This is a genomic window from Mycobacterium sp. IS-3022 (assembly GCF_001500065.1).
Classification (GTDB): Bacteria; Actinomycetota; Actinomycetes; order Mycobacteriales; family Mycobacteriaceae; genus Mycobacterium.
Window position 1 is genome coordinate 113,208 of the sequence record NZ_LQIN01000003.1, and the last position, 54,921, is coordinate 168,128.

Sequence of the window (54,921 nt, forward strand, 5' to 3'; positions counted from 1 at the left end):
ACCACGATTGAGATCAGCAGAAAGCTCGGCACCACCAGCATCAGGTCGACCAGCCACATCAGGGCCGGGTCGCGCCAGTCGACGAAGTACCCGGCGATGGTCCCGACGGTGGCCGCGATGATCGTCGAGATGAACGCGACACACACGCCGATCAGCATCGATTTCTGCATGCCCCGCAGCGTCTGGGCGAGCAGATCCTGCCCCAGCGCATTCGTCCCGAACCAGTGTTCGGGGCTGGGGGGCTGCTGCAGCGCGTAGTAGTCGAGCTCGCTGTAGCTGTAGGGCAGCAGCGGCGGCAACGCGTAGCACCCGATGAACAGCAGCACCAACAACACCAACGAGACCACCGCCGCCTTGTTGCGCAGGAAACGGCGCAACACCAGCGATTTGCGCGACGTGAACCGTGCGGCGTCCAGACCGGTTCGGGCGGTGGTCGACGGCTCGCCCGGCGTGGGCGACGCATCCGACCGAGCGACATGCTCGGTCATGATCCGCGCACTCTCGGGTCGAGCACCGCATAGACGACATCGGAGAGCAGGCCGGCGAGCAGGATCATCACGGCGGAAAGAGTGGTGATCGCGGCGACGATGTTGATGTCCTGATTGCCGATGCCGGTGACGATCCATTCGCCGACGCCGTACCAGCCGAAGATCTTCTCGGTGAACACCGCGCCGGTGACCAACCCCGCGACGCTGTAGGCGAAAAGCGTCGCCATCGGAATCAACGCCGTCCGCAATCCGTGTTTGATCAGGGCTCGCCGTCGCGTCAGCCCCTTGGCCCGCGCGGTGCGGATGAAGTCCTGGCCGAGCACGTCGAGCATCGCGTTGCGCTGGTATCGGCTGTAGATCGCGATCGAGGCAAGCGCGAGCGTCATGCTCGGCAGCACCAGGTGCTGCAACCGGTCGACGAACTGGTTCCACGCTCCTTCGATCCGGTAGGTCGACGTCTCCCCGGTGTACTCGAAGATGCGGACGCCCAGCACGTTGTTCACACCCAGCGCCGCGAGGATGAGCAGGTTGGCCAGCACGAATATCGGCGTGCTGATCACCAGCAACGACAGCAGCGTGACCACCCGGTCGCTGAGCCGGTATTGCCTGATCGCGCCCCACGCGCCGGCGGCGACGCCGATCACGGTGCCGACCACCGAGCCGATGATCAGCAACCGCAGGCTGACCCCGACACGTCGCCACAATTCGTCGGTCACCGGTTGCCCGCCGATGGTGACCCCGAAGTCGCCGCGGATGGCGCCGGCCGCCCAGTGGACGTACTGCTCGAGCACCGGCTTGTCGAGTCCCAGCTCGACGCGCTTGGCGTCGATCACGGCCTGGGGCGGGCGGGGGTTGCGGCTCTCCAGGCTGTCGAGCGGATTGAACTGCCATGACGCGAGCAGGAAGACGAGGAACGACGCCAGCGCCAGCAACACCACGTAGTTGAGCAGTCGGCGCGCCAGGAACCGCGTCATGCGGGGTATCCGTCCGTCGGCTGCTGCATGCGCACAGGTTAGCCAGACCCCGGCGTCATCTTCACCGCCGAGCAGGCGTGTCCCGGTCGTTTCGCCCGCCGCCCGTTCGGTTATCCAGCGAGGTAGGAACTCGACGACGAACCTGAATGCGCTGTTCGATGGGCCGCGACGCCGGTCGCCGGGCCCACCAGACGACAGAGAGGTCCAAGTGAACTCGCAACGGATCAAGATGTTCGCGGCGACGGTAGGCACCAGCGCCGTGCTCGCCATGGGTGCGTTCGCGGTGGCATCCAGCACTGCGGCTCAAGACGAGACCAGCGTCACACCCGGTCCGGTGACGACGTCGGAGATCACCACTGGCGAGACCATCACCGAAACGGTGATTCCGGAGGCGCCGGAGACGACGCTGGCCACGCCGCCCGTGACAGCGGAACCGGCACCGACCATCGACTAGTTTCACCCTCGCGACGCAGCGGTCCACAGCCGGCACATAGGAAACGCACACCGTCCGCTCATGGCGGCCGCGAATAATGGGGCCGTGTCCACCTCCCGCCCGCCAGCCGTCGCAGAACACGACGCGGGACGGGTCGTCATGCGCCGCGCCGACGGGAAGCCGATTCAGGTGCTGGTCGTCGACGACGAACCGGTGCTCGCCGAGCTGATGTCGATGGCTCTGCGATACGAGGGCTGGAACATCGCGACCGCGGGCGACGGCGCTTCGGCGATCGCATCGGCGCGCGAAACTCCGCCCGACGTCGTGGTGCTCGACGTGATGCTGCCCGATATGAGCGGGCTGGAGGTGCTCCGTAAACTGCGCGAGCAGATACCTGGGCTACCGCTGCTGCTGCTGACCGCCAAAGACTCCGTCGAAGACCGCATCGCCGGGCTGACCGCCGGCGGCGACGACTACGTCACCAAACCGTTCAGCGTCGAGGAGGTGGTGTTGCGGTTGCGGGCGCTGCTGCGACGCACCGGGGTGGCCAGCGAATCGGGGGGCGCGAAGATCGTGGTCGGCGATCTGGTGCTCGACGAAGACAGTCACGAGGTGACCCGGGGCGGCGAACTGATCACGCTGACCGCGACGGAATTCGAGCTGCTCCGGTTCATGATGCGCAACTCCAAACGTGTGCTGAGCAAGGCGCAGATCCTCGACCGCGTCTGGAGCTACGACTTCGGCGGCCGGTCCAACATCGTCGAGCTCTACGTCTCCTATCTACGGAAGAAGATCGACAGCGGGCGCGAGCCGATGATCCACACCCTGCGCGGTGCCGGGTATGTCCTCAAGCCCGCGCGCTGACGGTGCGCGGATCCGCTCACCGCGGACCTGGTCGTTGCGGGCCCGGCTGCTCGCCTCGCAGATCGTGCTCTTGGCGTTGGTGTGCGCGGCCGTCGGGATAGGCACCGAGCTTGCGCTGCAACACTTCCTGATGAAGCAGTTGGACGAGCGCGTGGTGGAGACGGGTCGACGTTCATCGGGCCTGTTCGAATTCGGCCCTCCGCCACCGCCGCCGGGGTTCGCGCGGCCCGATTTCCGCCAACGCATGATCATCCGCGGCGATCTCGGGCCCGGCCCCGCCTTTCTCAACGCGCCCGGGCAGGCCGCCCGCACGGTGGGTGCCGTGGTCTCGGGCGGCACCCCGGTCGACGCCGGCGTGATCACCGCCGACGGCACCCGCAGCGAGATCAGCGCCGCCGCGGCGCAACAGCTCGCACGGGTGGTGCCGGACGCGCCGACGACCATCGATCTCGAGGGGCTCGGCCGGTACCGGGTGATCGCGCTGCCCGCACATCGACCCGGCGAGAAGATCGTGACCGGGTTGCCGACCTCGGACGTCGACGACACGTTGTTGACGGTCGCGATCATCTTCTGCGTGGTCGGGGCGACCGCGCTGATCGGCGCCACTACGGCCGGGATCCTGATCATCCGCCGCCAACTTGCCCCGCTGGCAAGGGTTTCCGACGCCGCTCGACAGGTGGCGGGTCTCGAGCTCGACCGCGGGGAAGTGCGGCTGCCGACACCGATCGTCACGGTGGACCCGGCGAGCGCGCACACCGAGGTCGGACAGCTGGGCTCGGCGCTGAACCGCATGCTGGACCGGATCGCGTCTGCGCTGTCCGCGCGGCACGCCAGCGAGACCCGCGTTCGCCAGTTCGTCGCCGACGCCAGCCACGAGCTGCGCACTCCGCTCGCAGCCATCCGGGGCTATACCGAACTGGCGCAACGCAAACGCGACGACGTGCCCGAAGACGTCGCCCACGCGATGAGCCGCGTGGAGTCCGAGACACGTCGAATGACCCAACTCGTCGAGGACATGCTGCTGCTGGCCAGACTCGACACCGGGCGGCCACTGCAGCGTGAGCCGGTGGACCTGTCCCGCCTGATCGTCGACACGGTCAGTGACGCCCACGTCGCCGGCCCGGAACACGACTGGTCGTTGGACTTGCCCGAGGAGCCGGTGATCGTCGTCGGCGACGAGGCCCGCCTGCACCAGGTGCTCGCGAACCTGCTCGCCAACGCCCGGACCCACACCCCGCCCGGCACCTCGGTCACCATCGCGCTGACCGTCGCTGCGGACCATTCCGTGGTGCTGACCGTCGCCGACGATGGCCCCGGCATCCCCGCCTGGCTGCAACCCGAAGTCTTTGAAAGGTTCGCCCGGGGCGACTCGTCGCGCTCTCGTCGCGAAGGCAGCACGGGACTCGGATTGGCGATCGTCGCGGCGGTCGTCAAGGCGCACAGTGGCACCATCGCGGTGCACAGCCGTCCCGGCGAGACGCGTTTCGTCGTAACCTTCCCGGCGATTCACACCTGAGCCACAGCGGATCCACACGGGGCGCCTGGCGGGGTCGGTCAGGATCGCCTCAGTGACGACCGTGACTATCTCCGGCGAGCAGACGCAGAAGCGCGTAAAAGCCCGCGCCCACACTCGAAGAGTTTCCGAGCCATGTCGCGGCCGGCGAGATCCATTACTTCATCAGCAGCCGAACGATGAGTGGCCCGGGGGAGCGTCCGCGAGCGGCAGCCAGGAGTCGGTGCATATCGCCAATTGGGTGGAAACCCATCACACCCCGGTGACTGTCGACCAAGTGGTGATCTACGACCTCGCCCGAGCGCCGAAACATCCATAGCTCGCCCATAGCTTGGGCCAACGGCCTGCATAACCTGCGGCTCGACCATGGGTGCCATGACCGACATCGCCCTCGAAACCGTCGCTCCTCAGCAGGTCCACTTCGAATCGCGGCCGAATGCCGCCGTTGCCGCGCGCGCCGCCGGCGTCCCTGTGCTCGACGTGGTGGTGCCGGTGTACAACGAACAGGCGGCGCTGGCCGATTCGGTGCACCGGTTGCACCGCCATCTCCGCGAGCATTTCCCGTTCTCGGCGCGCATCACCATCGCCGACAACGCCAGCGTCGATGACACGCCGCGCATCGCCGCCGAACTGGCCGCCGAGCTGAGCGATGTGCGAGTGGTGCGCCTCGCAGAGAAGGGCCGCGGACGGGCGCTGCATGCCGTGTGGTCGGCCTCCGATGCACCGGTGCTGGCCTACATGGACGTCGACCTGTCCACCGACCTCGCGGCGCTGGCACCCCTGGTGGCCTCTCTGATCTCCGGGCACTCCGACCTGGCGATCGGCACCCGGCTGAGCCGCAGTGCGCGGGTGGTGCGCGGCGCCAAGCGCGAAGTGATCTCGCGGTGCTACAACCTGATCCTCAAGTCAACCCTGGCCGCGGGGTTCTCCGATGCGCAGTGCGGGTTCAAGGCGATCCGGGCCGATGTGGCGCGCGAACTGCTGCCGCACGTGTCGGACACCGGGTGGTTCTTCGACACCGAACTGCTGGTGCTGGCCGAACGCAGCGGGCTGCGCATCCACGAGGTTCCGGTCGACTGGGTCGACGACACCGACAGCCGGGTCGACATCGTCGCGACGGCGACGGCCGACCTGCGTGGCATCGGGCGCCTGCTGCGGGGTTTCGCGAACGGCTCCATCCCCGTCAATGCCATTGCCGCGCAACTCGGCTCGCACCGGTCGGCGGCGCCCCGCTCCTTGCTCCGCCAAGTGGTCCGCTTCGGCGCCGTCGGCGTGGTGTCGACGGCCGCCTACGTGCTGCTGTTCGTGTTGATGCAGGCCTGGCTCGGTGCCCAGGCCGCGAACCTGATCGCGCTGCTGCTCACCGCAATCGGCAACACCGCCGCCAACCGGCGCTTCACCTTCGGGATCGGTGGCCGGGCCAGCATCGGTCGACATCACGTCGAAGGTCTCATCGTATTCGCGATCGCGCTGACGATCACCAGCGGATCCCTAACCTTGCTGCACGCCTTCGTCGCCGAACCGCACCGCCTCGTAGAACTCATCGTGCTCGTGCTGGCCAACCTGGCCGCCACTGCGGCCAGGTTCGTACTCCTTCGCGGCTGGGTCTTCCACCCGCGCCGTACCGGCTGACTGCTCCTCAGACACAAAGGAATTGATTCATGACGATCACGGCAGATGTGCGCCCGTTCACCACGTCGGAACCAGGCGCGCACGGGAACGGCCCGCAGCCGCGCTGGGTGCGGCCTGCGTTGGTGGCGCTGTTGACCGCCACCGCGGTGTTGTACCTGTGGGGCCTTGGCTCGTCCGGCTGGGCCAACAACTACTACGCGGCGGCGGTCCAGGCTGGAACGCAGGACTGGAAGGCGTGGCTGTTCGGGTCGTTGGATGTCGGCAATGCCATCACCGTTGACAAGCCACCGGCGGCGCTATGGGTGATGGTGCTTTTCGGCAGGATCTTCGGGTTCAGCGCGTTCGCCGTGCTGCTGCCGCAAGCTTTGATGGGTGTCGGTGCCGTCGGCTTGTTGTACGCCACCGTTCGGCGTTGGAGCGGCCCCGAAGCGGGCCTGATGGCCGGTGCTGCGCTGGCGCTGACGCCCGTGGCGGCGTTGATGTTCCGCTTCAACAATCCCGACGCACTATTGGTGCTGCTGCTCGTCGTGGCCGCGTACTGCACGGTGCGTGCCACCGAGACGGCGAGCACCCGGTGGATTGCGTTGGCGGGCTGTGCGATCGGCTTCGCCTTCCTGACCAAGATGCTGCAGGCATTCCTGGTGCTACCGGCGTTCGCGTTGGTGTTCCTCGTCGCGGCGCCGGTGGGCGTGTGGAAGCGCATCGGCAAGCTGGCGGTCGGGGCGGCCGCGATGATCGTGTCCGCGGGCTGGTACATCGCGTTGGTCAGCCTGTGGCCGGCCGACTCCCGGCCGTACATCGGAGGCTCATCGGATAACAGCCTGCTGCAGTTGGCGTTGGGCTACAACGGAATTGGCCGAGTCGTGGGCGGCGATGGGAACATGCCAGGCGGACCCGGCGGAGGTGGACCTCCAGCAGGTGGACCTCCAGGAGGCGCAGGTGGTGGCCATACCCTGTTCTTCGGTGGTGACCCCGGGATCGGCCGATTGTTCGGTCAGTCGATGGGCGCCGAGGCTTCCTGGCTGTTGCCCGCCGCGCTGATCGGCTTGCTCGCCGCGCTGTGGTTCACTCGGCGTGGCGAGCGTACCGCCGGTGTCCGTGCCTCGCTGTTGCTGTGGGGCGGTTGGCTGCTGGTCACCGGCGCGGTCTTCAGCTTCATGGACGGCATCATCCACCCGTACTACACGGTCGCGCTGGCGCCGGCGATCGCAGCGTTGGTGGGGATCTCGGTACGAGAGCTGTGGCGGGGCAAGGAGCTTCTGACGCCTCGCATCGTGTTGGCGGCGATGTCGGCCGCCACCGGCGTGTGGGCGTTCATCCTGTTGGAACGCACGCCGGACTGGTGGCCTGCCCTGCGGTGGATCGTGTTGATCGGCTCCGTCATCATCGCCGCGGTAATCGTGGTCGGTGCTCATCGACTCGGCCGCGCTACCGTGGTATTGGCTATCGCCGCAGTGCTTTTCGCTGCAGCAGCTCCTGCGGCGTACACCATCGAAACCGTCGCGAATGCGCACAGCGGCCCGATGGTGATGGCCGGTCCCAGGCGCGACGCCGCGCCGCCCATGGGCCCGGGTGGACCTCGGCCGGGCGGTCCCGAAGCGGACAATCCCACGCTCGAGCGCCTTGTCGAAGACGCGGACAACCGTTGGGCGGCAGCGACCATCGGATCGATGACCGCGAGCAGCCTCGAGCTGAAGACCGGGGCTTCGATCATGGCGGTCGGCGGTTTCACCGGCGCGGACAACTCGCCGACGCTCGAGCAGTTCCAGGGCTATGTCACAGACCATGAGGTGCGGTACTTCATCGCCGGCGATGGGCACGGCCCACCAGGGCGGCAGTCCGGCAGTGCGCATGACATCACGACCTGGGTGCAGGAGAACTTCGCCCCGGCCGATGTCGGAGGCACCACCGTGTACGACCTCAACTCGCCAATCAACAAATGAAACAACAGGAAGGAATCATCATGAAGTTCAAGCGATTGATCGCCGGGGTCGTCCTCAGCGGCGGGCTCGGCGCATCGGCTCTCGGTCTCGGCGCCGGCACGGCGGCAGCCGATCCGCCACATCCCGGACCCGGTCCGGGGTGGGTCCAACCGCAGCGGCCCGACGTCCGGTGGGAGGACCGCGACGGCTACAACCGCGCGGTGCGCGACCACCGCCCCTTCCAGTACCAGGGGCAGTGGGTGAACCCGATTTTCGACCAGGGCCGTCATGGCTGGGGCTTCTGGCTCGGCCCGATCTGGATTCCGCTGGTCTGATGAGCCCGACGGCCACCCTGTTTCCCCCGACAGGGTGGGCCGTCGCCCAGTTGCCCCAGCGTGCGGGTCTGCACACGACGCGCCGCCGAAAACCACTACCCTGCGCACGCTCGCGACCCCGGTGACGGCGCGGCCGGTCAGGCATAGGGTCGAGAAATGTCGGCCACCGATGAGTACCTGAAAAACAACGAGGCATACGCGAGTACGTTCTCCGGTCCCTTGCCACTGCCGCCGAGCAAGCATGTCGCAGTGGTCGCGTGCATGGACGCCCGCCTCGACGTGTACCGGATCCTCGGCCTCGGCGACGGCGAGGCACACGTCATCCGCAACGCGGGCGGTGTCGTCACCGACGACGAGATCCGCTCGCTGGCGATCAGTCAACGGCTGCTCGGCACCAAGGAGATCATCCTGATCCACCACACGGACTGCGGCATGCTGACGTTCACCGACGACGGCTTCAAGCAACAGATCCAGGACGAGACCGGCATCAAGCCCGAGTGGGCCGCCGAGGCGTTCGTCGACGTCGAGGAAGACGTGCGGCAGTCGCTGCGACGGATCGAGGCCAGCCCCTTCGTCACCAGACACGAGTCGGCGCGCGGCTTCGTCTTCGACGTCGCGACGGGCCGGCTCAACGAAGTCACCGTGTAGCCCCGCGCCCGGCGACCTATCCCACTTTGTAAGTCGCGATCGCCTTCGCCACAGCGTCGCCGCCGGGGGTCACGACGTCGACCTCGCAGTTGACCAATGTCCTGCCCCTGCGTAGTACCCGCCCGAGCGCGACGAGATCGGTGCCGCGAGCCGGCGCCAGGAACTGCATCGACATCGACGTGGTGACGCCGCGCAGTGACTCCGGCATCTCGGTCTGCGCCCACGCCGCGGCCATCACCGCAACATCGGCCAACGCCGCGATCGCGCCGCCGTGCACCATGTCGCCGACCGTCACGTTCGACTCATCCCACGGCATGCGCAGCCGGATCTCCACGCCGTCGAGTCGCTCGGCGACGATCCCCAGCTTGGCGACGAACGGCGACTGCGGAATGAACTGCGCCAAGACGTCGGGACCCGTCTGTGGCGGGGTGGTGGTGGTCATGAGGTCGAGTATCGGCGGTATCGGCACGGGATCAATTACCTCGCGGGTAAGGCCGCATCGGCGCTCACACACGCTTGAGCAGCAGCTCGCGCAGCAGAAGGGCCACCGCCAGTGCGTTGACATCGGACGCAACCGCGGTGTCTAATAGCGGCTAATGCTCATAAATATGGTCAATCCTACCAACTTTACGAGGAAATGATGACCGCCGTCACCACCACCGAAGAACTCCACGCAGGGCGCTACGAGCTCAGTCATCTGCGCTCCCTGGAGGCCGAGGCCATCCACATCATCCGCGAGGTGGCCGCGGAGTTCGAGCGGCCCGTGCTGCTGTTCTCCGGCGGCAAGGACTCCATCGTCATGCTGCATCTCGCGCTGAAGGCGTTTCGGCCCGGCCGGCTGCCGTTCCCGGTGATGCACGTCGACACCGGCCACAACTTCGACGAGGTGCTGCAGACTCGCGACGAACTCGTCGAGGAGTTCGGCGTGCGCCTGGTCGTGGCCAAGGTGCAGGACGACATCGACGCCGGCCGAGTGGTCGAGACGATCCCGTCGCGCAACCCGATCCAGACCGTCACGCTGCTGCGGGCCATTCGCGAGAACAAGTTCGACGCCGCGTTCGGTGGTGCCCGCCGCGACGAGGAGAAGGCGCGCGCCAAGGAGCGGGTGTTCTCCTTCCGCGACGAGTTCGGCCAGTGGGATCCGAAGGCACAGCGCCCGGAACTGTGGAACCTGTACAACGGCAGGCACCACAAGGGCGAGCACATCCGCGTGTTCCCGCTGTCGAACTGGACCGAGTTCGACATCTGGTCCTACATCGGCGCCGAGAAGATCAAGCTGCCGTCGATCTACTACGCACACCGCCGCAAGGTGTTCGAGCGCGACGGGATGCTGCTGGCCGTGCACAAGTACCTGCAGCCGCGCAAGGACGAGGAAGTCGTCGAGAAGATCGTGCGGTTCCGCACCGTCGGTGATGTCACGTGCACCGGATGCGTGGAATCGCGCGCCGCGACGGTCGCGGAAGTGATCGCCGAAACGGCGGTGTCGCGGCTCACCGAGCGCGGCGCCACCCGCGCCGACGACCGCATCTCCGAGGCCGGCATGGAAGACCGCAAGCGTGAGGGGTACTTCTGATGACTCGCACCACTGAGCGGCCCGCGTCCAGTGCCCGGCCCGCCGCGACGTTGCTCCGGATCGCCACCGCGGGCTCGGTCGACGATGGAAAATCCACGCTCATCGGGCGGCTGCTCTTCGACTCCAAAGCCGTCATGGAAGACCAATTGGCCTCGGTGGAGCGCACTTCCAAGGAGCGCGGTCACGACTACACCGATCTGGCGCTGGTGACCGACGGTCTGCGCGCAGAACGCGAGCAGGGCATCACGATCGACGTCGCCTATCGCTACTTCGCAACGCCCAAGCGCAAATTCATCATCGCCGACACGCCCGGCCACATTCAGTACACCCGCAACATGGTCACGGGTACCTCCACGGCGCAGTTGGCCATTGTCCTGGTCGACGCCCGCCACGGCCTGCTCGAGCAGTCCCGTCGGCACGCATTCCTGGCCTCGCTGCTGGGCATCCGCCACATCGTGCTCGCGGTGAACAAGATGGACCTGATCGGTTGGGACAGAGAGCGGTTCGAGAAGATTCGCGACGACTTCCATGACTTCGCCGCACGCCTGGACATCCACGACGTGACGACGATTCCGTTGTCGGCGCTGAACGGCGACAACGTGGTGACCAAATCGGACAACACCCCCTGGTACGAGGGTCCGCCGCTGCTGAGCCACCTCGAAGAGGTCTACATCGCCGGTGACCGCAACCTCGTAGACGTCCGCTTTCCCGTTCAGTACGTGATCCGCCCACAATCGTTGGAGCACCACGACCACCGCAGTTACGCAGGCACTGTCGCCGGCGGTGTGATGAAGGTCGGCGACGACGTCGTCGTGCTGCCCGCGGGATTGACGTCCCGGATCGCGGCGATCGAGGGTCCGGCCGGACCGGTCGACGAAGCGTTCCCGCCGATGGCGGTGGCGATCAGCCTGACCGACGACATCGACATCTCTCGCGGCGATTTGATCGCGCGGCCGAACAACCAGCCGAGAGTCACCCAGGAGTTCGACGCCACCGTCTGCTGGATGGCCGACGGATCCGCGCTGGAGCCCGGCCGCGACTACCTGATCAAGCACACCACCCGCACCACACGGGCCAGGGTCACGGCCCTCGACTACCGACTCGACGTCAACACGCTGCACCGCGACAAGGAAGCCACCGCCCTCAAACTCAATGAGCTGGGCCGCATCTCGCTGCGCACGCAACAGCCGCTGTTGCTCGACGAGTACAGCCGCAACGCGGCCACAGGCTCGTTCATCCTGATCGACCCGAACACCAACGGCACGGTCGCGGCGGGCATGATCCTGCCGCAGGTCACCGCGCGCACCTCGAGCCCCAACACCGTGCGCCACGAATCGCTGTGCAAGGCCGAGGACCGACTGAGCAAGGGCAAGACCGTGTGGTTCACCGGCCTGTCGGGCTCGGGGAAGTCGTCGGTGGCGATGCTGGTCGAGCAGAAGCTGATCGAGAAAGGCGTTCCCGCTTATGTTCTCGACGGTGACAACCTTCGCCACGGCCTCAACGCCGACCTCGGGTTCTCGATGGCCGACCGCGCCGAGAACCAGCGCAGGCTGGCGCACGTCGCGGCGATCCTCGCCGACTCCGGACAGGTGGTGCTGGTGCCGGCGATCAGTCCGCTCGAGGAGCACCGGGCCCTGGCCAGAAAGGTGACCACCGAGGCGGGCCTGGATTTCTTCGAGGTGTTCTGCGACACCCCGCTGGAGGACTGCGAACGTCGTGATCCGAAGGGCCTGTACGCCAAAGCCCGCGCCGGGAAGATCACCCACTTCACCGGTATCGACAGTCCTTATCAACGGCCGAAGAACCCCGATCTGCGATTGACTCCCGACCGCGACCCCGAGCAACTCGCCGAGATGGTGATCGAGCTGCTGGAAAACCACCGGTGAGCGATCACGAACTCGCCGCCCGCCTGGCCACGGCGGCCGGAAAGCTTTTGCTCGACGTCCGCGCCGAGCTGGCCGAAGCGAGCGCAGCCGAACGTAAGGCGGCGGGGGACAAGCGCTCTCACGACTTCCTCGCCGAAGCGCTGGCTGCCGAGCGTCCGGACGACGCCGTGCTCTCGGAAGAGGGCGCCGACGACCCGGTCCGCCTGACCGCCGGACGGGTGTGGATCATCGACCCGCTCGACGGCACCCGCGAGTTCTCCGAACTGGGACGCGACGACTGGGCGGTTCATGTCGCCCTATGGCAGGCCGGTGAACTGGTCGCCGGAGCGATCGCCCTTCCCGCGCAAGGCGTCACGTTGGCCACCCCCGCGGTCGACTCACCGCCCGCCGGTCCCGACAAGCCCCGGATCGTGGTCTCGCGGACGCGCCCGCCCTCGATCGCGCTCGCGGTGCGCGACGCCCTGGACGGCACGTTGGTCGAGATGGGCTCGGCCGGGGCCAAGGTCGCGTCGGTTGTGCAGGGTCTTTCGGACGTGTACGTGCACGCGGGCGGCCAGTACGAGTGGGACTCCGCGGCGCCGGTCGCCGTCGCCCGCGCTGCGGGCCTGCACACGTCCCGTATCGATGGCTCGCCGTTGATCTACAACCGGCCCGACCCGCTGCTGCCCGACCTGGTTGTCTGCCGACCCGAGCTCGCCGAGGCGGTGCTGGCTGTCACGCGTGATTGACTGGGCACATGCGCATGTCGGCCAAAGCCGAGTACGCCGTCCGCGCGATGGTGCAACTCGCGACCGCACAGGACGGTGTCCTCGTCACGACCGACGATCTGGCCAAGGCGCAGGGCATTCCGCCGCAGTTCCTCGTCGACATCCTCTCTGATCTGCGCACCGACCGCCTGGTGCGCAGCCATCGCGGCCGCGAAGGCGGCTACGAGTTGGCCCGGCCCGCGAAGGACATCAGCCTCGCCGACGTGCTGCGCTGTATCGACGGTCCGCTGGCCAGCGTCAGGGACATCGGCCTCGGCGACTTGCCGTACACCGGGCCGACGACCCCGCTGACCGACGTCTGGCGGGCGCTGCGGGCGAGCATGCGTTCGGTGCTCGAGCAGACGAGCGTGGCTGACGTGGCCGCCGATGCGCTACCCAAGCATGTGCGAAAGCTCGCCGACGACTACCGCAGTCAGGAGACCAAGCGCGGCCACTCGCTGAGTTAGCGTCGCGGGTCAGCCCGAACCGGATCCATAGGGCCGCGTGATGATCTCGAGGTAATGGCCCGCGGGATCCTGGAAGTAGACACCGCGACCACCGTCGTTGTGGTTGATCTCGCCGGGGCGCGAGCCATGCGGATCGGCCCAGTGCTGCAGACCACGCTCCCGAATACGCCCGTAGATCTCGGAGAACTCATCCTCGGACACCAGGAAGGCGTAATGCTGCGGGCGGATGTCCTCATCCGGGCCGGCTTGTGCGTAATCGAGGCTGGCGTCGTGGGCCAAGGACACCGCCAGGAAAGGGCCGAACTCCTTGGCCGGCGGCAGCCCGAACAGCTCGGTGAAGAACCTGGCCGATTCCTCGCGGTCCCGCGCGGCCACGATGGTGTGGTTGAAAGTGATGGCCATACCGGTTCAGTCAACCACCGTCGGCGCCGAGACGGCAACGTTGCACGATGTAGGCATGACGTTCGACTTCAGAGGCCTCGCCCAGCCCGTCGTCGTGGCGCCCATGGCGGGCGGCCCGTCGACACCCGAACTGGCCGCCGCCGCAACCAGGACGGGCGGTCTGGGTTTCGTCCCAGCCGGTTATCTGACCGCCGAGGTGTTCGCCGAGCGTCTCGACGCCGCGCAGCGGCTGGCGTCCGGCCCGGTGGGCGCCAATCTCTTTGTGCCACAACCCAGTGCGGGCGCTGCGGAAGCGATCGCACGCTACTCGGAAGCGCTGACCCGCGACGCTGAACGCTACGGCACCACGCTCGGTGAGCCGCGGTTCGACGACGATGCATGGGCCGCCAAACTCGACGTGCTGCTCGACATGCGGCCCGCGGTGGCGTCGTTCACCTTCGGTCTGCCCAGCGCCGACGAGATCCGGCGGTTGCGCGCGGCGGGTGTCACCACGGTCGGCACGGTGACCACGCTGGCCGAGGCGCAGCAGGCGGTCGCGCGCGGCGTGGATGCGGTGGCCGTGCAGGGACCGGCGGCCGGCGGGCACCGCGGCACCTTCGACCCGATCGCGCGGCCGTCGGATGTCCCCTTGGACGCACTGCTGGCTTCGCTGATCGAAAGCGTCGACGTGCCCGTCGTCGCGGCCGGAGGCCTGATGACCGCCGAGGACGTCGCCCGCGTGCGGCGCGCGGGCGCGGTGGCCGCGCAACTCGGAACCGCGTTCCTGCTCGCCGATGAGGCGGGCAGCAGCGCCGTGCACCGTGGTGCGCTGCAAGACGGAGAGTTCACCGAAACCGCTGTGACGAAAGCGTTCTCGGGACGTTACGCGCGCGGACTGCGCAACCGGTTCATCGACGAGCACGAGGCCGAGGCGCCGCTCGGCTACCCCGAGGTGCACTATCTGACCAGCCCGCTGCGCGCGGCGGCCGTCCGCGCCGGCGATCCGCACGGTGTGAACGTGTGGGCCGGAACCGGTTTCCGGAAAGCCAGGTCCGGATCGGTGGCCGACATCATGGGCACCCTGGTCTGACGTCACTTCGGGGCGGTCAACTCCAGCGCGATGTTGTCCGGGTCGCGAAACTCGAGGATGTAGGAGGGCCCGATGTCCTTGATCGGTTCATGGGCGACGCCGACCTCGTCGAGATGCCGTGCGGCGGAATCCAGTTCGTCCTTGCTGAGCAGGCGGAACGCGAGGTGGTCGAGTCCGGTGCGGTCCTCGTCGAAGCGGTCGGTGGCCGCGGGCCGCAAACCCACCAGCATGCCGCCGAGGTCGTAGATGACGCCGCCGCACAAAAACCTCAGCGCGTCGCGGGTGGCCGCGTCGGCGCCTTCGGGTAGCTCGAACAGGACGCGCCAGCCGAACACGGCTTCGTAGAACTCGCGCGACCGTTCGATGTCGGTGACGGTCAGGCGGATGTGCGCGATGGACGTGGTGGTGATCGCCATGCCCCTCATGCTGCCAGCCGTGCCAGAATCGCCGTCGTGCAGATCGGGATGACGATGCCGGTGATGGAACCCAACCTCGACGCCGACACGCTCAAGGCGTGGGCGCGGACGATCGACGACGGGCCGTTCTCGTCACTGTGTTGGGGTGAGCGCATTGCGTTCGACAATCCGGAAACCCTCACGCTTCTCGGCGCGCTCGCCGCGTGGACCGATCGGGTTCGGTTGGTGACGACGGTCGTGGTCCCACAACTGCACGACCCCGTCATGCTGGCCAAGGCGCTGGCCACCGGTGACATGCTCTGCGGAGGGAGGTTGACCGTCGGTCTCGGCGTCGGCGGCAGGGCCGAGGACTACCGCGCGGTCGGCGCGGACCCGGCTACGCAAACAATCCGGGGGATGGCCGACCGCGTCGCGGTGATGCGGCGGGTCTGGGCAGGCGAGAAGATCACCGAATCCGTCATCCCCGTCGGCCCGCGGCCTGTGCAGCCTGGCGGGCCGACGTTGCTGGTCGGCACGATCGGCCCGAAAACGGTTCGTAGCGCTGCGCAGTGGGCAGATGGGCTGGCGGGTACGACGCTCGATCTCGACGTCGACCGGCAGAATGACCTGTTCGACGTCGCCCGCACCGCATGGGCGCAGGCGGGTAAGCCCCCGCCACACCTGGCGACCTCGTTCTGGTTCGCGCTCGGCCACGGCGACGGGCCGCGCGCACAGATGCATCGGCATCTGCGGCGCTACATGAACTGGATCCCCGCCGACGTCGTCGACGCGATGGCGCCCACGACGGGATGGGCGGGCGGCGAGAACGAGCTGCTCGACGTGCTGCACCGCTTCGAAGACGTCGGCACCGACGAGATCCACCTCATCCCGACCAGCTCGGACATCGACCAGGTGCGCAGGGTCGCCGAGGTGGCGAAGGAGTTCACCCGGTAGCGGCCGGGGGGCGGGTGGCCGGTCGGGCGGCAGGGTGGCACGATGGAACTGTCGGGGAAGTCGTGAGCGCCTTGTCGTGTTGGACGCAACGGCAAGCGTTTGGAAGCGGCGAGGTAGTCAGCCGAGAGGAATTCACGATGACGATGACAACACTGAAGAGGATCGCAGCCGGGGCCGTGATGGCCGGGGCGTTAGGGATCACGTCTGTCGGTATTGGCGCAGGTCAGGCGGTCGCCGACGACGATTGGTGGTGGTGGGACCCGCCGTCACCGGGCCACTTCGTCCCGTCGCCGGGCCACATCTCTCACATTCCGGGTGTGCCACCGCCAGGCCACTGGGACAAGCCGTGGAAATGGGGCCACTGAGCCTCAAGTAAGCCTCACGACCCCGCAGCGGCGTCCTTAGGGAAGTTCACATCCTTCGTGACGGCTTCCCATTCGTCGATCGAGGCCGAGAACGCGGCCAGCTTGTCTCGGACCGCCTTGAGCGCGTCGCGGCCGAGCAGTAGCCGCAGCGGCGGTTCATCGAGCATGCTCACCATCAACACCGCCTCGGCGACTTTGCGGGGGTCGCCGGGGAGGTGGTTGGCGAACTCCTTGATCATGGTCTTGCGGGCGCCGACGTTCTCGTCGTAGTCGGTGATCGGGGTCGTCGATTCCCACATCGAGCGGGCCGCCCAGTCGGTGCGGAACGCACCGGGTTCGATCGCGGTCACCCGGATGCCGAATGGCTTGACCTCTTGGGCGAGGGCCTCGGTCAACGCTTCGAGGGCGAACTTCGTCGACGAGTAGTACGCGTTCGGCGGATTGGCCACCAGACCCGTCATCGACGAGATGTTGATGATGTGGCCCAAGTGGCGGGCGCGCATCTGGGGTAATACGGCCTTGATGGTGTCGACGACGCCGAAGTAATTGGTGTCGAACAGCTTGCGGACCTTCTCGTCCTCGCCCTCCTCGACGGCGGACAGGTACCCGTGTCCGGCGTTGTTGACCAGAACATCTATGCCCCCGAACGCCTCGGTCGCTTTCTCGACCGCGGCGGTGATCTGGGCCTTGTCCGTCACGTCGAGCGCGACGACCGCCGCGCGGTCACCGAAGGTCTCGGCGAAGTCGGCCACCGTCTCGGTGCGACGCGCGGTCACCACCACCGAGTGGCCCGCTCGGAGGGCAGCAGCGGCGATCTCGCGTCCGATGCCGGTCGAGCAACCGGTGATCAGCCAGCGGGCCATCTACAGTGTTCCTTCCGGTAGCCGGCGCAGATAGGCGGTCCGGCGGTCCGCCAGTTCGGTGGCGCGTTCTGCGGCCGACACCCGGCGCAGCGTCGGCACGTCCCTCTCCAGGTTGTCGAGTGCGACGACCCGGCCGCTGGCTCCTAGGTCCGGCTTCGGCCCCTCGTCGCCGAACTCGGCCATCCGCAACGTGAGAATGCCCTCGGTCAGACCGTCGGAGTCGATCCAGTTGGCGACACCGGGATCGGTCGGGGCGATGACATAGGTGTAGGTGCCGTCCTCGTTCGGCACCGACTGGGCCTTGTTGAGGCTGCCGGTGCGGTCGACGATGTCGAGCGTGGTGCCCCAGATGTTGCTCAGCGGGACGGTGAAGTACTCGGCGCCGCCGTCGCTGACGTCCACGACGAAGGCCTCGCCGGGATTCAGGTCGAACCGGCCCATCACGTAGACCTGGTTGCGCATCGCGCCGACCCGGTCAGCGGACCATGCGAGGTTGAAATGGTTCGGCGGCATCTTGTAGATGCCGTGGCTGAGCTTCCCGGTGAAGTTCGCGAAGTGGGCCATCATCGCCGCGGTGGCATCGGCCTGCTCGTCAACGGTTCGGGCCGGTTGGGAAACGTCAGTCGGCGGACCGCCCAGCCGTTGCACCGCAAGGTGATTCGGGTCATCGCGGTCCCAGTGCAACAGGACGTCGCGGATGTAGAACTCGTGTGCCTCGGGGGTGGTCTGCACGTGGTTGGGCCTGCCGTCGGCGGGTCGGGAGTCGACAGTGATGGTGAACGAGCCGTCGGCTTCGACCTCCATGGTGCGGCCGTTGAGCACCGCGACGGTGCCCATGTCGGCGTCCCACAGCGTGAAGTAGTTCTCGGTCATCCGGTTCTTGCCGACGCGGCCGTGGATCTCGTAGCGTTCGTCGCCGGAGATGGGGATGACGCGGTAGACGCTGTCGGGATTGTCGATGCCCCAACGTGACCCGGGTATCGAGCGGCCGTCCACGGGGTGCGCCAGCCGGGTGATGCAGCTGACGTTCGGGCGCAGCTTGTCCTGGTTGGAGGACCACACTGCGGCGGAGAACATCACCTCGGCGAAGGCGTCGTCAAAGCGCCCGCGCATGGCGTCGGAGGGCTTGGCCCGCCCGAGCCAGGTTTCGGCGACGCTGCGGTACGCCGCCTTGACCGTCGGGTGGTTCGTGAGCTCGAGTGCCGCCAGTTCCTGTTCGTGCTGCGAGGCCGTCGCAACGGGATCGCCGGTGAATTCGGTCATCGCGTCCTTTCCTGGGTTGCGCCGCAACGGAACCGGTCGTTGTAGGCCGCGAACCGCTCGTCGATCTGATCGTCGCTGAGGCCGTAGTCCGATGCCGAGTAGGGCGGCCGGGTGGGCTCCCGCGGCCGGTCGGTCAGCCACCGGCGCATCGCTGCCTTTGCGCGGGCAGTCAGTGGCACATCGATCGCGTCGTAGACCCGCGACACCTGAGCGATCGGATCGACGACAGCGTCGGCGAATTCGATGTCGGTGCACCGCACCGACTCGTCGCTCCATCGGGACCGGGTCGCCATGGCGCGGTCGTTGGTCCATCCCATGCGCTGCAGCCATTCCGCGCCGACGCGGTGGCGGTCCACCCGGTCGGCGTGCATCGCGTGAAGCGTCGCGTTGAGGCTCGCACCCGACGGGATGGTTTCCTTCGGGTCCCGGTGCATGTGCACGATGTGCAGGTCGGGGAAGCGAGCCCGCAACGTGTCCAGATAGCCAAGGTGGGCGGGCGATTTCAGCACCCAGCGGTGCGCTGTCAGGCCGGCCTGGCGCTTCTGCCATTGCAGGAACTGCAGCATGCGGTGCAGGTAGTCGTAGGCCGGGGTGAAGTCCTGCCCGTCGATCCACGACCGGTACGCGGGAACGTGTGCTCCCGACTCGGGCACATGCGACAGGAACGCGTCGGAGAGGAAGACGATCTCCTCCTCGGGTTCGCGCGCATACATCGGATGGATCGAGAACAACTCCGGTGCGTGCTCGCGCGACGTCGCTTCGCGCCTCTCGCTGATGGCGATCCGCGGATCCTCGCCGTCGGCGAAGTCGTAACCCAGTTTCGGGGCGACCTCGACGACTTCCCAGCCGTAGGCGCAGTAGAACCGGTCGTCGGCGGCCAACAGGCGCTGCAGCAGCGTGGTACCGCTGCGCATCATGCCGACCACCACGATCGGCGCGCTGATGACCTCCTCGGTGATCTCTGGATGCCGCCGGATCCACTCTTGGGCGCGCAACCGCATCCGCAGGCTGTGGATCACGCCCGAGCGCAGGATGTGTACGCCGATGTCGTTGAGATCGGCGCCGGCGTAGCTGTCGGCGAGCACCGCCAGCGGTTCGATGAAAGGCAGCGGCCCCCAATCCTCGAGGCCTTCCTTCTGCTGCGCGGCGGCCATCAGCCCGGCAGCGTCGAAGGGATGTCGCACGGGATCAGAACTTCAGGTGCGCGCTGGTGTCGCCGACTTGGTCGACATACATGGTGCGGCTGTCGAACCACCACGCGCCATCGATGCGGTGGAAGGTGTCGCGGTAGTGGCCGGTCACGATGACCTGCAGCGGCAGCTCGGGTGTCGCCTGGGTGACGCAGTAGTACGCGCTGCCGCGGGCGGTGCCGGCGTCCTCGTCGACGGATATCCGCACATTGGTGGTGAAGTGTTTGGTCTTCGGGGTGCCGTCGTCGTGGATGCGCGTTGCCATCTCGTACATCTGCCGGACCCGCGCTGTCCCTTCGAACACGGTTTCCGGGGGGCCGTCCTCCACCCCGTAGATGCGGCCGTGGGCGAACAGCGCTGCCACGCCGTCCAGGTCGCCCGCGTCGATCCGCTCGGCGTAGGCGTACACCAGATTCTCGATCTCGCGGGCGGCGTCGCTCATCGAGCGGTAGACAACCAGTCGCAAAGTGTCATGTCAACGATTCGGTGCGACGCGGCCGTCGCTAGTGTGCCGTTGTGACTATGAATTGGTCGCCGAGCCGGCTCGGCAATCTGAGCGGCAAGCGGATCATCGTCACCGGCGCGACCAACGGCGTCGGCCTTGCGACGGCGCGGACCCTGGCGGGTGCGGGCGCTCACGTGGTTCTCGCGGTTCGCAACCTCGAACTGGGCGCGCAACGTGCGGCGGAGATGGGCGGAGACACATCCGTGGTCAAGCTCGACCTCGCCGATCAGTCGTCGGTCCGGGCTTTTCCCGACTTGTTCGATGGTGACGTCGACATCCTGATCAACAACGCGGGCTTGGTCGCCCAGAGCCGAAGCGAAACCGTCGACGGCTTCGAGATGACGCTCGGCACCAACTTCTTGGGCCCGTTCGCGTTGACCAACCTGATGTTCGACCGGGTGCGGGACAAGATCATCAACGTCGGCTCCGATGCGCACAGGGCGGCGACCATCGCGTTCGACGACCCGCATCTGCGGTCGCGCAAGTGGTCGGCCTATCCAGCCTATGCGCGCTCGAAGTTGGCGGTGATGCTGTGGGGCCTTGAACTCGACCGGCGGCTGCGCGAGGCCGGTTCACCGATCACCAGCTATCTGACACATCCGGGGTGGGTCGCGTCGAACCTGACCAACGTGTCGGACACCCGGGTGATGGCCGCCTTCCATTCGGTGGCCAAGGCGGTGGCCGGCGTGCTCGCCAACGACGCCGACGCGGGCGCCGCGCCGACGCTGTACTGCATCACCGAACCGATTCCGCCCGGCAGTTACGTGGGGATCGACAGCAGATACGGGCTGAAGGGCGGGCCGACGTTGAGCGGCCGGGCAGCCGTTGCCTGCGACTACGACGACGCCAGAAGGCTGTGGGAGTTCGCCGAGAAGGAGACCGGGACCAGTCTGCCTGTGTAGCGGAGCGGGCGTCTACCTCAGCGGCGGGGCTCCGTTAGGGCGTCAGCAAACGGCTCAGAGCGCGTATCTACTTCCCTCGGCGTGCGACACACGCGTGGCTGAACTAGAATTCCAGGTCTCTCGGTGTTCCATTCGGGGAGGGATGTCCCGTGACCGAGCAAATTTTCGATATCAAAAAATTCGGCGCTGTCTGTGGGATGTCAGTCAGCTTCGTTCTCGGTGGGTTCACGTCTGTCGCCGCCGCTGATCTTGTCCCAGACTCTGGAACGTACGACGACAACATGGATCTCGAACAGGAGGAGTGCTGGGGCGAGGTTTCCTCACCGCCGGCCCCGTTCGAGGTCGGAGACCCCGAGTCTGCAGGCTGTCAGTATTCACGCACTTCCGAGTAGCGGGCAGGAAGCGATCCGTCAGTTGAATGCCGGCGCAATGAAACGCCGCACCAACTGGTGTTCCACGTCGTTGTCGCCGATCGGCCAGACGGCCAGCGACATGACGACGCGAACGATCCATTGAGCCGCCTGCGGGTCTTCGTCGGTTATGCCGGTGAGGTCGGCGGCCAGACGGCCCAGCACCGGCGACGAAGGAAGCTCGGTCAGATCACGACCGGCACTCAACCCGATCATCATTTGGCGCATCGGGTCCGATCGAATGTGTTCGAGTGCGACCGTGATTGCCGTTACCACTCGCTCCGCGCCACTCAAGTTTTCTACGGCGCGTCGGACCGAGTCGACGATGCGGGCCGCCAGGCGGAGTAGAACGGCGTCGCGGATCTGGGCTTTGCCCCCGGCGTAGCGATAGATAGTCGCCCGCGAACAGTGCACTCGTGCGGCCAAGGCGTCCATGTCGAAGGCTTGTAGACCGTCGCGCAGGACGAGGTCGGTGGCCGCGGCATAGATGCGGTCTGCGGCAGCCGTACGGCGCTCGCCGCCAAGGAGCCAATCGTCTCGGACCACGCTGATCGTCCTCTCGAATCCCCAAAGTCATATCGTCTCAGGGTTGAGACAAATTCGTCCGCAGATTTCAGCGTCGACGCCGGTCCAGCGTGCACCGTGAGACGGCCGCCGCGCGACGGCCGTGGCAGGGGTATCAACTTTCCCAGAGCTGGTTGACGCGCGTTGTCGACGCCGATCAGCGTGGAGAAATGACGTCGCGCGATGGTCAGCTGGGCATCGAGTTGTTCGATGACGAGTACATCCAAGATCCCTACCCTCTCTACCGGCGAATGTTGGCCGCAGCACCGGTGCATCAGATCGGCGATTCCGGGTTTTACGCGGTGAGCAGCTGGGATGCGGTCAACGACGCCGTCGCTCGACCCGACGACTTCTCGTCGAACCTCACCGCGACGATGACGTATCAGCCCGGCGGCGAAGTGGGCACCTTCGAGATGGAAGGGTTGGGCGGAAAGAGCCACGTGCTGGCCACCGCCGACGAGCCCGCACACGCGGTGCACAGGAAAGCGTTGCTTCCGCAGTTGGCGGCCAAACGTATCCGTGCCTTCGAGCCGTTCATCGCCGAAACAGCCGAGCGGCTTTGGAACGCCCATCTGAAGGACGGGCGCATCGAATGGATGAGCGCGATGGCAAATCGACTGCCGATGATGGTCGTGGGGCGCATCATCGGTGTCCCGGATGCCGACATCGACAAGCTCGTGCGATGGGGATATTCGGCGACGCAGGTGGTCGAGGGACTTGTCAGCCAAGATCAACTCACCGCTGCCGGCAACGCCGTGATGGAACTTGCGGCCTACATCACCGACCAGTTCCGGCAAGCCGCCGCCGACCCGCAGGACAACCTGCTGGGCGATTTGGCCATGGCGTGCGCATCGGGTGAGTACGAAGAGTTGACCGCGCAGGCGATGATGATCATCCTGTTCAGTGCGGGTGGCGAATCGACGGCGTCGTTGATCGGTTCTGCGGCTTGGGTTTTGGCGACTCGACCGGGTATCCAAGAGCGCGTGCGCGAGCAACCGGAGCTGCTCGGCGCGTTCCTCGAAGAGGTATTGCGGTACGAGCCGCCGTTTCGGGGCCACTACCGTCACGTCGTCAACGACACCACGCTGTGTGGAGTGGATCTTCCAGCGGATTCGCGCCTTCTGCTGTTGTGGGGAGCGGCCAACCGCGATCCGGCGCAGTTCGACAATCCCGACGAATTTCGACTGGACAGGCCGGCCGGAAAGAACCACATCTCATTCGGCAAGGGCGCGCACTTCTGCGTCGGAGCGGCGCTCGCTCGGTTGGAGGCTCGGATCGTGCTCGGTCAGCTCCTTGAGCGCACGGCGACGATCGAAGCGGCTGAGGTAGGCCGGTGGCTGCCGAGCCTCCTGGTGCGGCGCCTCGAACGGCTGCAACTGGCCTGCAAATCGGCGTAGTCCTAGCTGACACTGGTGCGGTCGGCGCCGAGACGAATAGCCAAAGGCCAGTCAGCGGGTGATTTTGAAAGTGCCCCCGGCAGGATTCGAACCTGCGGCCTTCTGCTCCGGAGGCAGCGCAGGCACGTTCACCGAGGTTCACGCGCTGTCATGAAAAGACTGTCTACCTGGCCTTTCTGCATCACCGACCATCGCCGCCCGTCGCACCGTTTCACGCATGACTTGTGACATCGTGTGTGACATCGAGGGCGTTGACCTGCGCGAACGACCAACTCTTATGGACGCGCGCGCTTCGTGTCTTACATTGCTTAGGCAAGCTATGCAATCGACAACGAACGGAGCACATCATGACCGCACCCGCGAACCTCTCCTCGAAGGACGTCGCCGAAGCCCTGGGCATCACCGCGAAGGAACTGCGCGTGTTCCTGCGCGCCGCCGGTGAAGGCCTGTCGTCGCGTGACGGCAAGTCGTACGTGTTCACGAAGGCGAACGTCGCCGCGATCAAGAAGGCCTACCCCAAGTGGCTCGCCGACCGCACCGCCGCACGTGCCGCCAAGGCTGAAGCGAAAGCCGCAGCCGAAAAGGCCGACGAACCCGTCGCTGACGCCTCGTAACGCCCCACGCTAAACGGGCCCTCAGTCGCGGACTGGGGGTCTGTTTTCTAGAGTGTCACGGCCTGTCACTAGCTAATTTGCGCCGCACTACGCGGTAAGGTCGTTTGTTCACCAAGGCAGCATGTAGGAGGGGATATGGCGGACGACGAACCCACATACACCACAACGACGGGCAAGTTGTCTTTGCTGCTGAAGAAGATTCGGGAAACCGGCATTCCGCCGAAGGCCAACACCGCTTGGCTGAAGAGCATGGGTTTCAATGGGGGCAACGACACCACAATGCTCAGAGTCCTGCGCTACATCGGTTTCATTGACGCCGCTAGCGCACCTACTCCTGCCTGGAGTGAATACCGAGGACGCGACCACAAGGAAGTGCTTGGGCGCGCGATCAAGACCGGTTACCAGGACCTCTATGCCGTCTACCCTGACGCTCACGACCAGCCCAACACAGACCTAGCTCACGTATTCAGCACAAGTACGAAGTCCGGCAAGGCTGTGGTCGACAAAATGGTCGCGACATTCAAAGCGCTCGTGGCCGAGGCCGAATTTTCCTCCGATGGCTCTGTGGCGTCGGCAAGCAACGATCAAGAAACTGGGGCGGCCACTAATGGGGCCTCGCAGGTCGCCAGTGCGCCGAGTCCGACCGTGCTCGCCCGCACCCCAACGGCTGCCAATGGTCTGACAGTAAACATAAATGTGCAACTGACCCTCCCCGAGGGAGCGGATGAGCAGACCTTTGAAGCGTTCTTCAAAGCCATGAAAACTCATCTCTTTCCGGATCCCGAGTGACCCTGGGGGTTGAGGAGTTTCGGCGCCGGGCTTCGAACTTCGAACGGGCAGCCCACGTCCTCCTTTCGACGCAAGAAGCTGCGCCCTCTCGGGTCGTCACGCTTAACGAAACGCGCAAGCAGATCACAATTCTGAACCTCAAGCAGACTGAGCTTCTCAACGAAGCGATGCGAGCTATGGAAGCCAAGCTTTACAGGGCCGCCATTGTCATGGCGTGGGCGGCGTTCGTCGATTTCCTGCAAGAGAAGCTTGCATCGGACAATTTGGTTGCCGTCCACACCGCACGTCCGAAGTGGTCCAACTGGACGACGCTAGATGACCTGAGGGAGAACGTTCCCGAGGCGCAGATGCTCGACGTGGCACGAGACGTCAAGCTCCTGACGAAGCCGGAAACGAAAGGCCTGCATGGCTTGCTGTCGAAACGTAACGAATGTGCTCACCCCAGTGGGTACGCACCTGGTCTCAACGAAGCTTTGGGTTACGTCTCTGAACTACTCAACCGAATCCCCAACATCAACAAGAAGTCGCCGAAGTAGCAACAGCATCGGAAGGTGCCTCATCTTGCGCACCTGACTCGCACGCTGACGCCCAACGCATACGTTCGCGAGTGATCGCACGTGACGTAACGCGCGGACGCCCACGGGGACGCACAGGGCCAGCGCTTGCCCACACGCGCGTATACCGCGCTTAATTCGAGGGTGCAATAGCGAGTTTGAAAGCGCATATGGCGAGGTGGTAGCCGGAATCGCGCATATACGAAGCCTTTTGAATTAAACTTTCGCAACTTGTACGCAGTCCGAGCGTCAAAGCCTCTACGGTGTCCGAAAGCGCAGGGTGGGGTGTCCCCCGCAGGGGTCATCCTCACGCACACACTCACAAACTCACGCTGGGTCGTGCCGGTCTTTCCTGCCGGGATGATTGCGGCGACGTGCTTCCTTGGTCGCTGCCTTCTTGCGGGCCTGACGTTCCTGTTGCTGCTCAGCTGTGCGTCGCTGGTGGCATGGTGCACACAGGCTGATCAGGTTGTCGTCGTCGTTCGTGCCACCCAATTCGATAGGCACTATGTGGTGTACCTCGACGGCCTCGCCCTCGCATCCCCAGTCACGGTCCTGGCACTGCCCATCGTCGCGTTTGAGAATGTGCGCACGAATTGCTAACCATCCGCGTCCTTGCATTCGACCTGTACTTACGTTGCGGCTCTGAGGTTTACGCCGCCTGTGCTGATGCTTGGTCATACCCATGCGCACACGTTACGACTGAGCGTCCAGCAGAAAGGCCCACGCTGTTTCGAGCGCAGGCGTTTCGTATGTGGGTGTGTGTTATGCGACGTACACGATGGCGAGGTCGGACACGTTGTACACGCGCACGTTGGGATCAGGGTCAATGCCATCGAGCAATGTCCACACAGGCGTCGTCACGTAGAAGTCGTCGCCCAACATTTCTTCGAGGGCTTCGCGTGCGGTGTCGATGTCGCCCGTCATGGCGAAGTATTCGTTGGGGTCAGATTCCTCGTCGTCAGACATCAGGAACGCGGTCGTGGTGTTCATCGTCATGCTTCGATTTTATAAGACTTCGCATCACAACCCAACAGCGAGATACGTGAATTCTGCCGTGGCACAGCATGTTCCAACCTACTCGTGCAGCGCGTGCGTGAGTATCTGGTGCTACGTCTCATGTTGCTACGAAGAAGGGCAATGCATTCGTCAAGGAAGAAGGAAACGAACACATTGCCCTTCGACGTCGGCGCACTGGTGCCAGTCAGTGCAGCACGAGGTTCAAGTTCGGGGAAGGCCCCGGATACATGCGCTGCCAGGCGATCACGTACCCGAGACCTTCCTATTCAATTGTTCGAGCAGCACGCCACATCGGCCTACGACTGCACCTGCTCGTTGCCTGTTCCGGCGAAAGCCGCGAAGAAAACTCCGGAAACAGGACAGCTACCTACTCGACTTCGAGGTACTGCGCGGCCTGCGGGTCGATGAGCCCCGCACCAAACCTGAAGCTCGCCCTCAGCGCGACGGAGATCGAGTTGAAGTAGTAATCGTCCGACCGTGCGAGTTCCAGGTTGGTGTACGCCGACACGATGTAGTTCTTGTCGAGCGCCAGCACACCGTCAGACGGCAAGGCGTTCGTCGTCAGAACCGGCACACCAAGCAGCGACTTCTCGCCCGCCTGCGTGCCCGCACCGAGCAAGGGCTCGTTAGACCCCGTCGACTTCTTGATCTGGCGCAGCGTCGCATACGCCGTGGGATGCGCGAGGATGTGCGTCACCACACCCCCGGGCAGAGCCTCGATGGCTGCGAAACTGTCGATCAGTGCATCGAGCGAGCCCGACAGAGGTCCAGCGTCCGTCGCGGACGACAGGATCCCGGCAGGGGGAAACTCCGCCGGCGCTACAGGTGCAGGCTGCGTCAGAAACGCCGTGTCCGCCTTGTAGATCATCGAGCGCCGCATCTCATGAGAAATGAGACCCTGCGCCGAGTCCTGCGACAACTGATCTCGCGAGACCTTGATGAGTTCCGCGACGGTCCCCGTCTTAATCAGGATCTCGCCGAGTTCGGGGTCACTCTCGGGAATGTCCTGGCCCTCGGGCACGAAACCCGCGTCGAGGATCTTGATCCGAGGCACACGCACCATCGGAGCATCGCCGTGGACCTCGCCTCCCTTGGTCGTGCACTGCAGAACGAGTGCCTGCGGGATGACGTGCTCGGGTGCAATGCCCTGCACGTCCATCGCCCATGCCTTGGGCGAGTTGTTAGTTATGAAACTGGTCATTTCCTCAGTCTTTCAATGTGTTTGAGCGGGACGAGTCGTCAGCGCTCGGTGAGTGTCTATTGGTTCCCATCGCCAGGCGCACATCTTGTGCGGGTCATGAGCGAGGCGCGCGTCGCTCCGTGGGAAAGAAATCAGCGATATTCGATTTTCCCGTTTACATAGTCCGGTTCGACTCCGTACAAGGCCCGTCGGCACAACCGTTTTTTACGTCGCGTCCGACGTGCTGCTAACCGAGCAGCGGCGTGCCGCTGACGTTAATCGAACGCAATTCGAGGTTCAACCCCTCGGCGATCCGGCGCTCAGTGCGCCGTACGCGTCTGATGTATTGTGCTGCAACGGTTGTCACGTCACACGTTCATGAGGCGCGCAGCGTCGACCTCAGCGCTGCCTACGCGTCTTCGTCGTCGTCACCGTGCGCCGTACCGATTGCGCCGCTCGCGTATACGCCTGCACCGGATGAGTCGATGCCGTCAGGAATTACCGCGTCCGGTACAGGGTCTCCGTTTTCGTCCCACACCGAGGACGGCCCGACGTGACTCACGATCGACGTCTTGCCCAATGCCACCTCGCGCATGACGCGCAGGTGCTCGTCCATGTCGTCGCACGACGTGCCGGGATGCTCGTAGTTGTGGCGTCCCGAGATGCACTTGTCAGTCATTTGCTTACTCCTAGGTTTTCGCCCAGGTGCCCTGTCCGTCGTGTGATGTACTTCGTACAATCACGTACGTCCGGATCAGGTCAAACCTCGACTTTGCTGTTGAATCAAAGCGGATTACGTCGCCGGATCAGATCAAACCGCACGTGAAGCGCCTATTCGACGTTGAGGCGATCCGAGGTGATCCGAGGTGATCCGGTGTTTGCGGATCAGGTGATCCGCCAGGTGATCCGGAGGTAATCCGGTCATTGCGCCGGATCAGGTGCCGGATTACCTCAGATGTCGTCATCGAACAGGCGCTCCTTGATGTATCCGGTTTCTTTAATCAAGCCATCGACCGTCGTCTGTCGGAGCGTGATCCTGTGCTCGCCCTTGAGCCAGTCACGGATCTGCTTGACGCTCGGCTTGCCTCGATGCGTAAGCGTCAGCACATACTCCTGATGCTCGCGCAGTAGTTGCTTCACCCGGACGGACTGCGGCGGCTCCTTCCCCATGTCGATGATCTTCGTTCCATCATCGGGCTCTGTCGCGCCTTCCCACTCGTGCCGGATATACGGCAAAGGCTTTCCATGCCGCGTCACCCACAGTTCCGATGGCAAGTCACCCGAGCGGTTCTTCGCATCGGAAACCAGCTTGATCTCAGTGATGCCGCTATCTCGATTGCGTTTCTTGGCATCGACATTCCAACCGAAGTCCCAGTTGTCCTTCTTCGCTGACGACCCGCGAGCACGCTTATCCGCGTGTCCTAAGTGATCGCCCCAGACGGACGTGATGCCCTGAGCACGAAAGTCTTTGAGGAGGTTGTTAGCGAGCTCGGTGTACGGGCCGGAGTTGTTCTCGTCGCCTTCGGTTGCCTTGGACAGCGTGTCGACTATGACGAAGTTGATCCGCTTGGTCTCGATGAAGTCGAGAATTCGACCCGCGCCTTCAGGTGTGTTGAGCGCGTCGATGTTCGGGAACGGTCGATAGAACAAGCGCTTCTCGAATATCCGTGCCGCGTCAAAGTCTTCGCCTCGATTGTCGACCAGATCCTTGAAGATCAACCCGAAGCGTTGCAGCGTGAGCCTGGGAGGATTCTCCCAGTCGATGTAGAGCAGTCGCACGTCGTCGTCGAGTTCGTCGGCCTCAGGGACACCTGGGAGCCCAATCGGCATGATCCCAGCGGTCATGTGCACTGACAGGTCCATTTTGAGAAGCGTCTTGCCAGATTCCGAAGACCCGTTGAATGCCCCTTGATAGCCCTTGAGGAACAGTCCTGGAACCCCGTGCCATCGGACGGGCGGGACGCCTTTCTCCAACAGCTTCGGTACGTCGAATGGCTGGAGCAGTGGATTGGCGCGCTGTCGCTCGCCCACCTGTCTCAGTTTCTGGGGCGGCATCACCGGCCCTCGCTTTCTCTCACGAGCTGCTTCAGCACCTGGTACGGCACGTTCTTCAAGGACGGGTGCCGGTAGAACGCGGCCTGCGTGCGTGCCCATTCAGGCTGTTGCTTGCATTCCCAGAGGATGCGTCGAGCCCGTTTCAAGCGGAACTCAGGCACAGGCCTTGTGTGGGCAACCAGCTTTCCGTCTGTGTCGTAGGAAAACGTCGTCGGGCCTTTACATTTCTCTGGCGATAGTTCGTTGATCCGCAGGTCTGGCGTCCTACGGTCATTTCCCCTTGCCATTTTCAGCCTTGCGTCGTGCCCGTTGCGCCACTGCACGCGCATTCTCTTTCGCCTTGTATTCTGGGTCTAACCGGCGACGCCGGCGACGTTCGTTCTTTTTGTCGAGGAACTCGCGACGCTCAGGATCTAGATCTAATCGACGCGGTCGACCGGGTTTACCGTCAGCCATATCTGCATCTCCTATTCATGCCGCTAATCGTAACGATGGCGGTCTCCCATTCATTAACAGCGGAATTGACGTGCAAGAATGTGTTTTCTACCAAGCATCCCCACGCAATTCAGACATGGGCACGTTGGCTGTTATTCAGGGTGTTATTGCAGGCGCTGAGGTCGCTTCAGACGTCCGCATGATGCGAACGTGCATCATTCGTCCGACGCGTTGAGTAAGTCGCGCCATTCGGCGTCTAGACGCTCGACAGGTGCCACCAGCACTTGCATGTGCCCGTTGTCGCATTCGAGGACATGACGGGAGAACACGTAGTCCCCGTTCGTGTAGTACTGCGAGTGCGACGAGGTTATGGGCGCACAGCACGTCACGCACTGGGGCAGCTCGTTGCCCTTCAACAGAACTGAGACTTCGGTCGTGCTCATGAGATCGTCATCCGATGCCCGTTCCTGCGGCGACCGTCATCCTCGTAGCCGCGTTCTTGGGCCTCGTTGACGAAGAATCCATGCTCGGGGCATATGTAGACGAAGAGGCTGATGCCGACGTGCCAGCCTCGTTTGGTCGGAACACCGGCCGCGCCCTCGTACTGGAACTCGCAACGGGCGTGCGGTTGAGAAACCTCGCCGCACTTCCTGCATGGCACCGGCTTGAGGGGCGGGGCGTCGATTCCGATGTCCGACAAGTCCCAGGCGATGAACCAAGGCCCAGCGACCCTTTCGTAGCCGTCTGGAACTTTCGCCGACCATGTGCGGCTCATCGCTTGATCTATCGTCGGAGGCGTCGGATCCCATTTCCGAAAGTCCTCCATGATGGCTTCCTCTTCGGACGTCATTTGTTGTCCTTCACCCAGTCTTCGAGGTCGAGGTACAGGCACGTGACGATGGTGTCGACTCGGTGCAACGGACGCGCCATGCGGCCCACCACGTGGACTAACGGCTTGGCCACACGAAGCAGGAGTTCAGCTGCGCGGATCTGTTCGGCCTTGGTCATTTCTTGCCTTTCAATTTGTCGAGCACGGCGTCTCGCTCGGTCTTGTTCTGTGTGGGAATGGTTGAGTCCCTCGCCTTCTTGCCCTTGGGGACTGTGCGTTTGACGCCTCGCCCGGTTCGTCCGGTCATTCGCGGAGGCTCTCGATGTACGCGTTCACGTCGGATTCTCGGTACTTACGGAGGCGTCCGACGCTGACGCTGCGCAGTTCACCGCTCTGCGTGAGGTAGTACAGCTTCGTCGGCCCGACGCCGAGGACTTTCTGGACTTGCGCACGGCTGAGTAGACGGTCGACGGCCATTGCAATCCTTCCTGTGTAGATTTGTCACAATGTGTTTGCTTTCACCGTCGAATGTACGCAATCAGCATGAACTACGCAATATTAAGCAAGATTGTGATAAACTAACACAATGATCGACACGAAACCGCCCTCTTGGAGGGATGATGTGAACGCACGCATAGCGCGGGCGATCAAGGCCGCACGCGGGGACAGGTCCGCTCAGGTGATCGCGGATGAGACTGCGCGCCTGGGCTTCCCGATCACGCGTGACACCATCGCCAACATCGAGAACGGCCGCAAGAAGTCAGTCGATGTGCCCGAGCTGATCGTGCTGGCCAAAGCGCTTGGGGTGCCGCCCCTTCGACTGATCTACCCCGACCTCGTTGATAGTCCTGTGCAGGCCTATCCGGGTGTGGACAGTACGTCTGGCGATGCCGCGCTCGCCTTCTCGGGCTACGACGACGAGGACATGCGGATGCTGTTCGATTTGCGTGCTGCACGTGACCAGTACGAGCGATACGGCATGAGCGACAACGAGATTGAACGGGATAACGCACGACAGACACGCTCGATGGCCGAGCGTTTCGCACGCAACAAGGGATGGGTGGTCAACGATGGCTAGGCAACAGCTACCCCCGCAGATCAAGAAGCGCACGACGCGCACGGGGGAGACCCGGTACGAGGTCATCACTTCGGTTGGCGTCGATCCGATCACCGGACGACGGCGACAGAGTCGCAAGCGCTACGCCACTGAACGAGAGGCTCGCGATGCCCTCACGTCGATCCAGCACGACGTGGCGACCCACACCTACGTCCCGCGCAAGGCAGTCACCGTCGAGGAGCTGTGCGCCGACTGGCTCGACTCGCTGCACAACGCCCGTCCCACAACGCTCAACGCGTATCGCTTCAGCCTCGCGCCACTACGCGAACGACACGGCGACTTGCCCGCCCAACAACTGACCCGCGCACATCTCGACCGGTTGCTCACGGACCTCAGAAAGGGAGGCGTGCTGCCCACACCGGGCGGCAAGCGCGTGCGGCGTGCCTGGTCCTCGCGGTCGCTGAACAAGGGCGTGGACGCGTGGCGCGCTGTTCTCGACTACGCCATCGAGCGACGGGACCTCAATCACAACCCAGCGGCGGGAATGAAGAAAGTGCAGCGCGTCCGGACAGAGATGCAGACGTACACGCCCGCCGAGATTCAACAGGTGCTTCGCTATGCCGACAACGACCGGATTGGCCACGTCTGGTACCTCGCGCTGTCGGGTCTGCGTCGTGGTGAACTCGCCGGGCTGCGATGGTCCGACGTCGACTTCACCGCCCAGACGCTGACGATCCGCAACAACCGCGTTCAAGCTGGCGCGGGCACCGTCCTTGAGGGCCCCACGAAGACCTCATCGTCACGTCGCACGTTACCGCTCGACGACGTGCTGTTGGGCGTGCTGAGACGCGCTCAGCGTGTTTCGTCGTCGTCCTACGTCGCGGTGAACGAAGTGGGGGAGCCGTACACGCCCGATTCGCTCACGCGAATGTGGCGCAAGATGACGAAGGCGGCCGGCGTTCGACCGATCCGGTTGCACGATGCGCGCCACACAGCTGCGACAGCAATGCACCTCCGAGGCGTACCCCTCGCGGTGATCGCCAAGTGGATCGGGCATGCCGACGCATCGACCACGGCACGCCTGTACGCACACAGCCAGGACGACGCGTTGAAGGACGCCGCGGGCATTCTCGGAACAGTTGTGACATCGGGTGTGACAACGGGACGCCCGGTGCTCACAGTCGTGGGGGAGTGACGGTGCGTAGCTGCACGTCAGAGGTATTTTTAAGAGTGCCCCCGGCAGGATTCGAACCTGCGGCCTTCTGCTCCGGAGGCAGACGCTCTATCCCCTGAGCTACGGGGGCGCACAAGAAGCGGCGCCGATGGGCCTGCACAGCCTAACGCATCCAGAGCACCGGGAACGGATTCGGGGGCTGACCACCGAAGACCATAGGATGGACCCTCGTGACCCCCGCCGATCTGGCCGACCTGCTCAAGACCACCGCCGCCGCGGTGCTGGCCGAGCATGGACTCGACGCGTCAGCGCTGCCGGAAACGGTCACCGTCGAACGTCCGCGCAACCCCGACCACGGCGACTATGCCACCAACTTGGCGCTTCAGGTCGGCAAGAAGGTCGGCGCCAACCCGCGGGAGCTGGCCGGCTGGCTGGCCACCGCGCTGGCCGACCAAGACGGCATCGCCGCCGCCGACGTCGCCGGCCCGGGCTTCGTCAACCTGCGCCTCGAGGCGTCGGCGCAGAACGTCATCGTGACCGACGTCCTGGCGGCCGGGGCTGACTACGGCCACTCCGATGCGCTCGGCGGTCAGCACATCAACCTCGAGTTCGTCTCGGCCAACCCCACCGGCCCGATACACATCGGCGGCACCAGGTGGGCCGCGGTCGGCGACGCGCTCGGCAGGCTGTTGTCCACCCAGGGCGCCCGAGTCGTACGCGAGTACTACTTCAACGACCACGGCGCGCAGATCGACCGGTTCACCAACTCGCTGATCGCAGCGGCCAAGGGCGAACCGACTCCCGACGACGGCTACGCCGGCGACTACATCAAGGACATCGCCGCCGCTGTGCTCGCCAAGGAACCCGACGCGCTCTCTCTGCCCGACGCCGAGATGCGGGAGACGTTCCGCGCCATCGGCGTCGACCTGATGTTCACCCACATCAAGCAGTCCCTGCACGACTTCGGCACCGACTTCGACGTCTACACGCATGAAGATTCGATGCACACCTCCGGCCGCGTCGAGCAGGCCATCGCACGCCTTCGCGACGCCGGCAGCATCTATGAGAAGGATGACGCAATCTGGTTGCGCACCACCGACTTCGGTGACGACAAGGACCGCGTCGTCATCAAGCGCGACGGTGCACCGGCCTACATTGCCGCCGACATCGCCTACTACCTCGACAAGCGCGAGCGCGGATTCGACCTGTGTATCTACATGCTCGGCGCCGACCATCACGGCTACATCGCACGGCTCAAGGCGGTCGCGGCTGCGCTGGGGGAGGACCCGGCCACGGTCGAGGTGCTGATCGGCCAGATGGTCAACCTGGTCCGCGAGGGTCAACCGGTCCGGATGAGCAAGCGGGCGGGCACGGTGATCACGCTCGACGATCTGGTCGAGGCCATCGGCGTCGATGCCGCCCGCTACTCGCTGATCCGCTCCTCGGTCGACAGCCCGATCGACATCGACCTCGAACTGTGGTCATCGGCATCCAACGAAAACCCGGTCTACTACGTGCAATACGCGCACGCCCGACTTTCCGCTCTGGCCCGCAATGCCGCCGAACTGGGCGTCGTGGCCGACACCGCGAACCTTCAGCTGCTGAACCACGACAAGGAAGGCACGCTGATCCGCAACCTCGGGGAGTTCCCCCGGGTGCTCAAAACCGCTGCGTCGCTGCGTGAACCGCACCGCATCTCGCGCTACCTCGAGGATCTGGCCGGTGACTACCACCGGTTCTACGACTCCTGCCGAGTGCTACCCCAAGGCGACGAGGCACCGAACGAACTGCACGCCGCGCGCCTGGCACTGTGTCAGGCCACTCGCCAGGTGATCGCGAACGGGCTGGGCATGCTCGGCGTCACGGCTCCGGAGCGCATGTGATCGCCCATCCCGCCGGCCCCCGGCATGCCGAAGAGGTACACCACGGCGGTGCTCCGCCGCGCCCGCAGTCGCCTGCCGAACTGCTGCTGCTGGCGCCGAACGTCTGGCCGCGCAGCACCGTTCGGAACGGCGACGGCGTCGTGTCGATCGGCGGCGTGCCAGTCAGCGACATCGCCGCGGAATTCGGCACGCCGACGTTCGTGGTCGACGAGGACGACTTCCGTTCGCGCTGCCGCGAGATCGCCGCTGCGTTCGGTGGCGGCGAGAACGTGCGGTACGCCGCCAAGGCGTTCATGTGCACCGAAGTCGCCCGCTGGATCGCCGAAGAGGGCCTCTCGCTCGACGTGGCCAGCGGTGGCGAGATGGCCGTCGCCCTGTACGGCGACTTCCCCGCCGCGCGAATCGCCTTGCACGGCAACAACAAATCGATCGCCGAGTTGACCGCCGCGGTCGAGGCAGGAATCGAGCACGTGGTGGTCGACTCGGTGACCGAGATCGAGCGGCTCGACGCGATCGCCGGCGCCGCCGGCGTCGTACAGGACGTCCTGATCCGCGTCACCGTCGGCGTCGAGGCCCACACCCACGAGTTCATCTCCACCGCGCACGAGGACCAGAAGTTCGGGTTGTCACTGGCCAGCGGTGCGGCGATGGATGCCGTGCGGCGGGTCTTCGAAACCGACCACCTGCGCCTGAAAGGCCTGCACAGCCACATCGGATCACAGATCTTCGACGTCGCCGGTTTCGAGATCGCCGCGCACCGCGTGATCGGCCTTCTGCGAGATGTGGTCGCCGAGTTCGGCGTCGACAAGACGGCCCAGATGTCCATCGTCGACCTCGGTGGCGGCCTGGGCATCTCGTATCTGCCGCAGGACGATCCGCCGCCGATCGCCGACCTCGCGGCCAAGCTCGAGGCGATCGTGCGCCACGAATCGGCTGCCGTCGGCCTGCCCGCACCGCGGCTGGTGGTCGAACCGGGTCGGGCCATCGCCGGCCCCGGTACGATCACGCTGTATGAGGTCGGCACCGTCAAGGATGTCGCCGTCAGCCCGACCGCGCATCGCCGCTACGTCAGCGTGGACGGTGGAATGAGCGACAACATCCGCACGTCACTCTACGGTGCGGAGTATGACGTCCGACTGGTCTCGCGCGTCACCGACGCCGCGCCGGCACTCGCCCGCGTCGTCGGAAAGCATTGCGAGAGCGGCGACATCGTGGTGCGGGATACCTGGGTGCCCGATGACATCGAGGCCGGCGACCTCTTGGGCGTCGCGGCTACCGGCGCTTACTGCTATTCGATGTCGAGCCGTTACAACCTGATCGGCCGTCCCGCTGTGGTGGCCGTGCGCGATGGGCGGGCCCGCCTGATCTTGCGCCGGGAGACGGTCGACGATCTGCTGAGTCTGGAAGTGAGGTAACCATGACCGACCCCGACAAGCCCGTCGGCGTAGCGTTGCTCGGTTTGGGCAATGTCGGCAGCCAGGTGGCGCGCATCATCGAGGAGAGCGCCGACGACCTGGCCGCCCGCATCGGCGCCCCACTGGTGCTGCGCGGCGTCGGTGTCCGCCGGGTGGCCGACGACCGTGGGGTCCCCGTCGACATGCTCACCGACAACGTCGAAGAACTCGTCTCCCGCGACGACGTCGACATCGTCGTCGAGTTGATGGGACCAGTCGAGCCGGCGCGCAAGGCCATTTTGTCCGCGTTGGAGCAGGGCAAGTCCGTGGTCACCGCCAACAAGGCGTTGATGGCGGTGTCCACCGGCGAATTGGCGCAGGCGGCCGAAACCGCGCGGGTCGACCTGTATTTCGAAGCCGCGGTGGCCGGTGCGATCCCCGTCATCCGCCCGCTGACCCAGTCGCTGGCGGGGGATTCCGTGGTGCGGGTCGCGGGCATCGTCAACGGCACCACCAACTACATCCTCTCGGAGATGGACGGCACCGGCGCCGATTACGCCAGTGCGCTGGCCGACGCGAGCGCCCTTGGGTACGCCGAGGCCGACCCGACTGCCGACGTCGAGGGATACGACGCCGCGGCCAAGGCAGCGATTCTCGCCTCGATCGCCTTCCACACCCGGGTGACCGCCGACGACGTGTACCGCGAAGGCATCACCAAGGTCAGCACCGACGATTTCGAATCCGCAAAAGCGCTCGGCTGCACCATCAAGCTGCTGGCCATCTGCGAACGACTCACCGGCGACGAAGGACAGCAACGAGTTTCGGCGCGGGTGTACCCGGCGCTGGTGCCGTTGGAACATCCGCTCGCCGCCGTGAACGGCGCCTTCAACGCGGTGGTGGTCGAAGCCGAGGCCGCCGGGCGACTGATGTTCTACGGGCAGGGAGCCGGCGGTGCGCCCACCGCGTCGGCGGTGATGGGCGATCTCGTGATGGCGGCCCGTAACCGGGTGCAGGGCGGCCGCGGGCCGCGCGAATCGAAGTACGCCAAGTTGCCGATCGCACCGATCGGATTCATTCCGACCCGCTATTACGTGAACATGAACGTCGCCGATCGGGCCGGCGTGTTGTCCGCTGTAGCAGCCGAATTCGGCAAACGGGATGTCAGCATCGCCGAGGTGCGCCAGGAGGGCATGGTGGACGAGGGCGGTCAGCGTTGCGGGGCACGCATCGTCGTGGTGACCCATCAGGCCACCGACGCGGCGCTGTCGGAGACCGTGGCGGCGTTGGCGGATCTCGATGTGGTGCAGAGCATCAACAGCGTGCTCCGCATGGAGGGAACCAGCGAATGAGTACCGTACCGTCGTCGGCAGTGCACCAGCCTTGGCCCGGCCTGATCGCCGCTTATCGCGATCGGCTGCCGATCGAGAACGGCTGGACGCCGGTCACGCTTCGCGAGGGCGGCACTCCGCTGCTGCCGGCGCCGCGGCTCTCCGAATACACCGGCTGCACAGTGCATCTGAAGGTCGAGGGCCTGAACCCCACCGGCTCGTTCAAGGATCGCGGCATGACCGTGGCGGTCACTGAGGCGGTGTCGCGCGGCCAAAAAGCGGTGCTGTGCGCATCGACGGGCAACACCTCGGCGTCGGCCGCCGCCTATGCGGCCAGGGCGGGTATCACCTGCGCGGTGCTGGTGCCGCAGGGCAAGATCGCGATGGGCAAGTTGGCGCAGGCGGTCATGCACGGCGCCAAGATCATCCAGGTCGACGGCAACTTCGACGACTGTTTGGAGCTGGCGCGCAAGCTCACTGCCGACTTCCCGACGGTGTCACTGGTCAACTCGGTCAACCCGTACCGCATCGAAGGACAGAAGACCGCGGCTTTCGAAATCGTCGACGCCCTCGGCGCCGCACCCGACGTGCACTCGCTACCGGTCGGCAACGCGGGCAACATCACCGCCTACTGGAAGGGCTACACCGAGTACCACCGCGACGGGATCTCGGATCGGCTTCCCCGCATGCTGGGCACGCAAGCCGCCGGTGCGGCGCCACTCGTGCTCGGCGAACCGGTCAGCAGACCAGAGACAATCGCGACCGCGATCCGGATCGGTTCGCCCGCATCATGGGACACCGCGGTGGCGGCGCAGCAACAGTCCGGCGGTCGGTTCCTGGCCGCCACCGACGACGAGATCCTCGCGGCGTACCACCTGGTCGCGCGGACCGAGGGCGTGTTCGTCGAACCCGCATCGGCGGCCAGCATCGCCGGTCTGCTCAAGTCGATCGAGGACGGTTGGGTGGCCAAGGGTTCGACCGTCGTGTGCACGGTGACCGGCAACGGGCTCAAGGACCCCGACACCGCCTTGAAGGGCATGCCGACGGTCATCGCGGTGCCCGTGGATCCTGTTGCCGTGGTCGAGCAGCTGGGATTGGTTTAGCCAGTGACCCGTGTTCTGCCGCCCGCGCTGACGGCCACCTCCGTGGTGGCCGCGTCCAGTGCCAACCTCGGTCCGGGTTTCGACAGCCTCGGCCTCGCGTTGAGTCTCTACGACGAGATCGTCGTGGAGACAACCGATTCCGGCCTCGTCATCGAAGTCGAGGGCGAGGGCGCAGGTCATGTGCCGCTGGACGACACCCATCTCGTGGTGCGGGCCATCAAGCGCGGTTTGCAGGCGCTCGACATCAGCGTGCCCGGGATGACGGTGTGGTGTCGCAACGACATTCCGCACTCGCGAGGGCTGGGATCGTCCGCAGCGGCCGTGGTCGGGGGACTGTCCGTCGTCAACGGCCTTGCGGTACAGGCTGGTTCGAGTCCGCTGGCGGAGCGGGAACTCATCCAACTGTCCTCGGAATTCGAGGGCCATCCCGACAACGCCTCCGCAGCCGTGTTGGGTGGCGGCGTGGTGTCCTGGGCCGACGCCGACGAGCCAGCGCCGCGCTTCGCGGCCGCGCCGATCCGCATACACCCCGACATCCGTCTGTTCACCGCGATCCCTCCCGAGCGATCGTCGACCGCCGAGACGCGCGTATTGCTGCCGGAAAAGGTCAGCCACACCGATGCGCGGTTCAACGTGAGCAGGGCGGCGCTCTTGGTGGTCGCGCTCACCGAGCGGCCAGATCTGCTGATGTCGGCCACCGAGGATGTGCTGCACCAGCCGCAACGGGCGGGGGCGATGCCCACCTCGGCGGAATACCTACGCGTATTGCGACGTTGTGGGGTGGCAGCGGTGTTGTCCGGGGCCGGCCCGTCGGTGCTCGCATTGAGCACTTCGTCGGAGTTGCCCGTAGAAGCCTTGGAGTACGGCGCCGCGAACGGGTTCACCGTCAGCGAAATGCGCATCGGCGACGGCGTCCGATGGACGGCCGGGGCCGCCGTACGTCGTTGACGGTGCCGCACAGCAGGGGTCACAGGAGCAACACGACGCACATGTCTTTCTTGCTTCCCGTCGCGATGCGGGATATTCTCGCTGTCGTCCGGCAATCGCAGCGTCTCTACCTGCGCCGACACTAGGACACCACTCATTTCCCTCTGGGGCTACTCGTGGATTGACGGTTCGCCGCAAACCGGCGACGCCAGGTCATCACCGTTGCAGGGGCAATGGTGGGGCCCATGCGTTCAGTGGATCAACTGTTCGCACCGAACCCCCGCATGACTCGTTCTGCGAGGGAAAGAAAGGAAATCCGTGACTGAAACGGACCTCATCACGGCTGGGGGCAGCAGCGACAACGGTGAGCTGCCAAACACCGTGAGTTCAGACACTTCAACTACTGCGGCAGCGGACGAACCGAACGCCGCGCCCGGCGCGGAAACCGCACCGACGGCAGACGTCGCGTCCGGTAACCGCGCCAGCTCGCTTTCCACCATGGTCCTGCCCGAACTGCGCGCACTGGCCAAGGAAATCGGCGTCGAGGGCGCTTCCGGTATGCGAAAAGGCGAGTTGGTCGCCGCGATCCGCGAACGCCGCGGAGAGGCGAACGGCCGCGGCCGCGGACAGGGCTCCCAGACGCCCGCCGCCGAGCCGCCCGCCGCCAAAGATGCGCCAGTCGCCACAGAAGCGAAGCCCGCGGAGGCCGGCGATCGCGAGTCGAATACCGACCAAGAACAGCCCCGACGCCGCGAGCGTCGTGGTGCCACGCGGGGGACCGGTGCGCCCGGCGGTGCCGACGGCCAGTCCGACGACGCCGTTCAGGAGGCCAAGACGGGCGACGACGGCGGCCGGCAGAAGAACGAACAGAAGAACGAACAGACCAACAAGACGGACACCAAGTCCAGCGATCAGCAGCAAGGCGATCAGCAGCAGGGCGGCCAGAACCGCGGCGGCAATGCCGATGACGACGGCGAGGGCCGTGGTGGCCGCCGGGGTCGCCGGTTCCGCGACCGCAGGCGCCGCGAGCGCGGTGGCGGCGAGGGCGGTGGCGACCGCGACACCGAACTGCGCGAGGACGACGTCGTTCAGCCCGTCGCGGGCATCCTCGACGTGCTCGACAACTACGCGTTCGTCCGCACGTCGGGATACCTGGCCGGGCCCAACGACGTGTACGTCTCCATGAACATGGTGCGCAAGAACGGGCTGCGCCGCGGTGACGCCGTGACCGGTGCCGTGCGGGTGCCCAAAGAAGGTGAAGGCGGCGGTCAAAATCCGCGGCAGAAGTTCAATCCGCTGGTCCGGCTCGACACCATCAACGGCAAGCCCGTCGAGGAAGCCAAGAAGCGGCCGGACTTCAACAAGCTGACCCCGCTCTATCCCAATCAGCGGCTGCGCCTGGAGACCACACCGGAGCGGCTGACGACCCGCGTCATCGATCTGATCATGCCGATCGGCAAGGGGCAGCGAGCGCTGATCGTGTCGCCGCCGAAGGCCGGTAAGACCACGATCCTTCAGGACATCGCCAACGCGATCACCACGAACAACCCGGAATGCCACCTGATGGTGGTGCTGGTCGACGAGCGTCCGGAAGAGGTGACCGACATGCAGCGCTCGGTCAAGGGCGAGGTGATCGCATCGACCTTCGACCGGCCGCCGTCCGATCACACGCAGGCCGCCGAGCTGGCGATCGAACGCGCCAAGCGCCTCGTCGAGCAGGGCAAGGACGTCGTGGTGCTGCTGGACTCGATCACCCGACTCGGTCGCGCGTACAACAACGCGTCCCCGGCTTCCGGTCGCATCCTGTCCGGCGGTGTGGACTCGACCGCCCTGTACCCGCCGAAGCGGTTCCTCGGAGCGGCGCGCAACATCGAGGAGGGCGGCTCCCTGACCATCGTCGCCACCGCCATGGTGGAAACCGGCTCGACCGGCGACACGGTGATCTTCGAGGAGTTCAAGGGCACGGGTAACGCCGAGCTCAAGCTCGACCGCAAGATCGCCGAGCGGCGCGTCTTCCCAGCCGTCGACGTCAACCCGTCCGGCACCCGCAAGGACGAGTTGCTGCTGTCGTCGGATGAATTCGCGGTCGTGCACAAGCTGCGCCGGGTGCTGTCCGGTCTGGACCCGCATCAGGCCATCGACCTGTTGATGAGCCAGCTGCGCAAGACCAAGAACAACTACGAGTTCCTGGTGCAGGTCTCCAAGACCGCTCCGGGCTCCGCGGACGCCGACTGAGTCAGTGATTTCGGTGCTCAATCGATCGCTCAGCGATCACTAGCGCACCGAATCACACCTCAGCGGTAGGGGTCGGTGATCTCTCGCAGCGCTGTGAGCGCCTCGCGCATCTGCTGGAATCTGCGCTCACCGAGAAACGACCGCCACTCGTCCTCGACCTTGGCTATCTCGGCGCCTGCCGTCCGGCACACCGCCATGCCCTTGTCGCTCAGCGTGACGAGTCGGGCGCGCGCGTCCGTAGGGTCGGCCGTGCGTACCACATAGCCGGACCGCTCCAGTTGGTCGATCAGTGCTCCGGCGGTCTGCTTGGTCACGCGTGCCTGCTCGGCCAGGTCGGTCAGCCGCATTCCGTTCGAATTCACGTGCCGCAGATCGAGGCGCTGCATGAGCCTCGACTGCGCCATCGTGATGTCGTCAGCACCCGCTGCGGCCAATGCCTCCATCACGCGCGCCTCGGCAGCACGATGGCCGATGAACATCAACGTCGCCGTGCTCACCCAGTCAGTCACGCCATTGATTTTAGTATGGTTCCCTGACTATATTGTCAGGAGACCTGACTAACTGAGGAGGCGGTGGTGGATTCGAATACCGTTTGGCGGCACATCGACGAGCAGCGGGTGAACCTGGCCGACATGCTGGACGGTCTCGAGCCCCAGCAATGGTCGACACCGTCGCTGTGCGAGGGCTGGACCGTGCGGGAGGTCGCCGCGCACCTCACGCATTCCCAATTGCCGAAGTCGAAGATGTTGGTCGAGTTGCTCCGGTCCGGCTTCCGGTTCAACGCCATGATCTACCGAGCCGCCTTGCAGGACAACAGATCCGCCAGTGAGCTCACCGCCGCGCTGCGCGACATGCGCGGCTCACGTAAACGTCCGCCCGGCACCAGCGAAGTCGATCCGTTGATGGATGTGCTGGTCCACACTCAGGACATCGCGGTGCCCCTCGGCATCGACCGACCCATGCCTGTCGACGCTGCGGTCGTAGCGGCGAAACGAGTGTGGACGACGGGTTTTCCGTTCCACGCACAACGGCGCCTGCGCGGCGTGGAACTCGCGGCGGTCGACGCCGATTTCCGCGTCGGCGAGGGCCGCCTCGTCGAGGCGCCGATCCGCGACATCCTCCTGGTGCTCGTCGGGCGCCCCACGGCGATTTCGGTGTAGTTGGTAGCGGTGAGCGCGACAAACTACACCGAAATCACACGGCGGGGTCCGCGCGCAACCCCGGCATGACGTAGCGGCGCAGGTGCCGCAGCACCGCGTCGGCATCGCCGGGATCAAGCGTGTTCCCCGGTACCGTCGCAAGCGAAATCAACACGCGAGCAAGCCATTCCGAGGCTTCGGCGATGTCGGTATCGGGATGGATCTCGCCGCCTTCGCGCGCGGCGATCAGGTACCGGGACCAGAATTCGGCGAGGTCGGGCACCAGGCCCTGCACTCCCGCTCCGGCGCAGGCCGCGAACTCCTCGGGCTCGTCGACCCGCAGCTTCATCAGCAGCGCGCCCGGGTCGTCGTAGGCGGTGCGGCCGTGGAGGACACCCGCCGCGAGCTGTCGGTCCAGGCCCTCGACGCGCTCGAGCATCGCGTGCGCCTCGGACCAGTAGGCGTCGTTCAAGCGCACGATCGCCGCGCCCAGCAGCGACACCTTGTCGGGGAAATGGCGGTACAACCAGCCGCGGGAAACGCCGGCCACCTCGGCCACCTCTGACACGGTGGTCGATCGAATTCCCTTGGCGCGCAGACAGGTTTCGGCCGCGTCGATCAGCCGATCGCGAACGTTCTTGGTGGCGGTGCCGCTCGTCACCCGCTGGACTCCTCGGTTAGTCTCGCCCTCGAGTGGGCCGATCGGAGCATTGTGCCATGGTAGACACAATTGGAAATCTGTTCACGGTGAGAGGTGAGCCATGGCGGACACACTTCAGCAGCTGCTGAACGAGCGCGCCGACTGCGACACCGTTGCGGTGAGGTACGACGGCCGCACGTGGACCTACCGGCAGTACGTAGCCGAGGCGAAGGTGCAGGCCGCCGCCCTCATCGGAGCCGCCGACCAGAGCCGCCCCCTGCACGTCGGGGTGCTCCTGGGCAACACTCCGGACATGCTGACCGCACTCGCGGCGGCGGCACTCGGCGGCTATGTCGTATGCGGCATCAACACCACCCGCCGCGGAGATGCTTTGGCCCGCGACATCCTCAAGGTGGACTGCCAGTTCTTGATCACCGACGCCGACCATCGCCCTCTGCTCGACGGGCTGGAACTGCCCGGCGTCACGGTGCTCGACACATCCAGCGCCGGGTGGGCCGATTTCCTGGCCGGTGCGCCCGCTTTCGTCCCGCATCGAAAAGTCGCTGTCGACGACACGTTCATGATGATCTTCACCTCCGGTACCAGCGGTGACCCCAAGGCGGTTCAGGTCGCCAACATGATGCCGCTGTTCGCCGGCAACGCGCTGGTCGAACGGTTCGAACTCACCGACCGGGACACCTGCTACCTCTCGATGCCGATGTTCCACTCCAACGCCGTCGTGGGTGGCTGGGCGCCCGCCCTGGTTGCCGGAGCCGCGATGGTGCCCGCCAAGTTCTCCGCGTCCGGATTCCTGGCCGATATCCGACGCTACGGCGTCACGTACATGAACTACGTGGGCAAGCCGCTGGCCTACGTGCTGGCCACGCCCGAGCAACCCGACGACCGCGACAACCCGCTGCGCGTCGCGTTCGGCAACGAGGCCACCGACCGCGACATCGAGGAGTTCAGCAGACGCTTCGGCGTCACCGTCGACGACGGGTTCGGCTCGACCGAGAACGCGGTGATCATCACCCGCACCCCGGACACGCCGAAAGGCTCGATCGGACAGGGCTTCCCGGGTGTCGCGATCTACAACAGCGAGACGGTGACCGAGTGCCCGGTGGCCGAGTTCGACGAGAACGGTGCGCTGACCAACGCCGATGTCGCGGTGGGCGAACTGGTCAACACCGACGGCAGCGGCCTGTTCTGCGGCTACTACAACGACCGCGACGCCACCGATGAGCGGATGCGCCACGGCATGTACTGGTCGGGTGACCTGGCGTACCGCGACGCCGACGGCTACATCTATCTGGCCGGCCGCACGGCCGACTGGATGCGGGTCGACGGTGAGAACCTCGCGACGGCACCCATCGAGCGGATACTGCTGCGGCTATCGGCGATCAACCGGGTCGCGGTCTACCCGGTGCCCGACGAAATCGTCGGTGACCAGGTGATGGCAGCCCTCGTGCTGCAGGACGGCGCCGAACTCGACCCGGGAACGTTCGAGGAGTTCCTGGCGGCCCAGCGGGATCTCTCGCCCAAAGCGTGGCCGCGCTATGTATGGATCGCCGACGACCTGCCCAGCACCGCGACCAACAAGATCCTCAAGCGCGAATTGATCGCGCGGGGGGCCGCGCCGGATGGTAGGACGCTGTGGCGGCGCGACGGCAGCAAGTTCGCCCTGATCCCAGGCTGAAGCGGAATACCCGCCGTTGCGCACGCGTTTAGGCACTTGGCGGTTGAGCTGGCATAATGGACCGCCGACCCTCGGTTCCGGTTCACGCCCGTCACCTCCAGCACGGAGGGGCGACCCGGGGCCACGATCGAAGAGGAAACCATGAAATCGGGTATCCACCCTGACTACGTCGAGACCACCGTGATCTGCGGCTGTGGCAACACGTTCACCACGCGGAGCACCAAGCAGAGCGGACAGATCCATGTCGAGGTCTGCTCGCAGTGCCACCCCTTCTACACCGGCAAGCAGAAGATCCTCGACAGCGGCGGCCGCGTGGCCCGCTTCGAGAAGCGCTACGGAAAGCGCAAGGCGGCCGACAAGAGCGCAAACGACAAATAGCTTTCCTTCCGGCGCCCGATCTGCCGCTTCAGCGGCCAGGCCGGGCGTCGGTTTGCGTTCGCGGAAAGCCACGAAGAGGAGGTCGACATGACGGACACCGCGCCGAAGATCGATGCGCTGCTGGCCGAGCATGCCGACCTCGAGCGCCAACTCAGCGATCCGAACCTGCATTCCGACGCCGGCCGGGCACGCAAAGTGGGCAGGCGGTTCGCGCAGGTGTCACCGATCGTCGCGACGTACCGCAAGCTGGAGGCCGCCCGCGGTGACCTGGAAGCCGCCCGGGAGTTGGCCGCCGATGACCCGTCGTTCGCCGGCGAGGTCGACGAGCTGTCGGCCACGGTCGAGCAACTGGACTCGCATCTGACCGACCTGCTGGCGCCCCGTGACCCTCACGACCCCGACGACATCGTGCTCGAGGTGAAGTCGGGGGAGGGCGGCGAGGAGTCCGCGCTGTTCGCCGCCGATTTGGCCAGGATGTACATCCGCTACGCCGAGCGTCACGGCTGGACTGTGACCGTGCTCGACGAGACCTTCTCCGACCTCGGCGGCTACAAAGACGCCACGCTGTCCATCCGCAGCAAGGGCGATACGGCCGACGGCGTGTGGTCGCGGCTGAAGTTCGAAGGCGGCGTGCACCGCGTGCAGCGGGTTCCGGTCACGGAGTCGCAGGGCCGGGTGCACACCTCGGCGGCCGGCGTGCTCGTCTATCCAGAGCCCGAAGAGGTCGAGGAGGTACAGATCGACGAGTCGGATCTGCGCATCGATGTCTACCGCTCCTCGGGCAAGGGCGGTCAGGGCGTCAACACCACCGACTCCGCCGTGCGCATCACCCACCTGCCCACGGGCATCGTCGTCACCTGTCAGAACGAGCGGTCGCAGTTGCAGAACAAAGCCCGCGCGATGCAGGTGCTCGCCGCGCGCCTGCAGGCAGTGGCCGAGGAACAGGCGCAGGCCGACGCGTCCGCCGACCGGGCCAGCCAGATCCGCACCGTCGACCGCAGCGAGCGCATCCGCACCTACAACTTCCCGGAGAACCGGATCGCCGATCACCGGATCAACTTCAAGGCGCACAACCTCGACCAGGTGCTCGACGGGGATCTCGACGACCTGTTCGACGCGCTGGCCGCCGCCGACAAGCAAGCGAGACTGCAGACAACATGACCCGGCTCAGCCAGCTGATCGACGCCGCGGCGACGGCGCTGGCCGAGGCGGGTGTCGCAGCGCCGCGCGTCGACGCCGAACTGCTGGCCGCCCACGCCACGGGCATCGACCGGGGCCGCCTCCGGCTCGTCGAGGCCGGTCCTCACTTCGCCGCGCGGTACGGCGAACTCGTCGCCCGGCGTGCCCGACGGGTCCCGCTGCAGCACCTGATCGGCACCGCACCGTTCGGCCCGGTCGACGTGCGCGTCGGCCCCGGCGTGTTCATCCCGCGCCCGGAAACCGAGGCGCTGCTGGAATGGGTGCTGGCGCAACGTTTTCCCGATCGGCCGCTGATCGTCGACCTGTGTACGGGCAGCGGTGCGCTGGCGCTTGCGCTGGCGAACAAGTGGCCGGATGCCCGCATCGTCGCCGTGGACGACTCTGAACCGGCGCTGGAGTATGCGCGACGAAACCTCGCCGACACGGGCGTCGAGATCGTCTCCGCCGACGTCACAGAACCCGGGCTGCTGCCCGAACTCGAAGGTTCGGTCGACCTCCTCGTCGCCAACCCGCCCTACATTCCCGACGGCGCCCGGCTGGAACCTGAAGTGGCCGAATACGATCCGGCACACGCGTTGTTCGGGGGACCCGACGGCATGCGGGTGATCGATGCGATCGCCGACCTCGGGTCGAGGTGGTTGCGCAGCGGTGGCCTGGCCGCCGTCGAACACGACGACACGACCTCGGAGCGGACCGTCGAGAGCTTCGAACGGACACAGCGTTTCGACGACATCACCGCTCGGCGCGATCTCGCGGGGCGGCCACGGTTCGTGACGGCCCGGAGGATCCGATGACCCAACTTTTCGACTGCTCCGACGCCGACCAGCGCGCGACCGGTGTCGCATCGGCGATCAGCGCGCTCAGGGGTGGTCGTCTCGTGGTGTTGCCGACCGACACCGTCTACGGCATCGGCGCCGACGCGTTCGACAGCGAAGCCGTCGCCGCACTGCTTGCGGCCAAGGGCCGCGGCCGCGACATGCCGGTGCCCGTCCTCGTCGGCTCCTGGCACACGATCGAAGGCCTGGTGTACAACGTGCCCCACACCGCGCGCGAACTCATCCGCGCGTTCTGGCCGGGTGCGCTCAGCCTGGTGGTGCGCCAGGCACCGTCGCTGCACTGGGATCTCGGCGACGCGCACGGCACAGTGATGCTGCGCATGCCGTTGCATCCGGTGGCCATCGAACTCCTGCGCGAAGTCGGGCCGATGGCGGTGTCGAGCGCGAACATCTCGGGTCGGCCCGCGGCCGTCACCGCCGAAGAGGCGCGCGAGCAACTCGGCGATCTCGTCGAGGTCTATCTCGATGCCGGGCCGTCCGAGCGGCAGGCGGCATCGACGATCGTCGACCTCACCGGTGCGCATCCGCGGGTGCTGCGCCAGGGGCCGGTGACCGCGGAGGCGATCGCGACCGTGCTCGGCGTGGAACCCACGACTTTGACGGGCTGATAGTGAGTTTGGTGCAGTACGGTTCACCGGTGGTCTACGCGACCGACACACTGCTGGCACTCGACGATCGCGGTGCGGGCGTACCGATCCGGGAGCTCGCACTGGTCGGGTTGACCGCCGCGATCATCACGTACTTCGCCACCGGGTGGGTCAGGGTGCTGGCGCGCCGGCTCGGCGCTGTTGCCTATCCACGCGACCGCGACGTCCATCACGAGCCGACGCCCCGAATGGGTGGCCTGGCGATGTACATCGGCGTCGCGGTTGCCGTCCTCCTGGCGTCGCAGCTGCCGGCGCTGACGCGCGGATTCGTCTATTCGTCGGGGATGCCCGCAGTCGTCGTCGCGGGCGGGCTGATCATGGTCGTCGGCCTGATCGACGACCGCTGGGGGCTGGACGCGTTGACCAAGTTCGCCGGTCAGATCACGGCGGCCAGCGTGCTCGTCACGATGGGGGTGGCGTGGAGTGTCCTCTACATCCCGATCGGCGGCGTGGGCACCATCGTGCTCGACCAGGTGTCGTCGATCCTGCTGACGTTGGCGTTGACCGTCGCGATCGTCAACGCGATGAACTTCGTCGACGGTCTCGACGGGCTCGCCGCCGGCCTGGGGCTGATCACCGCGTCGGCGATCTGCATCTTCTCCGTCGGGTTGCTGCGCGACCACGGCGGGGACGTGTTGTTCTACCCTCCCGCGGTCATCTCCGTGGTGCTCGCCGGCGCGTGTCTGGGATTTTTGCCGCACAACTTCCATCCCGCGAGAATTTTCATGGGTGACTCCGGGTCGATGCTCATCGGCCTGATGCTCGCCGCGGCTTCCACGACCGCGGCCGGACCGATCTCGCAGACGGCGTACGGGGTGCGCGACGTGTTCGCGTTGCTGTCGCCGTTCCTACTCGTGGTGGCGGTCATGTTCGTGCCCGCACTGGACATGCTGTTGGCCATCATCCGGCGCACCCGCGCGGGTCTGAGCCCCTTCAGCCCGGACAAGATGCACCTGCATCACCGGTTGCTGGAGATCGGCCACTCGCACCGTCGGGTGGTGTTGCTGATCTATCTATGGGTGGGCATCGTCGCGCTCGGCGCTGCCAGCACGATTTTCTTCGATCCCCGCTACAGCGGCGCGGTCATGCTGGGGGCGATTCTGGTCGCCGTCGTCGTGACGCTGATCCCTCTTCTGGGCCGTCGAAACGGCCAGTTCGAGGAAATGTACGACGAAAAGTAGTAGACCCTCTTTTATGCCTCCCACCATGTGTTAGGGTGCAAACAGAACCCGAAAAAACCTCGCGGGTTGCCGGCCTCCGGGTCGTCGGTGCAGAACCGATCGACACGGAACAACGACCGACAAAGGGAGCTGCCCCGTGGGTGATTCCGGCGAGCCAACCGCCCTCCGATACGCTCAGTGCGCCACGCACGCACATCATCGGGGCAGCCACCGTGACCGCGGATTGAGGTGAAGTAGTGACGACGCCAGCGCAAGACGCGCCGTTGGTGTTTCCCTCCGTTGCCTTTCGGCCATTGCGCCTGCTTGCGATCTGCGTGGTGTTCGCCGGACTGGTGACCGCGGCGGCCGCTCTGCTCGGCCATCCCATGGTCGGCGTGTTCTTCGGCACAGGGCTCGGATTGGGTTTGCTCAACGCCGTCCTGGTGCAGCGCTCGGTGGATGCGATCACCGCCGAGGCGCATCCGCTCAAACGCAAGATGGCGCTGAACTCCGCCACCCGGCTGTTGATCATGACGGTCATCGGGTTGACCATCGCGTTCGTCTTCCGGCCGCAGGGCTTGGGCGTGGTGTTTGGGATGGCGCTCTTCCAGGTATTGCTTGTTGTTTCCACGGCGCTGCCGGTGATGAAGAAGCTCAAGGAAGGCCCAGCTGATGAGATCGAAGGGGCGCAGCAATGACGGGACTTGAGGTCGCCGGCCAAGCGGGTCAGACCACAATCCTCGCCGCGGAATCCGGCATCCAGGTCGGCCACCACACGGAGGCCCACTGGTTCGGGCTGACGGTGAACACCGACACGCTGCTGGCGACGGCCATCGCGGCGGTGATCGTGCTCGGGCTGGCGTTCTACCTGCGCGCGAAGGTCACCTCGACCGGTGTGCCCAGTGGCGTGCAATTGTTCTGGGAAGCGATCACCGTTCAGACGCGCAACCAGGTCGAGGCCGCGATCGGGATGAAGATCGCACCGTTCGTGCTGCCGCTCGCGGTGACGTTGTTCGTTTTCATTCTGGTGGCGAACTGGTTGTCGGTGTTCCCGTGGCAGTACACCGACTCCACCGGCGCGATTCACGAGGTGCTCAAACCGCCGGCCTCGGACATCAACTTCGTGCTCGCGCTCGCACTGTTCGTGTTCATCTGCTACCACGCGGCGGGCTTCTGGCGCCGCGGCCCGCTCGGCCACCCGTGGCGGGTACTCAAGGGCCACGTCGCGATCCTGGCACCCATCAACCTCGTCGAGGAGCTCGCGAAGCCGATCTCGTTGTCGCTGCGACTCTTTGGCAACATCTTCGCCGGCGGCATCCTGGTGGCGCTGATCGCGCTGTTCCCGCCGTACATCATGTGGCTGCCGAACGCGATCTGGAAGAGCTTCGACCTGTTCGTCGGTGCGATCCAGGCGTTCATCTTTGCGCTGCTGACGATCTTGTACTTCAGCCAGTCGATGGAGCTCGACGAGCATCATGACTAGCCGCCCCACCCAGCAGGACCCACAGCCTGGTAGCACAGCTACCAGTTACCAAGGAGGATAAGGAATGGATCCCACTATCGCTGCCGGCGCGCTCATCGGCGGTGGACTGATCATGGCCGGCGGCGCAATCGGCGCCGGTATCGGTGACGGCATCGCGGGTAACGCGCTGATCGCCGGCATCGCTCGCCAGCCCGAGGCCCAGGGCCGACTGTTCACTCCGTTCTTCATCACGGTCGGTCTGGTCGAGGCGGCGTACTTCATCAACTTGGCGTTCATGGCGCTGTTCGTGTTCGCCACCCCGGTCGGGGGTTAATGCCGGCCATGGCTGACTCGAACGTCGTTCTGTTGGCGGCAGAGGGAGGCGGGCAAAGCAACTTCCTCATCCCCAACGGCACCTTCTTCTTCGTGCTGCTCATCTTCCTGATCGTGCTCGGCGTGATCGCGAAGTGGGTTGTGCCACCGATCTCCAAGGTGTTGCGCGAGCGCGAAGCCATGGTGCAGAAGACGATTGAGGACAATCGGCGGGCAGCCCAACTGCGGGCTGCCGCCGAGGCCGATTACCGCGAGGTGATGGCGACCGCGCGCCGCGATGCGACGAACGTCCGCGAGGAAGCCCGCGCCGAGGGACGCCAGATCGTCGACGAGGCGCGCACCCGTGCCAACGCGGAAGTATCGGGTCTGCTCCAGCAGGCCAACGAGGAGCTCACGAGACAGTCACTGGCGGTGACGACCGACCTTCAAGCATCGGTCGAAACGCTGGCAGCGAACCTGGCGAGCCGCGTGCTCGGCGTCGACGTGACCACTCGGACAGTGCCGGTCTCGACGGGTCAGGGGCGGTAGTCGCATGTCGACATTCATCGGACAGCTGATCGGCTTCGCGGTCATCGTGTTCCTGCTGTGGCGTTTCGTCGTGCCGTTGGTGCGGCGCATGATGACCAACCAGAAGGAGACCGTCCGTCGACAGCTCGAGGAGCATGCCGAGGCCGAGAAGAAGGTGGCCGACGCCGACACCGAACACGCAAAGGCGTTGGAAGAGGCCAAAGCCGAAGCTGCGGCGGTGATCGAAGAGGCCCGTCACGATGCCGAGCGGATCGCAGAACAGCTCCGCGCCCAGGCCGACCAGGAGTTGGAGCGGATCAAAATCCAGGGCGCGCAACAGGTTCAACTGCTGCGCCAGCAGCTGGTTCGCGAGCTACGGCAGGGCCTAGGCGCGGAATCGGTCCAGCGGGCCGGCGACATCGTGCGCGACTTCGTCTCCGATGGTTCCGAGCTGTCCGCGACCGTTGACCGCTTCCTCGCCGATCTCGACGAGATGGCTCCGTCGACGACGACGTTCTCGAACGCTGCCACTGCGAAACTCCGCGCGGCGAGCCGTGAGTCATTGTCCCAGGTGGTCGAACGGTTCGACGGAGTCGTTTCCGGTCTCGACGCCGACGCGCTGACGAAGTTGGCGACCGATCTGACGTCATCGGCGAAACTGTTGCGCCGCGAGGCCGTACTCGCCAGGCATCTTGCCGACCCGTCGAGCAATGCCGACCCCAAAATCCAGGTCATCGAGCGCTTGCTCTCCGGGAAGGTCTCCGACTCCGCGTTGGAGATCCTCAAAACCGCTGTGTCGCAGCGCTGGTCGACGACGGGCGATCTCATCCACGGCCTCCAGCACGCCGCCAGGTTGGCGTTGCTGGTGCGCGCCGAGGCAGACGGCCAGATCGAGGATGTGGAAGACCAGCTGTTCCGGTTCAGTCGCATTCTTGATTCCGAGCCGCGGCTGATAACGCTGCTCAGCGAGTACACCGCACCCTTGGATGGCCGAATCGGCTTGCTGAACAACGTGCTCGGGCGCCAGGCGAACAAGAACACCGCGGATCTGCTGCGCCAGACGCTCGACCTGCTGCATGGTGATCGCGCCGACGAGGCCGTTCGCGAACTGGCGAATCTGGCCGTTTCCCGGCGCGGCGAAATCGTCGCGCAGGTTCGTGCGGCCGCTGAACTGAGCGACGAGCAAAGTGAGCGGCTCACCGAGGTGCTCACCCGCATCTACGGCCATCCGGTGTCCATCCAGCTGGCCGTGGACCCCGCGTTGCTCGGCGGCTTGACCATCGCCGTTGGCGACGAGGTGATCGACGGCTCGCTGGCGTCGAAGCTGGCGGCGGCCGAGACCCACCTACCCGACTGACCCGACCACCCAAGACCCACCACACGAAGTAGGAAGACGAACCATGGCAGAGTTGACGATCTCGGCGGACGAGATCCAGGGCGCGATCGAGGAGTATGTCGCCGGCTTCGAGGCGGACACCGAGCGGGAAGAGATCGGCACCGTCATCGACGCGGGCGACGGTATCGCCCACGTCGAGGGGCTTCCCTCGGTCATGACGCAGGAGCTGCTGGAGTTCCCCGGTGGCGTGCTCGGCGTCGCACTGAACCTCGACGAGCACAGCGTCGGCGCCGTCATCCTCGGCGACTTCGAGAAGATCGAAGAGGGTCAGCAGGTCAAGCGCACCGGCGAGGTTCTCTCGGTTCCGGTGGGCGATGGCTTCCTCGGTCGCGTGGTCAATCCGCTGGGCCAGCCGATCGACGGCCGCGGCGAGGTCGAGACCACCGAACGTCGCGCCCTCGAGCTGCAGGCACCGTCGGTGGTGCAGCGCCAAGGCGTCAGTGAACCGTTGCAGACCGGTATCAAGGCGATCGACTCGCAGACCCCGATCGGTCGCGGCCAGCGTCAGCTGATCATCGGCGACCGCAAGACCGGTAAGACCGCGGTGTGCGTGGACACGATCCTCAACCAGCGGCAGAACTGGGAGTCCGGCGACCCCGACCTCCAGGTCCGCTGCGTGTACGTGGCGATCGGGCAGAAGGGCACCACGATCGCCAGCGTGCGCCAGACCCTCGAAGAGGGCGGTGCGATGGATTACACCACGATCGTCGCCGCACCGGCATCCGACTCCGCCGGCTTCAAATGGCTTGCGCCGTACACCGGCTCGTCGATCGCCCAGCACTGGATGTACGACGGCAAGCACGTGCTGATCGTGTTCGACGACCTGACCAAGCAGGCCGAGGCCTACCGTGCCATCTCGCTGCTGCTGCGCCGGCCGCCCGGTCGCGAGGCCTACCCCGGCGACGTGTTCTATCTGCACTCGCGGTTGCTGGAGCGGTGCGCGAAGCTGTCCGACGAACTGGGCGGCGGCTCGTTGACCGGTCTGCCGATCATCGAGACCAAGGCCAACGACATCTCGGCCTACATCCCGACCAACGTCATCTCGATCACCGACGGTCAGTGCTTCCTGGAGACCGACCTGTTCAACCAGGGCGTGCGCCCGGCGATCAACGTCGGCGTCTCGGTGTCGCGTGTCGGTGGCGCCGCGCAGATCAAGGCCATGAAAGAGGTGGCGGGTTCACTGCGCCTGG

General features: G+C 65.5%; 62 protein-coding genes and 1 tRNA gene (2 of these 63 running past the window's edge). 41 read left to right on the forward strand and 22 right to left on the reverse strand.

What is annotated here, in order from left to right:
- Together AU188_RS04705 and AU188_RS04710 are read right to left on the reverse strand one after the other, a co-directional pair.
- Positions 1–488: the 5' portion of an ABC transporter permease gene (locus AU188_RS04705; RefSeq protein WP_059162569.1), read on the reverse strand. It extends 463 nt beyond the left edge of the window; the window shows 488 of its 951 coding nt (coding positions 1–488); the start codon lies at positions 486–488; the stop codon falls past the left edge of the window.
- Positions 485–1,462, reverse strand: a complete 978-nt coding sequence (locus AU188_RS04710; protein ID WP_059162570.1) for an ABC transporter permease — start codon at positions 1,460–1,462, stop codon at positions 485–487. The genes AU188_RS04705 and AU188_RS04710 overlap by 4 nt, the downstream gene beginning before the upstream one ends.
- 208 nt (positions 1,463–1,670) lie before the next feature.
- Here AU188_RS04710 and AU188_RS04715 point away from each other — a divergent pair, with 208 nt between their 5' ends.
- From AU188_RS04715 to AU188_RS04745, 7 genes are all read left to right on the forward strand, one after another.
- Positions 1,671–1,916: a hypothetical protein gene (locus tag AU188_RS04715; protein ID WP_059162571.1), complete on the forward strand. Its 246-nt coding sequence runs from the start codon at positions 1,671–1,673 to the stop codon at positions 1,914–1,916.
- Positions 1,917–2,054: 138 nt separating this feature from the next.
- Positions 2,055–2,759, forward strand: coding sequence for a response regulator transcription factor (locus AU188_RS04720; protein WP_059162572.1), 705 nt, complete (start codon positions 2,055–2,057; stop codon positions 2,757–2,759).
- A complete protein-coding gene (locus AU188_RS04725) occupies positions 2,737–4,275 on the forward strand; it encodes a sensor histidine kinase (protein ID WP_059162640.1) in 1,539 nt (512 codons plus the stop codon). Before AU188_RS04720 ends, AU188_RS04725 begins: the two co-directional genes overlap by 23 nt.
- A gap of 363 nt (positions 4,276–4,638) precedes the next feature.
- Positions 4,639–5,904: a bifunctional glycosyltransferase family 2/GtrA family protein gene (locus AU188_RS04730; RefSeq protein ID WP_059162573.1), complete on the forward strand. Its 1,266-nt coding sequence runs from the start codon at positions 4,639–4,641 to the stop codon at positions 5,902–5,904.
- Positions 5,905–5,933: 29 nt separating this feature from the next.
- Positions 5,934–7,847, forward strand: coding sequence for an ArnT family glycosyltransferase (locus AU188_RS04735; RefSeq protein WP_059162574.1), 1,914 nt, complete (start codon positions 5,934–5,936; stop codon positions 7,845–7,847).
- A 20-nt stretch (positions 7,848–7,867) separates the two neighbouring features.
- The gene (locus AU188_RS04740; protein WP_082686492.1) at positions 7,868–8,161 is read left to right on the forward strand and encodes a hypothetical protein; all 294 of its coding nucleotides are present in this window, start codon (positions 7,868–7,870) and stop codon (positions 8,159–8,161) included.
- Positions 8,162–8,317: 156 nt separating this feature from the next.
- Positions 8,318–8,809 carry a beta-class carbonic anhydrase gene (locus tag AU188_RS04745; RefSeq protein WP_059162576.1) on the forward strand — a complete coding sequence of 164 codons (492 nt, stop codon included), beginning with the start codon at positions 8,318–8,320 and terminating at the stop codon, positions 8,807–8,809.
- 16 nt (positions 8,810–8,825) lie between these two features.
- On the opposite strand, the gene AU188_RS04750 is transcribed toward AU188_RS04745, so the two are convergent.
- Positions 8,826–9,251, reverse strand: coding sequence for a PaaI family thioesterase (locus AU188_RS04750; protein WP_059162641.1), 426 nt, complete (start codon positions 9,249–9,251; stop codon positions 8,826–8,828).
- A 195-nt stretch (positions 9,252–9,446) separates the two neighbouring features.
- On the opposite strand from AU188_RS04750, the gene cysD reads away from it, so the two are divergent.
- Genes cysD through AU188_RS04770 form a run of 4 tightly spaced genes read left to right on the forward strand, consistent with a single transcriptional unit; the run spans position 9,447 to position 13,481 of the window.
- Positions 9,447–10,382 (forward strand): sulfate adenylyltransferase subunit CysD, encoded by a 936-nt coding sequence (cysD, locus tag AU188_RS04755; protein WP_059162577.1) that lies wholly within the window; start codon positions 9,447–9,449, stop codon positions 10,380–10,382.
- A complete protein-coding gene (cysN, locus tag AU188_RS04760; protein ID WP_059162578.1) occupies positions 10,382–12,268 on the forward strand; it encodes a sulfate adenylyltransferase subunit CysN in 1,887 nt (628 codons plus the stop codon). Before cysD ends, cysN begins: the two co-directional genes overlap by 1 nt.
- Positions 12,265–12,996 carry a 3'(2'),5'-bisphosphate nucleotidase CysQ gene (locus tag AU188_RS04765; protein WP_059162579.1) on the forward strand — a complete coding sequence of 244 codons (732 nt, stop codon included), beginning with the start codon at positions 12,265–12,267 and terminating at the stop codon, positions 12,994–12,996. The genes cysN and AU188_RS04765 overlap by 4 nt, the downstream gene beginning before the upstream one ends.
- Positions 12,997–13,004: 8 nt before the next feature.
- Positions 13,005–13,481 (forward strand): Rrf2 family transcriptional regulator, encoded by a 477-nt coding sequence (locus AU188_RS04770; RefSeq protein WP_059162580.1) that lies wholly within the window; start codon positions 13,005–13,007, stop codon positions 13,479–13,481.
- 9 nt (positions 13,482–13,490) lie between these two features.
- Here AU188_RS04770 and AU188_RS04775 read toward each other — a convergent pair whose 3' ends face one another.
- Positions 13,491–13,883: a VOC family protein gene (locus tag AU188_RS04775; protein ID WP_059162581.1), complete on the reverse strand. Its 393-nt coding sequence runs from the start codon at positions 13,881–13,883 to the stop codon at positions 13,491–13,493.
- 55 nt (positions 13,884–13,938) lie between these two features.
- On the opposite strand from AU188_RS04775, the gene AU188_RS04780 reads away from it, so the two are divergent.
- Positions 13,939–14,952 (forward strand): nitronate monooxygenase, encoded by a 1,014-nt coding sequence (locus AU188_RS04780; RefSeq protein ID WP_059162642.1) that lies wholly within the window; start codon positions 13,939–13,941, stop codon positions 14,950–14,952.
- Positions 14,953–14,954: 2 nt separating this feature from the next.
- Here the strand turns inward: AU188_RS04780 and AU188_RS04785 are convergent, their stop codons facing one another.
- Positions 14,955–15,368: a VOC family protein gene (locus AU188_RS04785; protein ID WP_059162582.1), complete on the reverse strand. Its 414-nt coding sequence runs from the start codon at positions 15,366–15,368 to the stop codon at positions 14,955–14,957.
- Positions 15,369–15,416: 48 nt separating this feature from the next.
- On the opposite strand from AU188_RS04785, the gene AU188_RS04790 reads away from it, so the two are divergent.
- Both AU188_RS04790 and AU188_RS24830 read left to right on the forward strand, forming a co-directional pair.
- Positions 15,417–16,301, forward strand: a complete 885-nt coding sequence (locus tag AU188_RS04790) for an LLM class flavin-dependent oxidoreductase (protein WP_059162643.1) — start codon at positions 15,417–15,419, stop codon at positions 16,299–16,301.
- Between the two features lie 137 nt (positions 16,302–16,438).
- Positions 16,439–16,666 carry a hypothetical protein gene (locus AU188_RS24830; RefSeq protein WP_502687586.1) on the forward strand — a complete coding sequence of 76 codons (228 nt, stop codon included), beginning with the start codon at positions 16,439–16,441 and terminating at the stop codon, positions 16,664–16,666.
- Between the two features lie 14 nt (positions 16,667–16,680).
- Here AU188_RS24830 and AU188_RS04795 read toward each other — a convergent pair whose 3' ends face one another.
- The 4 genes from AU188_RS04795 to AU188_RS04810 are packed head-to-tail and all read right to left on the reverse strand — an operon-like array spanning position 16,681 to position 20,424.
- Positions 16,681–17,529 (reverse strand): oxidoreductase, encoded by an 849-nt coding sequence (locus tag AU188_RS04795; protein ID WP_059162583.1) that lies wholly within the window; start codon positions 17,527–17,529, stop codon positions 16,681–16,683.
- Positions 17,530–18,792: a hypothetical protein gene (locus tag AU188_RS04800; RefSeq protein WP_059162584.1), complete on the reverse strand. Its 1,263-nt coding sequence runs from the start codon at positions 18,790–18,792 to the stop codon at positions 17,530–17,532.
- On the reverse strand, positions 18,789–19,946 hold the full coding sequence (locus AU188_RS04805) for a sulfotransferase family protein (RefSeq protein WP_059162585.1): 1,158 nt from the start codon (positions 19,944–19,946) through the stop codon (positions 18,789–18,791). The genes AU188_RS04800 and AU188_RS04805 overlap by 4 nt, the downstream gene beginning before the upstream one ends.
- A gap of 34 nt (positions 19,947–19,980) precedes the next feature.
- Entirely contained in the window at positions 19,981–20,424 is a 444-nt protein-coding gene (locus tag AU188_RS04810; RefSeq protein WP_059162586.1) for a nuclear transport factor 2 family protein, read from the reverse strand.
- Positions 20,425–20,498: 74 nt separating this feature from the next.
- Between AU188_RS04810 and AU188_RS04815 the strand changes: the two genes are divergently transcribed.
- Both AU188_RS04815 and AU188_RS04820 read left to right on the forward strand, forming a co-directional pair.
- Positions 20,499–21,389 (forward strand): SDR family NAD(P)-dependent oxidoreductase, encoded by an 891-nt coding sequence (locus AU188_RS04815; protein WP_059162587.1) that lies wholly within the window; start codon positions 20,499–20,501, stop codon positions 21,387–21,389.
- Between the two features lie 149 nt (positions 21,390–21,538).
- Positions 21,539–21,781 carry a hypothetical protein gene (locus AU188_RS04820; protein WP_156426576.1) on the forward strand — a complete coding sequence of 81 codons (243 nt, stop codon included), beginning with the start codon at positions 21,539–21,541 and terminating at the stop codon, positions 21,779–21,781.
- 18 nt (positions 21,782–21,799) lie between these two features.
- Here AU188_RS04820 and AU188_RS04825 read toward each other — a convergent pair whose 3' ends face one another.
- A complete protein-coding gene (locus AU188_RS04825; protein WP_059162589.1) occupies positions 21,800–22,345 on the reverse strand; it encodes a TetR/AcrR family transcriptional regulator in 546 nt (181 codons plus the stop codon).
- A gap of 188 nt (positions 22,346–22,533) precedes the next feature.
- On the opposite strand from AU188_RS04825, the gene AU188_RS04830 reads away from it, so the two are divergent.
- From AU188_RS04830 to AU188_RS04845, 4 genes are all read left to right on the forward strand, one after another.
- Positions 22,534–23,760, forward strand: coding sequence for a cytochrome P450 (locus AU188_RS04830; RefSeq protein ID WP_059162590.1), 1,227 nt, complete (start codon positions 22,534–22,536; stop codon positions 23,758–23,760).
- A 347-nt stretch (positions 23,761–24,107) separates the two neighbouring features.
- Positions 24,108–24,374 carry a hypothetical protein gene (locus tag AU188_RS04835; protein WP_059162591.1) on the forward strand — a complete coding sequence of 89 codons (267 nt, stop codon included), beginning with the start codon at positions 24,108–24,110 and terminating at the stop codon, positions 24,372–24,374.
- A 135-nt stretch (positions 24,375–24,509) separates the two neighbouring features.
- The gene (locus tag AU188_RS04840) at positions 24,510–25,163 is read left to right on the forward strand and encodes a DUF5343 domain-containing protein (protein WP_059162592.1); all 654 of its coding nucleotides are present in this window, start codon (positions 24,510–24,512) and stop codon (positions 25,161–25,163) included.
- Positions 25,160–25,699 carry a hypothetical protein gene (locus tag AU188_RS04845; RefSeq protein WP_059162593.1) on the forward strand — a complete coding sequence of 180 codons (540 nt, stop codon included), beginning with the start codon at positions 25,160–25,162 and terminating at the stop codon, positions 25,697–25,699. Before AU188_RS04840 ends, AU188_RS04845 begins: the two co-directional genes overlap by 4 nt.
- Positions 25,700–26,044: 345 nt before the next feature.
- Here AU188_RS04845 and AU188_RS24835 read toward each other — a convergent pair whose 3' ends face one another.
- The 9 genes from AU188_RS24835 to AU188_RS24840 all read right to left on the reverse strand — a co-directional run bounded on the left by AU188_RS24835 (position 26,045) and on the right by AU188_RS24840 (position 31,713).
- Positions 26,045–26,404: an HNH endonuclease gene (locus tag AU188_RS24835; protein WP_082686483.1), complete on the reverse strand. Its 360-nt coding sequence runs from the start codon at positions 26,402–26,404 to the stop codon at positions 26,045–26,047.
- Positions 26,405–26,482: 78 nt separating this feature from the next.
- Entirely contained in the window at positions 26,483–26,716 is a 234-nt protein-coding gene (locus AU188_RS04855) for a hypothetical protein (protein WP_059162595.1), read from the reverse strand.
- A 388-nt stretch (positions 26,717–27,104) separates the two neighbouring features.
- The gene (locus AU188_RS04860; protein ID WP_059162596.1) at positions 27,105–27,938 is read right to left on the reverse strand and encodes a phage major capsid protein; all 834 of its coding nucleotides are present in this window, start codon (positions 27,936–27,938) and stop codon (positions 27,105–27,107) included.
- A gap of 388 nt (positions 27,939–28,326) precedes the next feature.
- A complete protein-coding gene (locus tag AU188_RS04865) occupies positions 28,327–28,596 on the reverse strand; it encodes a hypothetical protein (protein ID WP_059162597.1) in 270 nt (89 codons plus the stop codon).
- 272 nt (positions 28,597–28,868) lie between these two features.
- The gene (locus AU188_RS04870; protein WP_172799394.1) at positions 28,869–29,948 is read right to left on the reverse strand and encodes an AAA family ATPase; all 1,080 of its coding nucleotides are present in this window, start codon (positions 29,946–29,948) and stop codon (positions 28,869–28,871) included.
- Positions 29,949–30,622: 674 nt separating this feature from the next.
- Positions 30,623–30,850 carry a hypothetical protein gene (locus AU188_RS04880; RefSeq protein ID WP_059162600.1) on the reverse strand — a complete coding sequence of 76 codons (228 nt, stop codon included), beginning with the start codon at positions 30,848–30,850 and terminating at the stop codon, positions 30,623–30,625.
- The gene (locus tag AU188_RS04885; protein ID WP_059162601.1) at positions 30,847–31,257 is read right to left on the reverse strand and encodes a hypothetical protein; all 411 of its coding nucleotides are present in this window, start codon (positions 31,255–31,257) and stop codon (positions 30,847–30,849) included. The genes AU188_RS04880 and AU188_RS04885 overlap by 4 nt, the downstream gene beginning before the upstream one ends.
- Complete coding sequence (locus AU188_RS25220; protein WP_156426577.1) at positions 31,254–31,415, reverse strand: hypothetical protein; 162 nt, start codon at positions 31,413–31,415, stop codon at positions 31,254–31,256. The genes AU188_RS04885 and AU188_RS25220 overlap by 4 nt, the downstream gene beginning before the upstream one ends.
- 124 nt (positions 31,416–31,539) lie before the next feature.
- Entirely contained in the window at positions 31,540–31,713 is a 174-nt protein-coding gene (locus AU188_RS24840) for a helix-turn-helix domain-containing protein (RefSeq protein WP_082686485.1), read from the reverse strand.
- 109 nt (positions 31,714–31,822) lie between these two features.
- Between AU188_RS24840 and AU188_RS04890 the strand changes: the two genes are divergently transcribed.
- Both AU188_RS04890 and AU188_RS04895 read left to right on the forward strand, forming a co-directional pair.
- Positions 31,823–32,314 carry a helix-turn-helix domain-containing protein gene (locus AU188_RS04890; RefSeq protein WP_156426578.1) on the forward strand — a complete coding sequence of 164 codons (492 nt, stop codon included), beginning with the start codon at positions 31,823–31,825 and terminating at the stop codon, positions 32,312–32,314.
- Positions 32,307–33,488, forward strand: coding sequence for a site-specific integrase (locus AU188_RS04895; protein ID WP_059162603.1), 1,182 nt, complete (start codon positions 32,307–32,309; stop codon positions 33,486–33,488). Before AU188_RS04890 ends, AU188_RS04895 begins: the two co-directional genes overlap by 8 nt.
- A gap of 36 nt (positions 33,489–33,524) precedes the next feature.
- On the opposite strand, the gene AU188_RS04900 is transcribed toward AU188_RS04895, so the two are convergent.
- Positions 33,525–33,597 (reverse strand) — tRNA-Arg (locus AU188_RS04900).
- Between the two features lie 100 nt (positions 33,598–33,697).
- Here AU188_RS04900 and argS point away from each other — a divergent pair.
- The 6 genes from argS (at position 33,698) to rho (ending at position 42,337) form a co-directional block, all read left to right on the forward strand.
- On the forward strand, positions 33,698–35,350 hold the full coding sequence (gene argS, locus AU188_RS04905) for an arginine--tRNA ligase (protein ID WP_059162604.1): 1,653 nt from the start codon (positions 33,698–33,700) through the stop codon (positions 35,348–35,350).
- 80 nt (positions 35,351–35,430) lie between these two features.
- Complete coding sequence (gene lysA, locus AU188_RS04910; RefSeq protein WP_172799398.1) at positions 35,431–36,765, forward strand: diaminopimelate decarboxylase; 1,335 nt, start codon at positions 35,431–35,433, stop codon at positions 36,763–36,765.
- Positions 36,766–36,767: 2 nt separating this feature from the next.
- Positions 36,768–38,093 (forward strand): homoserine dehydrogenase, encoded by a 1,326-nt coding sequence (locus AU188_RS04915; RefSeq protein WP_059162606.1) that lies wholly within the window; start codon positions 36,768–36,770, stop codon positions 38,091–38,093.
- Complete coding sequence (gene thrC, locus AU188_RS04920; protein WP_059162607.1) at positions 38,090–39,175, forward strand: threonine synthase; 1,086 nt, start codon at positions 38,090–38,092, stop codon at positions 39,173–39,175. Before AU188_RS04915 ends, thrC begins: the two co-directional genes overlap by 4 nt.
- Positions 39,176–39,178: 3 nt before the next feature.
- Positions 39,179–40,123, forward strand: coding sequence for a homoserine kinase (gene thrB / locus AU188_RS04925; RefSeq protein WP_059162608.1), 945 nt, complete (start codon positions 39,179–39,181; stop codon positions 40,121–40,123).
- Positions 40,124–40,420: 297 nt separating this feature from the next.
- Positions 40,421–42,337 carry a transcription termination factor Rho gene (gene rho / locus AU188_RS04930; protein ID WP_059162609.1) on the forward strand — a complete coding sequence of 639 codons (1,917 nt, stop codon included), beginning with the start codon at positions 40,421–40,423 and terminating at the stop codon, positions 42,335–42,337.
- A gap of 59 nt (positions 42,338–42,396) precedes the next feature.
- Here the strand turns inward: rho and AU188_RS04935 are convergent, their stop codons facing one another.
- Complete coding sequence (locus AU188_RS04935) at positions 42,397–42,846, reverse strand: MarR family winged helix-turn-helix transcriptional regulator (protein ID WP_059162610.1); 450 nt, start codon at positions 42,844–42,846, stop codon at positions 42,397–42,399.
- A gap of 66 nt (positions 42,847–42,912) precedes the next feature.
- Here AU188_RS04935 and AU188_RS04940 point away from each other — a divergent pair, with 66 nt between their 5' ends.
- The gene (locus tag AU188_RS04940; protein WP_059162644.1) at positions 42,913–43,497 is read left to right on the forward strand and encodes a maleylpyruvate isomerase family mycothiol-dependent enzyme; all 585 of its coding nucleotides are present in this window, start codon (positions 42,913–42,915) and stop codon (positions 43,495–43,497) included.
- A gap of 34 nt (positions 43,498–43,531) precedes the next feature.
- On the opposite strand, the gene AU188_RS04945 is transcribed toward AU188_RS04940, so the two are convergent.
- Positions 43,532–44,137 carry a TetR/AcrR family transcriptional regulator gene (locus AU188_RS04945; protein ID WP_059162611.1) on the reverse strand — a complete coding sequence of 202 codons (606 nt, stop codon included), beginning with the start codon at positions 44,135–44,137 and terminating at the stop codon, positions 43,532–43,534.
- A gap of 100 nt (positions 44,138–44,237) precedes the next feature.
- Between AU188_RS04945 and fadD1 the strand changes: the two genes are divergently transcribed.
- The 12 genes from fadD1 to atpA all read left to right on the forward strand — a co-directional run.
- Positions 44,238–45,812, forward strand: a complete 1,575-nt coding sequence (gene fadD1, locus AU188_RS04950) for a fatty-acid--CoA ligase FadD1 (protein WP_059162612.1) — start codon at positions 44,238–44,240, stop codon at positions 45,810–45,812.
- A gap of 141 nt (positions 45,813–45,953) precedes the next feature.
- Complete coding sequence (gene rpmE, locus AU188_RS04955; RefSeq protein ID WP_059162613.1) at positions 45,954–46,190, forward strand: 50S ribosomal protein L31; 237 nt, start codon at positions 45,954–45,956, stop codon at positions 46,188–46,190.
- An 87-nt stretch (positions 46,191–46,277) separates the two neighbouring features.
- The gene (gene prfA, locus AU188_RS04960; RefSeq protein ID WP_059162614.1) at positions 46,278–47,351 is read left to right on the forward strand and encodes a peptide chain release factor 1; all 1,074 of its coding nucleotides are present in this window, start codon (positions 46,278–46,280) and stop codon (positions 47,349–47,351) included.
- Positions 47,348–48,184, forward strand: a complete 837-nt coding sequence (gene prmC / locus AU188_RS04965; RefSeq protein ID WP_059162615.1) for a peptide chain release factor N(5)-glutamine methyltransferase — start codon at positions 47,348–47,350, stop codon at positions 48,182–48,184. Before prfA ends, prmC begins: the two co-directional genes overlap by 4 nt.
- Positions 48,181–48,834, forward strand: coding sequence for an L-threonylcarbamoyladenylate synthase (locus AU188_RS04970; RefSeq protein ID WP_059162616.1), 654 nt, complete (start codon positions 48,181–48,183; stop codon positions 48,832–48,834). Before prmC ends, AU188_RS04970 begins: the two co-directional genes overlap by 4 nt.
- A gap of 8 nt (positions 48,835–48,842) precedes the next feature.
- Entirely contained in the window at positions 48,843–50,054 is a 1,212-nt protein-coding gene (locus AU188_RS04975; RefSeq protein WP_216636166.1) for a glycosyltransferase family 4 protein, read from the forward strand.
- Between the two features lie 236 nt (positions 50,055–50,290).
- Positions 50,291–50,731: an ATP synthase subunit I gene (locus AU188_RS04980; protein WP_059162617.1), complete on the forward strand. Its 441-nt coding sequence runs from the start codon at positions 50,291–50,293 to the stop codon at positions 50,729–50,731.
- Positions 50,728–51,516 carry a F0F1 ATP synthase subunit A gene (gene atpB / locus AU188_RS04985; protein WP_059162618.1) on the forward strand — a complete coding sequence of 263 codons (789 nt, stop codon included), beginning with the start codon at positions 50,728–50,730 and terminating at the stop codon, positions 51,514–51,516. Before AU188_RS04980 ends, atpB begins: the two co-directional genes overlap by 4 nt.
- Before the next feature lie 64 nt (positions 51,517–51,580).
- A complete protein-coding gene (locus AU188_RS04990; RefSeq protein WP_059100228.1) occupies positions 51,581–51,829 on the forward strand; it encodes a F0F1 ATP synthase subunit C in 249 nt (82 codons plus the stop codon).
- 8 nt (positions 51,830–51,837) lie between these two features.
- A complete protein-coding gene (locus AU188_RS04995) occupies positions 51,838–52,356 on the forward strand; it encodes a F0F1 ATP synthase subunit B (RefSeq protein ID WP_059162646.1) in 519 nt (172 codons plus the stop codon).
- A 4-nt stretch (positions 52,357–52,360) separates the two neighbouring features.
- Positions 52,361–53,692, forward strand: a complete 1,332-nt coding sequence (locus tag AU188_RS05000; RefSeq protein WP_059162619.1) for a F0F1 ATP synthase subunit B/delta — start codon at positions 52,361–52,363, stop codon at positions 53,690–53,692.
- A gap of 43 nt (positions 53,693–53,735) precedes the next feature.
- On the forward strand, positions 53,736–54,921 hold the 5' portion of the coding sequence (gene atpA, locus AU188_RS05005) for a F0F1 ATP synthase subunit alpha (RefSeq protein WP_059162620.1). Its footprint extends 461 nt past the window's final position; 1,186 of the gene's 1,647 nt are visible here — the first part of the coding sequence; the start codon lies at positions 53,736–53,738; the stop codon falls past the right edge of the window.

Excerpts from the sequence above, each read along its gene's own strand:
- AU188_RS04775 (WP_059162581.1), bottom strand. The coding sequence starts at position 13,883 with ATGGCCATCACTTTCAACCACACCATCGTGGCCGCGCGGGACCGCGAG.
- AU188_RS04770 (WP_059162580.1), top strand. The coding sequence starts at position 13,005 with ATGCGCATGTCGGCCAAAGCCGAGTACGCCGTCCGCGCGATGGTGCAA.
- AU188_RS04800 (WP_059162584.1), bottom strand. The coding sequence starts at position 18,792 with ATGACCGAATTCACCGGCGATCCCGTTGCGACGGCCTCGCAGCACGAA.
- AU188_RS04745 (WP_059162576.1), top strand. The coding sequence starts at position 8,318 with ATGTCGGCCACCGATGAGTACCTGAAAAACAACGAGGCATACGCGAGT.
- thrC (WP_059162607.1), top strand. The coding sequence starts at position 38,090 with ATGAGTACCGTACCGTCGTCGGCAGTGCACCAGCCTTGGCCCGGCCTG.
- AU188_RS25220 (WP_156426577.1), bottom strand. The coding sequence starts at position 31,415 with ATGACCAAGGCCGAACAGATCCGCGCAGCTGAACTCCTGCTTCGTGTG.
- AU188_RS04840 (WP_059162592.1), top strand. The coding sequence starts at position 24,510 with ATGGCGGACGACGAACCCACATACACCACAACGACGGGCAAGTTGTCT.
- AU188_RS04835 (WP_059162591.1), top strand. The coding sequence starts at position 24,108 with ATGACCGCACCCGCGAACCTCTCCTCGAAGGACGTCGCCGAAGCCCTG.
- AU188_RS04725 (WP_059162640.1), top strand. The coding sequence starts at position 2,737 with ATGTCCTCAAGCCCGCGCGCTGACGGTGCGCGGATCCGCTCACCGCGG.
- AU188_RS24840 (WP_082686485.1), bottom strand. The coding sequence starts at position 31,713 with ATGGCCGTCGACCGTCTACTCAGCCGTGCGCAAGTCCAGAAAGTCCTC.
- AU188_RS04915 (WP_059162606.1), top strand. The coding sequence starts at position 36,768 with ATGACCGACCCCGACAAGCCCGTCGGCGTAGCGTTGCTCGGTTTGGGC.
- cysN (WP_059162578.1), top strand. The coding sequence starts at position 10,382 with ATGACTCGCACCACTGAGCGGCCCGCGTCCAGTGCCCGGCCCGCCGCG.
- AU188_RS04785 (WP_059162582.1), bottom strand. The coding sequence starts at position 15,368 with ATGGCGATCACCACCACGTCCATCGCGCACATCCGCCTGACCGTCACC.
- atpB (WP_059162618.1), top strand. The coding sequence starts at position 50,728 with ATGACGGGACTTGAGGTCGCCGGCCAAGCGGGTCAGACCACAATCCTC.
- fadD1 (WP_059162612.1), top strand. The coding sequence starts at position 44,238 with ATGGCGGACACACTTCAGCAGCTGCTGAACGAGCGCGCCGACTGCGAC.
- AU188_RS04865 (WP_059162597.1), bottom strand. The coding sequence starts at position 28,596 with ATGACTGACAAGTGCATCTCGGGACGCCACAACTACGAGCATCCCGGC.
- AU188_RS04860 (WP_059162596.1), bottom strand. The coding sequence starts at position 27,938 with ATGACCAGTTTCATAACTAACAACTCGCCCAAGGCATGGGCGATGGAC.
- AU188_RS24830 (WP_502687586.1), top strand. The coding sequence starts at position 16,439 with ATGACGATGACAACACTGAAGAGGATCGCAGCCGGGGCCGTGATGGCC.
- AU188_RS04710 (WP_059162570.1), bottom strand. The coding sequence starts at position 1,462 with ATGACGCGGTTCCTGGCGCGCCGACTGCTCAACTACGTGGTGTTGCTG.
- AU188_RS04890 (WP_156426578.1), top strand. The coding sequence starts at position 31,823 with ATGATCGACACGAAACCGCCCTCTTGGAGGGATGATGTGAACGCACGC.
- AU188_RS04855 (WP_059162595.1), bottom strand. The coding sequence starts at position 26,716 with ATGACGATGAACACCACGACCGCGTTCCTGATGTCTGACGACGAGGAA.
- AU188_RS04970 (WP_059162616.1), top strand. The coding sequence starts at position 48,181 with ATGACCCAACTTTTCGACTGCTCCGACGCCGACCAGCGCGCGACCGGT.
- AU188_RS04895 (WP_059162603.1), top strand. The coding sequence starts at position 32,307 with ATGGCTAGGCAACAGCTACCCCCGCAGATCAAGAAGCGCACGACGCGC.
- AU188_RS04720 (WP_059162572.1), top strand. The coding sequence starts at position 2,055 with ATGCGCCGCGCCGACGGGAAGCCGATTCAGGTGCTGGTCGTCGACGAC.
- AU188_RS04990 (WP_059100228.1), top strand. The coding sequence starts at position 51,581 with ATGGATCCCACTATCGCTGCCGGCGCGCTCATCGGCGGTGGACTGATC.
- rpmE (WP_059162613.1), top strand. The coding sequence starts at position 45,954 with ATGAAATCGGGTATCCACCCTGACTACGTCGAGACCACCGTGATCTGC.
- cysD (WP_059162577.1), top strand. The coding sequence starts at position 9,447 with ATGATGACCGCCGTCACCACCACCGAAGAACTCCACGCAGGGCGCTAC.
- AU188_RS04735 (WP_059162574.1), top strand. The coding sequence starts at position 5,934 with ATGACGATCACGGCAGATGTGCGCCCGTTCACCACGTCGGAACCAGGC.
- AU188_RS04795 (WP_059162583.1), bottom strand. The coding sequence starts at position 17,529 with ATGGCCCGCTGGCTGATCACCGGTTGCTCGACCGGCATCGGACGCGAG.
- AU188_RS04995 (WP_059162646.1), top strand. The coding sequence starts at position 51,838 with ATGGCTGACTCGAACGTCGTTCTGTTGGCGGCAGAGGGAGGCGGGCAA.
- AU188_RS04885 (WP_059162601.1), bottom strand. The coding sequence starts at position 31,257 with ATGACGTCCGAAGAGGAAGCCATCATGGAGGACTTTCGGAAATGGGAT.
- AU188_RS05000 (WP_059162619.1), top strand. The coding sequence starts at position 52,361 with ATGTCGACATTCATCGGACAGCTGATCGGCTTCGCGGTCATCGTGTTC.
- AU188_RS04790 (WP_059162643.1), top strand. The coding sequence starts at position 15,417 with ATGACGATGCCGGTGATGGAACCCAACCTCGACGCCGACACGCTCAAG.
- prfA (WP_059162614.1), top strand. The coding sequence starts at position 46,278 with ATGACGGACACCGCGCCGAAGATCGATGCGCTGCTGGCCGAGCATGCC.
- prmC (WP_059162615.1), top strand. The coding sequence starts at position 47,348 with ATGACCCGGCTCAGCCAGCTGATCGACGCCGCGGCGACGGCGCTGGCC.
- AU188_RS04810 (WP_059162586.1), bottom strand. The coding sequence starts at position 20,424 with ATGAGCGACGCCGCCCGCGAGATCGAGAATCTGGTGTACGCCTACGCC.
- AU188_RS04750 (WP_059162641.1), bottom strand. The coding sequence starts at position 9,251 with ATGACCACCACCACCCCGCCACAGACGGGTCCCGACGTCTTGGCGCAG.
- AU188_RS04780 (WP_059162642.1), top strand. The coding sequence starts at position 13,939 with ATGACGTTCGACTTCAGAGGCCTCGCCCAGCCCGTCGTCGTGGCGCCC.
- AU188_RS04880 (WP_059162600.1), bottom strand. The coding sequence starts at position 30,850 with ATGAGCACGACCGAAGTCTCAGTTCTGTTGAAGGGCAACGAGCTGCCC.
- AU188_RS04730 (WP_059162573.1), top strand. The coding sequence starts at position 4,639 with ATGGGTGCCATGACCGACATCGCCCTCGAAACCGTCGCTCCTCAGCAG.
- AU188_RS24835 (WP_082686483.1), bottom strand. The coding sequence starts at position 26,404 with ATGGGTATGACCAAGCATCAGCACAGGCGGCGTAAACCTCAGAGCCGC.
- AU188_RS04805 (WP_059162585.1), bottom strand. The coding sequence starts at position 19,946 with ATGGCCGCCGCGCAGCAGAAGGAAGGCCTCGAGGATTGGGGGCCGCTG.
- AU188_RS04830 (WP_059162590.1), top strand. The coding sequence starts at position 22,534 with ATGACGTCGCGCGATGGTCAGCTGGGCATCGAGTTGTTCGATGACGAG.
- AU188_RS04740 (WP_082686492.1), top strand. The coding sequence starts at position 7,868 with ATGAAGTTCAAGCGATTGATCGCCGGGGTCGTCCTCAGCGGCGGGCTC.